General features: G+C 72.2%; 48 protein-coding genes and 1 riboswitch (2 of these 49 cut by a window edge). Of the genes, 14 read left to right on the top strand and 34 right to left on the bottom strand.

What is annotated here, in order from left to right:
• Window positions 1-724 carry the 5' portion of a LysR family transcriptional regulator gene (locus AC3ANS_RS06420; RefSeq protein WP_488295338.1) on the bottom strand. The gene continues 209 nt to the left of window position 1, outside the view, so only the first 724 of its 933 coding nucleotides appear in the window; its start codon is at window positions 722-724; its stop codon lies off the left edge, out of view.
• Window positions 725-867: 143 nt separating this feature from the next.
• On the opposite strand from AC3ANS_RS06420, the gene AC3ANS_RS06415 reads away from it, so the two are divergent.
• Window positions 868-1,311 carry an ester cyclase gene (locus AC3ANS_RS06415; RefSeq protein WP_488295337.1) on the top strand — a complete coding sequence of 148 codons (444 nt, stop codon included), beginning with the start codon at window positions 868-870 and terminating at the stop codon, window positions 1,309-1,311.
• 77 nt (window positions 1,312-1,388) lie between these two features.
• Window positions 1,389-3,053, top strand: coding sequence for an APC family permease (locus tag AC3ANS_RS06410; RefSeq protein WP_488295336.1), 1,665 nt, complete (start codon window positions 1,389-1,391; stop codon window positions 3,051-3,053).
• Between the two features lie 10 nt (window positions 3,054-3,063).
• Here AC3ANS_RS06410 and AC3ANS_RS06405 read toward each other — a convergent pair whose 3' ends face one another.
• The 4 genes from AC3ANS_RS06405 to AC3ANS_RS06390 form a co-directional block, all read right to left on the bottom strand.
• Window positions 3,064-3,528, bottom strand: a complete 465-nt coding sequence (locus tag AC3ANS_RS06405; RefSeq protein ID WP_488295335.1) for a hotdog fold thioesterase — start codon at window positions 3,526-3,528, stop codon at window positions 3,064-3,066.
• A gap of 315 nt (window positions 3,529-3,843) precedes the next feature.
• Window positions 3,844-4,503, bottom strand: a complete 660-nt coding sequence (locus tag AC3ANS_RS06400; protein ID WP_488295334.1) for a hypothetical protein — start codon at window positions 4,501-4,503, stop codon at window positions 3,844-3,846.
• Entirely contained in the window at window positions 4,500-5,045 is a 546-nt protein-coding gene (locus AC3ANS_RS06395; RefSeq protein ID WP_488295333.1) for a sigma-70 family RNA polymerase sigma factor, read from the bottom strand. The genes AC3ANS_RS06400 and AC3ANS_RS06395 overlap by 4 nt, the downstream gene beginning before the upstream one ends.
• A 484-nt stretch (window positions 5,046-5,529) precedes the next feature.
• Entirely contained in the window at window positions 5,530-6,618 is a 1,089-nt protein-coding gene (locus tag AC3ANS_RS06390; protein WP_488295332.1) for a WD40/YVTN/BNR-like repeat-containing protein, read from the bottom strand.
• Window positions 6,619-6,685: 67 nt separating this feature from the next.
• Between AC3ANS_RS06390 and AC3ANS_RS06385 the strand changes: the two genes are divergently transcribed.
• From AC3ANS_RS06385 to AC3ANS_RS06375, 3 genes are all read left to right on the top strand, one after another.
• On the top strand, window positions 6,686-7,564 hold the full coding sequence (locus tag AC3ANS_RS06385; protein ID WP_488295331.1) for an EamA family transporter: 879 nt from the start codon (window positions 6,686-6,688) through the stop codon (window positions 7,562-7,564).
• A gap of 539 nt (window positions 7,565-8,103) precedes the next feature.
• A complete protein-coding gene (locus tag AC3ANS_RS06380) occupies window positions 8,104-9,018 on the top strand; it encodes an alpha/beta fold hydrolase (RefSeq protein WP_488295330.1) in 915 nt (304 codons plus the stop codon).
• Between the two features lies 1 nt (window position 9,019).
• Window positions 9,020-10,195, top strand: coding sequence for a PQQ-dependent sugar dehydrogenase (locus AC3ANS_RS06375; RefSeq protein WP_488295329.1), 1,176 nt, complete (start codon window positions 9,020-9,022; stop codon window positions 10,193-10,195).
• On the opposite strand, the gene AC3ANS_RS06370 is transcribed toward AC3ANS_RS06375, so the two are convergent.
• The 9 genes from AC3ANS_RS06370 to AC3ANS_RS06330 form a co-directional block, all read right to left on the bottom strand.
• Window positions 10,182-10,976, bottom strand: a complete 795-nt coding sequence (locus AC3ANS_RS06370) for an ECF transporter S component (RefSeq protein WP_488295328.1) — start codon at window positions 10,974-10,976, stop codon at window positions 10,182-10,184. The genes AC3ANS_RS06375 and AC3ANS_RS06370 overlap by 14 nt on opposite strands.
• 20 nt (window positions 10,977-10,996) lie before the next feature.
• Window positions 10,997-12,589, bottom strand: coding sequence for an ABC transporter ATP-binding protein (locus tag AC3ANS_RS06365; protein WP_488295327.1), 1,593 nt, complete (start codon window positions 12,587-12,589; stop codon window positions 10,997-10,999).
• Window positions 12,586-13,698, bottom strand: a complete 1,113-nt coding sequence (locus tag AC3ANS_RS06360) for an energy-coupling factor transporter transmembrane component T (protein WP_488295326.1) — start codon at window positions 13,696-13,698, stop codon at window positions 12,586-12,588. The genes AC3ANS_RS06365 and AC3ANS_RS06360 overlap by 4 nt, the downstream gene beginning before the upstream one ends.
• On the bottom strand, window positions 13,695-14,555 hold the full coding sequence (locus AC3ANS_RS06355; RefSeq protein WP_488295325.1) for a hypothetical protein: 861 nt from the start codon (window positions 14,553-14,555) through the stop codon (window positions 13,695-13,697). The genes AC3ANS_RS06360 and AC3ANS_RS06355 overlap by 4 nt, the downstream gene beginning before the upstream one ends.
• Window position 14,556: 1 nt before the next feature.
• A complete protein-coding gene (locus tag AC3ANS_RS06350; RefSeq protein ID WP_488295324.1) occupies window positions 14,557-16,203 on the bottom strand; it encodes a prenyltransferase/squalene oxidase repeat-containing protein in 1,647 nt (548 codons plus the stop codon).
• An 804-nt stretch (window positions 16,204-17,007) separates the two neighbouring features.
• A complete protein-coding gene (gene gatB / locus AC3ANS_RS06345; RefSeq protein ID WP_488295323.1) occupies window positions 17,008-18,501 on the bottom strand; it encodes an Asp-tRNA(Asn)/Glu-tRNA(Gln) amidotransferase subunit GatB in 1,494 nt (497 codons plus the stop codon).
• Window positions 18,498-20,018: an Asp-tRNA(Asn)/Glu-tRNA(Gln) amidotransferase subunit GatA gene (gene gatA / locus AC3ANS_RS06340; protein ID WP_488295322.1), complete on the bottom strand. Its 1,521-nt coding sequence runs from the start codon at window positions 20,016-20,018 to the stop codon at window positions 18,498-18,500. Before gatA ends, gatB begins: the two co-directional genes overlap by 4 nt.
• Window positions 20,018-20,317: an Asp-tRNA(Asn)/Glu-tRNA(Gln) amidotransferase subunit GatC gene (gene gatC / locus AC3ANS_RS06335; RefSeq protein WP_488295321.1), complete on the bottom strand. Its 300-nt coding sequence runs from the start codon at window positions 20,315-20,317 to the stop codon at window positions 20,018-20,020. Before gatC ends, gatA begins: the two co-directional genes overlap by 1 nt.
• A 106-nt stretch (window positions 20,318-20,423) precedes the next feature.
• Window positions 20,424-23,204 (bottom strand): amidase family protein, encoded by a 2,781-nt coding sequence (locus tag AC3ANS_RS06330; protein ID WP_488295320.1) that lies wholly within the window; start codon window positions 23,202-23,204, stop codon window positions 20,424-20,426.
• A gap of 165 nt (window positions 23,205-23,369) precedes the next feature.
• A riboswitch (SAM riboswitch) is annotated at window positions 23,370-23,482 on the top strand.
• A gap of 39 nt (window positions 23,483-23,521) precedes the next feature.
• Here AC3ANS_RS06330 and AC3ANS_RS06325 point away from each other — a divergent pair.
• The 3 genes from AC3ANS_RS06325 to AC3ANS_RS06315 are packed head-to-tail and all read left to right on the top strand — an operon-like array spanning window position 23,522 to window position 26,547.
• The gene (locus tag AC3ANS_RS06325; RefSeq protein ID WP_488295319.1) at window positions 23,522-24,850 is read left to right on the top strand and encodes an aminotransferase class V-fold PLP-dependent enzyme; all 1,329 of its coding nucleotides are present in this window, start codon (window positions 23,522-23,524) and stop codon (window positions 24,848-24,850) included.
• Between the two features lie 60 nt (window positions 24,851-24,910).
• The gene (locus AC3ANS_RS06320; RefSeq protein ID WP_488295318.1) at window positions 24,911-25,426 is read left to right on the top strand and encodes a SigE family RNA polymerase sigma factor; all 516 of its coding nucleotides are present in this window, start codon (window positions 24,911-24,913) and stop codon (window positions 25,424-25,426) included.
• Window positions 25,423-26,547 carry a hypothetical protein gene (locus AC3ANS_RS06315; RefSeq protein ID WP_488295317.1) on the top strand — a complete coding sequence of 375 codons (1,125 nt, stop codon included), beginning with the start codon at window positions 25,423-25,425 and terminating at the stop codon, window positions 26,545-26,547. Before AC3ANS_RS06320 ends, AC3ANS_RS06315 begins: the two co-directional genes overlap by 4 nt.
• A gap of 18 nt (window positions 26,548-26,565) precedes the next feature.
• Here the strand turns inward: AC3ANS_RS06315 and AC3ANS_RS06310 are convergent, their stop codons facing one another.
• The gene (locus AC3ANS_RS06310; protein ID WP_488295316.1) at window positions 26,566-26,868 is read right to left on the bottom strand and encodes a hypothetical protein; all 303 of its coding nucleotides are present in this window, start codon (window positions 26,866-26,868) and stop codon (window positions 26,566-26,568) included.
• 219 nt (window positions 26,869-27,087) lie between these two features.
• Between AC3ANS_RS06310 and AC3ANS_RS06305 the strand changes: the two genes are divergently transcribed.
• Window positions 27,088-27,666, top strand: coding sequence for a TetR/AcrR family transcriptional regulator (locus AC3ANS_RS06305; protein WP_488295315.1), 579 nt, complete (start codon window positions 27,088-27,090; stop codon window positions 27,664-27,666).
• A gap of 27 nt (window positions 27,667-27,693) precedes the next feature.
• Window positions 27,694-28,191 (top strand): FBP domain-containing protein, encoded by a 498-nt coding sequence (locus AC3ANS_RS06300; protein ID WP_488295314.1) that lies wholly within the window; start codon window positions 27,694-27,696, stop codon window positions 28,189-28,191.
• Window positions 28,192-28,209: 18 nt separating this feature from the next.
• Here the strand turns inward: AC3ANS_RS06300 and ligA are convergent, their stop codons facing one another.
• Window positions 28,210-30,285 (bottom strand): NAD-dependent DNA ligase LigA, encoded by a 2,076-nt coding sequence (gene ligA / locus AC3ANS_RS06295; protein ID WP_488295313.1) that lies wholly within the window; start codon window positions 30,283-30,285, stop codon window positions 28,210-28,212.
• A gap of 196 nt (window positions 30,286-30,481) precedes the next feature.
• Between ligA and AC3ANS_RS06290 the strand changes: the two genes are divergently transcribed.
• Both AC3ANS_RS06290 and AC3ANS_RS06285 read left to right on the top strand, forming a co-directional pair.
• Window positions 30,482-31,132 carry a TetR/AcrR family transcriptional regulator gene (locus AC3ANS_RS06290; protein WP_488295312.1) on the top strand — a complete coding sequence of 217 codons (651 nt, stop codon included), beginning with the start codon at window positions 30,482-30,484 and terminating at the stop codon, window positions 31,130-31,132.
• Window positions 31,132-32,706, top strand: coding sequence for an MFS transporter (locus tag AC3ANS_RS06285; protein WP_488295311.1), 1,575 nt, complete (start codon window positions 31,132-31,134; stop codon window positions 32,704-32,706). The genes AC3ANS_RS06290 and AC3ANS_RS06285 overlap by 1 nt, the downstream gene beginning before the upstream one ends.
• A gap of 93 nt (window positions 32,707-32,799) precedes the next feature.
• Here the strand turns inward: AC3ANS_RS06285 and AC3ANS_RS06280 are convergent, their stop codons facing one another.
• From AC3ANS_RS06280 to AC3ANS_RS06220, 13 genes are all read right to left on the bottom strand, one after another.
• Window positions 32,800-33,336 (bottom strand): type 1 glutamine amidotransferase domain-containing protein, encoded by a 537-nt coding sequence (locus tag AC3ANS_RS06280; RefSeq protein ID WP_488295310.1) that lies wholly within the window; start codon window positions 33,334-33,336, stop codon window positions 32,800-32,802.
• Window positions 33,337-33,522: 186 nt separating this feature from the next.
• Window positions 33,523-34,509: a uroporphyrinogen decarboxylase/cobalamine-independent methonine synthase family protein gene (locus tag AC3ANS_RS06275; RefSeq protein ID WP_488295309.1), complete on the bottom strand. Its 987-nt coding sequence runs from the start codon at window positions 34,507-34,509 to the stop codon at window positions 33,523-33,525.
• Entirely contained in the window at window positions 34,506-35,600 is a 1,095-nt protein-coding gene (gene mnmA, locus AC3ANS_RS06270; protein ID WP_488295308.1) for a tRNA 2-thiouridine(34) synthase MnmA, read from the bottom strand. Before mnmA ends, AC3ANS_RS06275 begins: the two co-directional genes overlap by 4 nt.
• A gap of 7 nt (window positions 35,601-35,607) precedes the next feature.
• Entirely contained in the window at window positions 35,608-36,780 is a 1,173-nt protein-coding gene (locus AC3ANS_RS06265) for a cysteine desulfurase family protein (RefSeq protein WP_488295307.1), read from the bottom strand.
• A 117-nt stretch (window positions 36,781-36,897) separates the two neighbouring features.
• On the bottom strand, window positions 36,898-37,479 hold the full coding sequence (locus tag AC3ANS_RS06260; RefSeq protein WP_488295306.1) for a DUF6801 domain-containing protein: 582 nt from the start codon (window positions 37,477-37,479) through the stop codon (window positions 36,898-36,900).
• A gap of 110 nt (window positions 37,480-37,589) precedes the next feature.
• Complete coding sequence (locus tag AC3ANS_RS06255) at window positions 37,590-38,558, bottom strand: endonuclease/exonuclease/phosphatase family protein (protein WP_488295305.1); 969 nt, start codon at window positions 38,556-38,558, stop codon at window positions 37,590-37,592.
• A 9-nt stretch (window positions 38,559-38,567) separates the two neighbouring features.
• Entirely contained in the window at window positions 38,568-39,692 is a 1,125-nt protein-coding gene (proB, locus tag AC3ANS_RS06250; protein WP_488295304.1) for a glutamate 5-kinase, read from the bottom strand.
• A gap of 7 nt (window positions 39,693-39,699) precedes the next feature.
• On the bottom strand, window positions 39,700-41,235 hold the full coding sequence (gene obgE, locus AC3ANS_RS06245) for a GTPase ObgE (RefSeq protein ID WP_488295303.1): 1,536 nt from the start codon (window positions 41,233-41,235) through the stop codon (window positions 39,700-39,702).
• Between the two features lie 123 nt (window positions 41,236-41,358).
• On the bottom strand, window positions 41,359-41,613 hold the full coding sequence (gene rpmA / locus AC3ANS_RS06240; RefSeq protein WP_488295302.1) for a 50S ribosomal protein L27: 255 nt from the start codon (window positions 41,611-41,613) through the stop codon (window positions 41,359-41,361).
• Between the two features lie 31 nt (window positions 41,614-41,644).
• Complete coding sequence (gene rplU / locus AC3ANS_RS06235; RefSeq protein WP_488295301.1) at window positions 41,645-41,953, bottom strand: 50S ribosomal protein L21; 309 nt, start codon at window positions 41,951-41,953, stop codon at window positions 41,645-41,647.
• Window positions 41,954-42,229: 276 nt separating this feature from the next.
• Entirely contained in the window at window positions 42,230-45,376 is a 3,147-nt protein-coding gene (locus AC3ANS_RS06230) for an Rne/Rng family ribonuclease (RefSeq protein WP_488295300.1), read from the bottom strand.
• 348 nt (window positions 45,377-45,724) lie between these two features.
• Complete coding sequence (locus AC3ANS_RS06225) at window positions 45,725-46,435, bottom strand: TIGR03936 family radical SAM-associated protein (protein ID WP_488295299.1); 711 nt, start codon at window positions 46,433-46,435, stop codon at window positions 45,725-45,727.
• 9 nt (window positions 46,436-46,444) lie between these two features.
• Entirely contained in the window at window positions 46,445-47,632 is a 1,188-nt protein-coding gene (locus AC3ANS_RS06220) for a winged helix DNA-binding domain-containing protein (protein ID WP_488295298.1), read from the bottom strand.
• Window positions 47,633-47,683: 51 nt separating this feature from the next.
• On the opposite strand from AC3ANS_RS06220, the gene AC3ANS_RS06215 reads away from it, so the two are divergent.
• A complete protein-coding gene (locus tag AC3ANS_RS06215; RefSeq protein ID WP_488295297.1) occupies window positions 47,684-48,877 on the top strand; it encodes an MFS transporter in 1,194 nt (397 codons plus the stop codon).
• A gap of 328 nt (window positions 48,878-49,205) precedes the next feature.
• Here AC3ANS_RS06215 and AC3ANS_RS06210 read toward each other — a convergent pair whose 3' ends face one another.
• The 3 genes from AC3ANS_RS06210 to AC3ANS_RS06200 all read right to left on the bottom strand — a co-directional run bounded on the left by AC3ANS_RS06210 (window position 49,206) and on the right by AC3ANS_RS06200 (window position 53,177).
• A complete protein-coding gene (locus AC3ANS_RS06210; protein ID WP_488295296.1) occupies window positions 49,206-51,206 on the bottom strand; it encodes a TIGR03960 family B12-binding radical SAM protein in 2,001 nt (666 codons plus the stop codon).
• Window positions 51,207-51,285: 79 nt separating this feature from the next.
• On the bottom strand, window positions 51,286-51,465 hold the full coding sequence (locus AC3ANS_RS06205; RefSeq protein WP_488295295.1) for a hypothetical protein: 180 nt from the start codon (window positions 51,463-51,465) through the stop codon (window positions 51,286-51,288).
• A 77-nt stretch (window positions 51,466-51,542) separates the two neighbouring features.
• On the bottom strand, window positions 51,543-53,177 hold the full coding sequence (locus AC3ANS_RS06200; RefSeq protein ID WP_488295294.1) for an MDR family MFS transporter: 1,635 nt from the start codon (window positions 53,175-53,177) through the stop codon (window positions 51,543-51,545).
• A 50-nt stretch (window positions 53,178-53,227) separates the two neighbouring features.
• Here AC3ANS_RS06200 and AC3ANS_RS06195 point away from each other — a divergent pair, with 50 nt between their 5' ends.
• A complete protein-coding gene (locus tag AC3ANS_RS06195; RefSeq protein WP_488295293.1) occupies window positions 53,228-54,331 on the top strand; it encodes a calcium:cation antiporter in 1,104 nt (367 codons plus the stop codon).
• Here the strand turns inward: AC3ANS_RS06195 and rodA are convergent.
• Entirely contained in the window at window positions 54,321-55,526 is a 1,206-nt protein-coding gene (rodA, locus tag AC3ANS_RS06190; RefSeq protein ID WP_488295292.1) for a rod shape-determining protein RodA, read from the bottom strand. The genes AC3ANS_RS06195 and rodA overlap by 11 nt on opposite strands.
• On the bottom strand, window positions 55,526-57,274 hold the 3' portion of the coding sequence (gene mrdA, locus AC3ANS_RS06185) for a penicillin-binding protein 2 (protein WP_488295291.1). 372 nt of this gene lie beyond the right edge of the window; 1,749 of the gene's 2,121 nt are visible here — the last part of the coding sequence; its start codon lies off the right edge, out of view; the stop codon is at window positions 55,526-55,528. The genes rodA and mrdA overlap by 1 nt, the downstream gene beginning before the upstream one ends.

Here is a 57,274-nt window from a genome sequence, read left to right as displayed (position 1 = left end):
AGAGCCCGGCAGCGACGAGACCCAGGCGCGCCGGCCAGTCCCGCACGACGTAGGCGACGTGGGGCTTCTCCAAGAGCGGCCAGGCCTCGAACTCCGGGGTCTGCGCCGTCGACGGGCCCGCCACCCAGGCCTGGTCCGCGAGCTCGTGCGGAGCCACCCAGTCACGGTGCGCGAAGCGGTGCTCCGCGCTCACCGCCACACCGAAGCCCCGCCGCCCTCGGAGATCGTGGACCGTGAGGCCGGTGAGGTCCAGGTCGGGCAGCCCGTTGCCGGTCGCGAGGAGCGCGACCTCGATCCGTCCCCTCGTGAGCTTGCGCAGCAGCTGAGGGCTCGAACCCTCCTCGACTCGCACGCAGAGTGCGGGATGGTGTTGCTGGAGGTCCCGGATCGCGCGCGGCAGGATCGTCGCGAGCGCGGTGGGGAACGCGCCGACGACCAGCGTGCCGCTCAGCCGGTCCCGCATCCCGGCGAGCTCCTCGTCGAGGGTCCCGAGGGTGTCCACGACCACGGCCGCATGACGGACCACCACCGCACCAGCGGGAGTGAGCCGTACGCCGCGGGGCTGCCGCACGAACAGCGGCCCGCCCAGCGCGCGTTCGGTGGCCGCCACCTGCCTGGACACGGCCGACTGCGTGTAGCCCAGCCGCTCGGCGGCTGCGCTGATGGAGCCGGCCCGGGCCACCTCCAGGGCGACCCGCAACCCCGTGACCGTCACGTCCGTCATGGCTCCCAGGCTAGCCGCAGCCATTCCGATCAAGCATGGCAACATTGCCGAAGAGTCGTTTGTGCGATGGGCGGCACCCGGTGAGGGTGGTGAGGACGGCACCGATCGGTGCCCCGACTCCGTTGGAACACCAGGAGGCACCCATGCCTGAGTACACGCGCGATGAGCTCGTCGACCGTCTGGTTCGCGCAGGCGAGCTCGAGGTCGAGGGCGCCGAGCAGTCCGAGATCGACACCTACTTCGACACCGAGAACTACCGCTTCCACGGACCGGACGGGGCCGAGGCCGACTACGACGGCCTCACCGCGTACTTCCGCTCGCTGCGCGACGCGTTCGAGGACCGCAGCATCGAGCGCGGCATCGTGATCGTGGAGGGCAACCGGATCGCCTGCCAGACCTGGATCCGGGGGACGTTCGTCCGGCCGTTCACCGCCTCGCCTGCCGGCACCGTGCCGCCGAACGGCCGGCCCGTGGTCATGGACCTGCTCAACCTCTTCGAGCTCGACGACCAGGGTCGCATCGTGGAGGAGCACATCCAGACCGACAACCACAGCCTCCTGCGCCAGCTCGGCGCCGGCGCCTCCTGAGTCCCGGCGGGCGTTTAGGCGGGACCGGCGACGGGCACGAGAACGTGTTATCGGTGCCGAGAACTCGAGGAGCTCGCATGACGACCCAGGTGCAGACCACCGAAGAACCCCAGCTCAGGAGACATGTGGGGATCGTCGGTCTCCTGTTCGCCAGCGTGGGGTCGATCATCGGCTCCGGATGGCTCTTCGGTGCCCTGAACGCCTCCCAGCAGGCCGGTCCGGCGGCGGTGATCTCCTGGGCGCTGGGCGGCGTGATGATCTTGCTGATCGCCCTGGTGTACGCCGAGCTCGGCACGATGTTCCCGCTCTCGGGCGGCGTGGTGCGCTTCCCGCACCTGGCGTTCGGCTCCTTCGCCAGCTACACCGCCGGGTGGATCACCTGGGTGGCGGTGGCCACGACCGCCCCGATCGAGGTCGAGGCTGCCTTGCAGTACGCCACGAAGTACGCCCCGTTCACGCGTGCGCACACCGTGAACGGCGAGATCGTCCACACCCTGACCGTCCTCGGCTACACGTGCGCGGTCGTGCTGATGGCGGTGTTCGTCGTGGTGAACTACTACGGCATCCGCTGGTTCGCCCGCATCAACAACGTGCTCGTGGGCTGGAAGATCGCGATCATCCTGCTGGTGATCGCGGCGTTCGTGCTCACCGCGTTCCACGGCGAGAACTTCACCAGCCACGGGTTCAAGCCGGCGGGCTGGCACGGCGTGTTCACCGCGATCGCCACCTCGGGCATCGTGTTCTCCTACCTCGGTTTCCGGCAGGGCATCGAGCTGGCCGGCGAGACCGACAACCCGCGCCGCAACGTGCCGATCGCCGTGATCGGATCGGTGCTGCTGACGGGTCTGATCTACATCGCGCTGCAGGTGGCGTTCATCGGCTCGCTGTCTCCCAGCACGATCGCCGACTCGGGCAGCTGGGCGAGCCTGAGCTTCGAGAACGACTTCGGCCCGCTCGCCGCGGTCGCCTCGCTCCTGGGCTTGAGCTGGCTGGCGATCCTGCTCTACGTCGACGCGATCATCTCCCCCGGTGACACCGGCCTGATCTACACCACGGTCACCTCGCGGATCTCTTACGCGATGGCTCGCAACGGCAACGCACCCCAGGCGCTCGCGCGGACCACGAGCCGCGGCGTCCCGTTCATCTCGCTGGTCGTCACGTTCATCGTCGGCCTGATCGTGTTCCTGCCGTTCCCGAGCTGGCAGCAGCTGGTCGGGTTCATCACCTCCGCGACCGTGCTGTCGTTCGCCTCGGGCCCGTTGGTGCTCTCGGCCCTGCGCCGCCAGCTCCCCGACCACGAGCGCCCGTTCCGCCTGCCGGGTGGGCACGTGATCCCGGTGCTTGCCTTCTGGTCCTCGAACCTGATCATCTACTGGTCCGGCTGGGACATCGTGTGGAAGCTCGCGGTCGCCGTGGCGATCGGGTTCGTGCTGCTCCCGATCTACCACGTGCTCGGGCAGGACACCCCCAAGCTCGACCTCCGCGCCGGCGCCACCTGGGTGGTGCCGTGGCTCGTGGGCCTGCTCGTGATCTCGTGGCTCGGCAACTACCCCGAGCCCGCGGCCGGCAACCAGGACCTGCTGGAGTTCAGCACCGCGATCCCGGTGATCTTCGCGTTCTCCATCGCGATCTACGTGCTCGCGATGAAGTCGCCGTTGCCGACCGAGGAGATCCAGCAGCACGTCGACAACGCGATGCGTGAGTCCGAGCAGGAGGAGCAGGAGCTCGGCTCGGCGCCGTGACCCGGCCGCCTCAGCCGGTCGCCTCACCCGTCGTCGAGGTGAGCACCGCCATCGTGCAGCGCGAGATGCAGACCAGGTCTCCGGCCGCGTCGCTCAGGCGGATCTCCCAGACCTGCGTACGCCGGCCCAGGGCGACCGGTCGGCCCACGGCGGTGACCCACCCCGACGTCACGGCCCGGAGGTGGTTGGCGTTGATCTCCATGCCGACGCAGCTCGCCCGCCGGGGGTCGACGGTGAACGTCGCGGCCCAGCTGGCGACGGTCTCGGCCAGGGTCACCGAGGCTCCGCCGTGGAGCACTCCGACCGGCTGGCGCGTGCGGTCGTCGACCGGCATCCGGGCCACCAGGTGGTCGTCGCCGACCTCGACGAACTCGATGCCGAGATGCCCGATCAGGCTCTGGGCGGACAGCTCGTTCGCGAGCGTCAGCGAGGGCTCGCCCTCCCAGATGGTGGGTCGTCGCGCGGTCGTGCTCATGGTGGCTCCTCAGGTCGCTCCCGGTCGTGGAGCGTCCAGCGTCTCGAGGCAGCCCGGGCCCTGTCAGGAGGGGAACTACCCCACTCCGCAGCACGTGGCTTCGCGGAACCTCCCGGAGACGTCGTACGTCGGGCCTCGCTGCGGCGACGTCGGGGGACCCTCACCGTGGTCGCCGCGACCACGGTGCTGTGGCGATCGTGCACTTCCCTCTGGTGACCGACCGCGATCACGAGATCGTCGAGGTCGCACTCGACGCCTGTCGCCTCGCCCGCGTCCGCGGAGCCCCACACGGCACCGTTCGAGGCGTCGTTCGGCCTAGGCGGTGGCGCTCTCGATGAGTGCGTACACGGTCGTGGGATCGGGCCCGAGGACGACGATCACCTGGTCGCAGGAGGCGCAGACCACGGCGTCGACAACCCGAGAGTTCATCTCGGCCAACGGCCCGGAGGAGAGCCGCCTGAGTTGATGGCCACCGATCTCTCGCCACGGGGTCGTCACCGCGGCCCAGTCGCCGCCGAACGGCGCGTCGCCCGCGGACGAGGCGATGAGGACAGTCGTGGACGACCGCGGCGCCTTGGTGATGCAGGTGTCGTCCAACCTGCCGACCTCGACGACTGAGTCCCCATCGGTCGGCTCCCACGCGGCGCAGTCGCGGGCCTGCAACTGTGGCCAGGACGCGACTGCCTCGAGCCTCATCGGTCCCTCCGTGGTCGGTGTGCCAGATGACGACTCGGTCGGAGAGCTCGAGGACGAGCTCGACGGTCCGGCGATGGGGTCCTCGCTTGAACCACCCCTCCCTGCCATGACGCCGAGAGCGACCGCCAAGGCGACGACACCGGCACTGGCCAGGATGGGCGCAAGATGCCTGCGCCGTCGACGCTCCTGCGTGGGGATGGCGAAGCCGCGGTAGTGCGGCGCGTGCGCTGCCAGTACTTCGAGGCTGCGCGCAATCTCTCGGTCGTCATGGGTGGTCATCGTTCACCTTCCGTACTGCGATCAGGCGCAGAGTCGGCTTCCGCGGCTTCAAGAGCAACGCGAAGTCTCGGTAGAGCGCGGGACACCAGACTCCGCACGGTGGCGGGTGCACTACCGATCGCCGCGGCGATCGAGGCGTCGTCCCAGTCGCCGTAGTAGCGCAAGACAATGCAGGCACGCTCGCGGGTCCGGAGCACTGCGAACGCTCGCAGTAGGGCATCGCGATCTGCCGTGCGCGTGTCGGTCGGTCCGGTTGTCATGGGCTCACCTCGGAGAATCACCAAGGCCTTGGCACGGCGCTGAAGCCGTCGTCGCCGGTCGAGGAACTCGTTGGTCACGGCCCTTCTTGCATAGGCGACGGGATCAGCAACATGGCTGATCGAGGACGATCCGAGAAGACGCGTGAACACGGCTTGGACGACGTCCTCCGCCTCAGCACCGTTACCTGTCAACAGGTAAGCAAGCGTGAGGAGGCTCTGCCCGTGAGTGGCCGCAAGCTCAGCGACGACGCCGCCGGCAGGCTCAGAGGAAATGATGCTCACGCCTACTCAGACGCCAGAGAGCCCGGAGTTGTGGCAGACACGCGCACCAGGATTGGGAGCATCGCGCGGTCTGCCCGAGCCGGCCAAGCCACGGTCGAAGTCCTGCCGACCAGCCCGTCCATCGGCACGAGCTGCCACACGCCGGTTGGCTCGTCGCCCGTCCGGCGCCACTCGTCGCGGGGGCCTGCCGGTCTCGCGACCACGGTTGGTGTGAACGTGAAGGCCACGGAGGCGGCGGCCGCGTTGGCTTCTGGAACACCTGCGTGATGTCGATCCGCTCGGGGGTCGAGCCGGTGATCTCCATCCTGCGAAGCCTGACCGTGCGGTTGCCCCGCCGCGCGTCACGTGCACCGACTCCGGAGTCGGGACCGGTGTACGTGCGCCCGAAGGTGGGGTCTGTGTGCACCACGGTGACCAAGCGGACCACGGGTGGAAGTCGTCGATCAAGGCATGGAAGCGACCCGGTTCGTCCCTAGACCGGTCCTCAGATGGCAGCAGCGCGGACCACCATCACGTCCGGCAGGTCGGACACGATCTGCCGCCAGGTCTCGCCCTCGTCGGCGGAGGCCCAGACCGCGCCGTTGCGGGCGCCGAAGTAGAACCCGGGCCGCTCGTGGCCGTCCGCGCACATGGCGTCGCGCATCACCGCGACGTAGAAGTTGTCGGGTAGCCCCTGGCAGAGCTCCTCCCACGACTCCCCCGCGTCGCGCGAGCGCCACACCCGGGCCTTGCCGCCCGGCGGGTAGCGGCCGTCGCCGGAGCCGTTGGGGAACACGAAGACCGTGTCGGGCTCGTGGGGATGCACGACGATCGCGAACCCGAAGTCGGACGGCAGGCCGTCGGCGATGTAGGTCCAGCTGCCGCCGTGGTCGTCGGAGCGGTAGACCCCGCCGTGGTTCTGCAGGAACAGTCGCTCGGGGCGCGAGGGGTGGCGGGTGATCTTGTGGACACACTGGCCGAACTCGGGGTACTGCTGCCCCTCGGGGAGGAACTCCGCCCGGATGCCCTGGTTGCGCGGCGCCCACGACGCCCCGCCGTCGCTGGTCTGGTAGACCCCGCCCGTCGAGATCGCGACGGTCAGCGACCGCGGATCGGCCGGGTGCGGCAGCACCGTGTGGAACGCCTGGCCGCCGAAGCCGGCGCCCCACTCCTGCCGGTGCGGATGGTCCCAGAGGCCGCGCTCGAGCTCGAACGTCTCGCCGCGATCGGTCGAGCGCCAGACCGCACCCGGCTCGGTGCCGGCGTACACGACTCCGTCCTCGACGCCGGGCACCAGCTGCCAGACTCTCTCGACGGTCGCGTCCGCGTCCTCGGGGAAGCGGATCGCCCCACCCGGCGTCTCCTGCCAGGTCGTGCCGAGGTCGTCGGTACGCCGGACCTGCGGCCCGAGCCAGCTCGACGAGGCGCCGGCGAGCAGCCGCGGTGGGTCACTGCGGGTGTCGACCAGGCAGGAGTAGACCTCCTCCATGTCGCAGTGCGGACCGGTGAACTCCCAGTCCATGCGTGCCTCGTCCGAGGTGCCGAGCCACAGACCCTTGCGGGTCCCGACCATCAGCAGGGTCCGATCAGCCATGTCCACTCCGTCCGACGTGTCGAGCCCAGGGTGCACCCACCCGAGGTCTTCCTTCTAGATTGACCGGGTGACCGACCCGAACTCATCGCCCGGGCCGGTCTCGCCGATCTCCCCTGTCTGGCTCGTCGTGATCGGGATCCTCTCGGTGCAGTTCGGTGCCGGCATCGCCAAGAGCCTGTTCGACGAGGTCGCCCCGACGACGATCGTGTGGCTGCGGCTGGTCACCAGCGCGCTCGTGCTGGTGGTCGTCGCCCGGCCATCGCTGCGAGGCCGGACGCGGACCGACTGGCTCGTCGTGCTCGGGTTCGGCGTCAGCCTCGGGGTGATGAACTGGGCGATCTACCAGGCGTTCGCGCGGATCCCGCTCGGCGTCGCGGTGACGTTGGAGTTCGTGGGCCCGCTGACCCTGGCGGTGCTCGGGTCGCGGCGGGCGCGCGACCTGCTGTGGGTGCTGCTCGCCGCAGTCGGGGTCGCGCTGCTCGGCCTGCGTGACGGCGACCTCACCCTGGCCGGCGTGCTCTTCGCGCTGCTCGCCGGCGCGATGTGGGCGTCGTACATCCTGCTCAGCGCGCAGACCGGTCGCCGGTGGCCGGGCTTCGACGGGCTCGCCCTCGCCTCGGTGATCGCGACCGCGATGCTGACGCCGTTCGCGATCGGCACCGGCGGCAGCGACCTGCTCGACCCGCGGATCCTGGCCCTCGGCGCAGCCGTCGGGCTGCTCAGCTCGGTCGTGCCCTACAGCTGCGAGCTCGTCGCGCTCCGGTCGCTGCGGCCCTCGGTGTTCTCGGTGCTGATGAGCCTGGAGCCCGCCGCGGCCGCACTGGCCGGGATCGTGGTGCTCGGCGAGCTGCTCAGCGCCGAGCAGTGGGTCGCGATGGCGTGCGTGGTGGTCGCCTCCGTCGGCGCCACCCGCTCGGCCCCGACCCTCGCGCCTGCGCCCGATTGAGTCCTCCTGCCACATCCGGGGGCCGGCCCCGACCTCGCCGGGCCGGCGGTGTCCCCTCCACCTCCCGACCCCGCCGACACGTGGACCGCCCACCGCCCACCCCGGACCAGCCGGGCCGGAGTTCACGGAACCGTCACACGACGTTGACCGAAGCGAATCGACCCGTGCCTACGGTGGAACGCACACCACTCGGGAGTGCTTCATGGGGAGCCGCTATGAATGTTGTCTCGTATCGCGCCGGCCAGGCAGTCCGTCTCCTGGCCGACCCCGTGAGGCGTTGGCCGGTCGAGTCCCAGCTCCGTGCTCGACGCAACGCCATGGTCGCCTCCACCGCTCTCGCACAACGACGTGCGGAGCTCGACGAGGTCGAGGAGTTCCTGGCGGCTCGACGCCAGGCTCCGGTGCCGGAGGTCGCAGCCCAGGCTGCACACGGCTGAGCTCGCCGGGCGGTTCGGCCTCTCCCTGGCCGCCCGGTGAGCTCAGCTCCGGCGAGGTGACCCCGAAACCACACTCGGGCACCGCAAGGCAGAATCGGAGCCATGTCCGCGACCCCCGCCCGCACGGTCCCCGCGCCGACGCTCGCGTTCCACGACGTCCTCTCCGACGACGGCACCCGGCTGCGCGCCTGGACCAACGACCCCGACGGCACCCGCACCGGCCCCACGGTCGTGCTGTGCAACGGGCTCGGCACCAGCGCCTGGGCATGGCCGGCGTTCCTCGACCCCGCCTGCGAGGTCCGGGTCGTGTCCTGGAACCACCGCGGCACCGGCGGCTCCGAGCGGCCCACCGATCCCGACCACGTCGGCATCGAGGCGTTCGCCGAGGACGGGCTCTCGGTCATGGACCACTTCGGCATCGACCGGGCCGTGCTCGTCGGCTGGTCGATGGGCGTGAACACGATGTACGAGATCGCGGTGCGCCACCCCGAGCGGGTCACCGGGCTGTTCGCGGTCGCCGGCGTGCCCGGCGACACGTTCGCCACCATGCTGCGACCGCTGCGCGTGCCGGCGTTCGCCGCCAAGGCGCTGGCGATCAACATCTCCCGTGCCCTCAAGTACGGCGGGCACCTGGTCACCCCGCTCTCCACCCGGCTCCCGGTGGGACGCCGTACGGTCGACGTGGTGAGCCACAGCGGCTTCATGTTCCCCGTCGCCGACCCCGACCTCGCCCGGCGCACGATCGCGGCCTTCCTGGAGACCCCCGTGGAGTGGTACTTCCACGTGGCCCTGCACACCGCCAAGCACCCACGGGTCTCGCTGAGCCAGATCCGCGTGCCGGCGGCGTTCGTGGCGGGCACGTTCGACCTGCTCGCGGGCACCCACGCGATGGCCGCCGCGGCCGCGAAGGTCGACGGCGCCACCTACACCGAGCTGCGTGGCAGCCACTTCGTGCAGATGGAGCACCCCGACCGCGTCCACTCCCTGCTGCTGGAGTTCCTGCGTAAGGTCGGCTGACATGCGACGGACCACCGCACTGGCCGGCACCGCGGCGCTGACCGCGGCGCTGCTGACCGGGTGCGGTGGCGAGGAGTCCGACGGCTCGGGCGCCCCGGGCGACACGGTCACGGCGAGCCCGCAGCCGACCGGTTCTGACATCCCGACGACCCCACCGTCGAAGCCGACCGGCGACAACGCCCCGCCTCCCGACGACGGTCCGGCGAAGGTCGTCGGCACGATCGCGAGCGGGCTGGCCGTGCCCTGGGGCGTGGCGTTCCTGCCGAACGGCGACGCGATCGTCACCGAGCGCGACACGCGCCGGGTGCTGCTGCTCCGGGCGCCGTCGTACGACGTGCGCGAGGTCGGCCGGATCGACGCCGCGGTGTCCAACGGCGCCACCGGCGGGGAGGCCGGCCTGCTCGGGGTGGCGGTCTCACCGGACTTCACGGCCGACCGGACGCTGTTCTTCTACCTCAGCACCGCCGCGGACAACCGCATCGTCAAGGCTCGCCTCGAGGGTGGCCGGCTGGGCACCCCGACGGTGATCCTCGACGGCATCCCCGTGGGCGGCATCCACGACGGCGGACGGCTCGCGTTCGGCCCCGACGGGTACCTCTACGCCTCCACCGGCGAGACCGGGGACGGCGAGCTCGCCCAGGACAAGAGCACGCTCGCCGGCAAGATCCTGCGCATCACCACCGACGGCAAGCCGGCACCCGGCAACCCGTTCCCCAGCTCGGCGATCTGGTCGTACGGGCACCGCAACGTGCAGGGCCTGGCCTTCGACGACGACGACCGGCTGTGGGCCTCGGAGTTCGGCGACCAGACCTACGACGAGCTCAACCTGATCCGTCCGGGCGAGAACTACGGGTGGCCGATGGTCGAGGGCCGCGGCGGCCAGAAGGGCCTGGTCGACCCGCAGGTCGTGTGGGACACCGACGTCGCCTCGCCGTCGGGGCTGGCGTGGCTCGACGGCCACCTCTGGCTCGCCTCGCTGCGCGGTGAGCGGCTCTGGCGCGTCGACGTGCACGGCGACCGGGCGAGCCACCCGGTCGACTTCTTCGTCGGCAGGTACGGCCGGATGCGCACGGTCGTGGTGACCCCGCAGGGCAAGCTCTGGGTCACGACGAGCAACCGGGACGGTCGCGGCGACCCGGGCCCGGACGACGACCGGATCCTGCTCATCGACCCGTGACGGACACCGTCCCGGTGACCGTCGCGCGGCGTGCCGCCCGGCGCAGCGTGGTGAGCACCGCCGGGCCGAGGGTCACGATCGCGACGACGTTGGTGATCGCCCGGACGCTGTCCCAGCTCCCGGTCGAGGTCAGCAGCGTGTAGACGAGGAACGTGTGCAGGTTGTCCAGCACCGGCGCTCCGGGCACGTAGGACAGCGAGCCCTCATGGCCCTGCACCTGGATGCCGGTGATGAACGGCCAGCCCGAGAGGTTCATCAGCAGCCCGAACAGGTACGCCGCGACCACGCCGTACGCCGCGAGCAGCGCGATCTCCGCCCGACCGGAGACCCGGCGTGGCAGCAGTCCGGCGCCCATGCCGACCCAGGCCGCGCACATCATCTGGTACGGCAGCCACGGACCGACGCCGGCGGTCATCAGCGCGGAGGCGAACAGCGACGTGCAGCCCAGCACGAACCCGAAGCCCGCCCCGAACACCCGCCCGGCGAGGATCAGCAGGAAGAAGGTCAGCTCCACCCCGGCGGTCCCCGGTGAGATGCCGCGCAGGACGGCGTTGACGGCGCTCAGGACACCGAGGACGGCGAGGACCCGCGGGTCCAGGCCACCCTCGTTGAGCTCGGCCAGGACCACCGCGAGCACCACCGGCAGCAGCGCCACGAACAGGAACGGCGGATCGACCCGGGCACCGTCCGGCACCCGCAGCAGCAGCGGCCAGCACAGCATCATCAGGCCGGCCGCCGAGGCGACGGCCAGCACGACGCTCGAACGCAGTGAGATCCGCACTGCCGGCACCCGGGCCGGACTCACGAGGCGCTCGGCTGTTCCTCGAGCCGGCGGACCACCTCGTCGACGCTCAGCCAACCCGGACCGAGCACCTTGGTGACCTGCGGCGCGAACGACGGCGACTCGGCGACCACCCGGCGTACGGGCCCGGAGGAGACCACCTCGCCCTCGGCGAGCACGACGACGTCGTCGGCGACCTGCGCCACGAACTCCACGTCGTGGGTCGCGACCAGCACGGTCCGGCCGGCGACCGCCAACCCGCGCAGCACCCGGGCCAGCACGTGCTTGGCGGCGTAGTCGAGGCCGCGCGTGGGCTCGTCGAGCAGCAGCACCTGCGGACGCGCGGTGAGCACCAGGGCCAGCACGAGCGCGAGCCGTTGCCCCTCGGAGAGGTCACGGGGGTGCTGGTCGGCGGGGATGCCGGGCACCAGCTCCTCGAGCAGGTCGCGGCACTCCCCCGTCCCGCCGTCGGCGGAGGCGCACTCCTCGGCGACGGTCTCGAGGTAGAGCAGGTCCGCGGCGTTCTGCGGGACCAGCCCGACCATGGCGCGACGGTCGGCCGCGGACAGCGCGGCGGGGTCGACGCCGTCGACGGTGACGCGGCCGCCGGCCCGCGGTCCGCTGCCCTGCAGGGCCCAGATCAGCGAGGACTTGCCGGACCCGTTGCGCCCCATCAGCGCGGTGACCCGGCCGCCGCCGAGCGCCAGGTCGACGTCGCGCACGGCCACGGTCTCGCCGTGGACGACCGCGAGGCGGCGTACGTCGACAGCGGGCTCTGACGCCCGGTCCTCGACCGCCGGCGGGTCGCCGAGCCGCTCGATCAGCCCCCGGGCCCGGCGCCGGGCGTCGCGCACGCTCAGCGGGAGCGGGCGCCAGCCGGCGGCACGGCCGAGCTCGACGATCGGCGGCGCCACGGGCGAGGTGACCAGCAGCTCGCCCGGTTCGCCGACGTGGATGCCGCCGGCGCCGGTGAGCAGGCACATCCGGTCGGCGAACGGCACGACCCGCTCCAGGCGGTGCTCGGCGACCAGCACCGAGACCCCGAGGTCGTGCACGAGCCGGGTGAGCGTCGCGAGCACCTCCTCGGCGGCGGTCGGGTCGAGCGCGGAGGTCGGCTCGTCGAGCACCAGCAGCCGGGGATGCATGGTCAGCACCGAGCCGATCGCGACCCGCTGCTGCTGGCCGCCCGAGAGCGTGCGGAGGTCACGGTGCCGCAGGTCGGCGATGCCGAGCAGGTCGAGGGTCTCCTCCACGCGACGGCGCATGGTCTCGGGCGGCAGCCCGAGCTGCTCCATGCCGTAGGCGAGCTCCTCCTCGACCGTGTCGGTGACGAAGCCCGCGGCGGGGTTCTGTCCGACGAAGCCGATGACGTGGGCGCGCTCGCGCGGCGGGGCGTGGATGATGCTCACGCCGTCGAGCAGCACGTCACCGCTCAGGGCGCCGCCGGTGAAGCGCGGCACCAGGCCGGTGACCACGCCCAGCAGCGTCGACTTGCCGGAGCCGGTGGGACCGGAGACCAGCACCAGCTCGCCCTCGTCGATCTCCAGGTCGATGTCGGCCAGCACCGCAGGACCGTCCTCGTAGGCGAAGCGGATGCCGCGCAGCTCGATCATGCGGCCACCTCCGACACGACGCGGGCGCTCGACGCTGGTCGCGCCGGCAGCGGCGAGCACAGCGCGCCTGCCAGGGCGACGGCCGCGGCCAGCAGCGCGGTCGCGCTCACCGGCGGGACCACGTCGAGCGCGGGGTAGGCGACCGCGACCTGGTGGTGGTCGAGCCACCAGCCGGCGGCCCCGACGGCGATCCCCGAGCCCGCGACGGCCAGCTCGGGCCAGTGCCAGGTGTCGGCGCGGTAGCGGCTCCGTTCGACCCGGCGACCGGCGCTGGCCAGGCCCGCGCCGGCAGCGACCACCCCGAGGGCCAGCATCGGCAGCGCCAGATAGCGCGGCGCGGTGGTGTCGAGCACGGCGTAGACCCCGACGCAGATGCCACCGAGCCCGATGAGCATCAGCGCCCCCGTCGTACGCCGTTGGGTGCGGCTCAGGCCGGTGGCGCGACCGTAGCCGCGGGTGTCCATGCCGGCGGCCAGCGCCAGCGAGCGCTCGAGCGCGTCCTCGAGCACCGGGACCAGGAAGCGGCGCAGCCGCCCCATCCGGCTGGTCGCGCCGCCGCGCAGGCTCTGGGCGGCCCGGACCCGGCGGGCGCTGTCGGCGAACTGCGGCAGCACGCTGACCGCGACGACCAGGGCGGTGCCCACCTCGTAGAGGGCGGGTGGCACCGAGCGGAGCAGTCGCTTGGGGTTGGCCAGCGAGTTGGCCGCGCCGATGCAGATCACGATCGTCGCCAGCCGCAGGCCGTCGTACAGCGCGAAGAGCAGCGTCTGGGCGTGCACCGGCCCGAGCAAGGTGATGCCCGCAACCCAGTCGGGCAGCGGGATCTCGGGCAGGTCGAGCAGCACCGGGCCGTCGGCCCAGCCGCCGAACACGAGGCGGAACGCCACCCGGATCACCACGATCGCGACCCCGAGCCAGAGGTAGAGGCCGAACGAACGCGCCCACGGCTGGTCGGAGCGGCGCAGGGAAACCGCGGTCGCGACCACGCCGATCATCAGCAGCAGCACGAGGGGGTTGGTGGTGAACGACGCCGCCACCGCGAGCCCCACCGCCCACAGCCACCAGGCCACGGGGTGCAGGTCGCGGTGGCGACGTACGTTCGAGGTCACGGCCGGCCGGCCCTCCGGCGTCGCGCCAGCGCGGCGGCACCCGCCGCGCCGAACAGCACGACGATGGCCGCGGGCGCGACCCAGGCCGGCAGCCCGTCGTCGGCCGGGTCCGCGGCCTCGGAGGAGACCGGGGCGGCGTCGACGCTCGTCGTGTCCTCCGACGGCGTGGCGTCTGTGGCGGCCGGGCTGGGCTCGGAGGTCCGCGACGCGGACGCGTGGTGCTTCTTCCCAGGCTGGTGGGTCGGCGCCGCCGAAGGGCCGCCGGCCCCGTCCGCGCTCGCCGACGGGGAGGTGGCGGCCGGGGAGGAGCCCGTGCCCGAACCGGCGTGCGACGGGGTGTGGCTCGGCGTCCGCGTGGGTGCCGAGCTCGGCGACGGGTCCGCTGTCGGGTGCGGTGACGGGCTCATCCCCGGCGTCGATCGGGCCGAGGACCCGTTCCACGAGAACGCGACGTACCCGCCGTCGGGCACCTTCTGCGACCCCGCGCCGGAGGTGGCGTAGGTCCACGAGCCCGACTCGCCGTCGGACCAGAACAGCGCCCAGTAGGCATCGGCGGGCGGGGTGTTCACGCACGGGTCGTCGGCCGGCTTGCCGGCGACCCGGCACACGAAGCCCTGCGCCCGCTGGACGTAGGTGAGCGAGAACCCGGCGGCCGAGAACAGGCTGGCGGCCGTGTCACCGCCGCCGTCCGCGACGCACGCGCTCTGCACGCCGCCGCCCAGCTCGTGGAAGTCCACGACGACGGTGACGCCGTCCGCGGACGAGCAGCCCGCGGCGCTCGCCGGAGCCGCGGGGATGCCGGCGTACGCCGCCGCGGCCAGCGTGGCCGCGGCGGCGATCCGAGACAGGATCCGCATGTCAGCGGGTGACGGTGAAGGAGCCGGACGCCTTGCGGTTCGCGAACTCGCCGCGGACCTTGATCGTGGCCTTGCCGAGACGGCGCGGCACCTTCGTCGAGGTGACGTAGACGCCCTTGCCGTTGGCCTGACCGACAGCACCCTCACCGGAACCGCTGGTGGCCGTGGAGGGCCACCCGATCTCGATCGAGACCAGCTCACCCGGCGCGAGCCCGGTGACCTTGATGACCTGCTTGGCACCCGGGGCGACCTGCTTCTTGACCGCGAGGGTCAGCTTCTTGGCACCGAGCGCGTTGATCGTGACCGTGCCGACGGTGCCGGCGGCGTTCGCCACCCGGACGCGGCTCTTGGCCGTCGTGGTCGGGATCAGCACCGGCAGCTGGGCCTCACCGATCGCGCTCGCGTAGCGGAGCACGGACTGCTCACCGAGCATCGCGCACAGCGCCTCACCCGGCGCGGCGTCGATGACACCGACCGGCTTGAAGCCTCCGGCCTTGACGTACTCAGCCGCGAACAGCGCGTGCGGCTCCCCCGTGCCGGCCGGTGCCCACTGGAGGGCGGGCAGGGCCTGGGCGGTCGCGCGGACCCACTGGCCGGCGGCGAGCTCGTCGATCGGGCCGGCCTGGCCGTCCTTCAGCGCGGTGTCGTCGTAGGCGATCGCACCGCGGTCGGCGGTGGCGTAGTAGACGCAGTTCGCGACGTTCGTGGCCTGGTGCGCACGCAGCCACGCGGCCGCACGGGCCGCGTCCTCGGTGTCTCCTGCAAGCCCGAGGGCGTAGCCCGCGAGCCCGGTGCTGTTGGCGTTCGCGGTGTTGATCGCGGCGTCGGCGCCGAAGGAGCCGTCGGCGCGCTGGGCGCTCTTGAGCCAGTCGACGGCCTTGGCGAGGTGCGCGGCGACCGTCGGGTCGGCCGCCTGCCCCTGCAGGGCCCGCACGGCCAGCGCGGTGGCGTCCACGTCGGGCTTGCCGGCGCCGCCGTCACACGTCTGGTCGGCCGCGGACTCCTGCGCGAACGACTGGCGGAAGAACCCGGCAGTGCACTGCTGGTCGAGCAGGAAGTCGGTCACCGAGCCGGCCGCGCTGCTGCCTGCGGTGTCGAGCGCCATCGCCGCGAAGGACTGACCCAGGGTGTTGGCGTAGTCGCCGTACGCGCTGGCGTCCTTGATCCGACCGGCATTGGCGCCGGTGCTCAGCACCAGCCCGTTGAGCTGGGCGATCAGGTCGGTGCCGCCGAACGACGTGGGGTCGTCGCCCGCGATCTGGGCGAGGACGGCGGCCTTCGCGGTGGCGCCGGCGTACTTCTCTGCCCCGGTGCCGATGTAGTCACCGAGGTGGCCGGCGACACCCGTGCTGATCTGGTCGATGGTGCTGGCGTGGCCGCCGACCGCGTCGAGGGCCAGCGCGATGTCGATGCTCAGGCCGTAGTCGCTGTAGGAGACCGTGTGCCCGCTGTCGTCGTAGGCGCCGTGTGCCAGGCCGCCGCTGAGCTGGCTCTCCAGCCAGGTCGTCGCCGCGGCGGCGGGGGCCGGGTCCGCGGCGGCCCGGCCGGCCGGAGCGGCCTGGGTCGGCGCCGGGAGCGCCCCCAGGGCGGTGAGTGAGAGTGCCGGGACGGCCAGGACGGCCGCCGTACGGCGCAGGAGGTGATGCATGGTGTTCCTTCCCGCTGCGACAGCGGGAGGGCGGACGGGGGGATCCCCGGCGGGCCACCCGCTGCGTTCCTCGACAGCGTGTGATCAGGACGCGTCGCTTCGGGTGCTCCGGCTCGCCCCCGGCCCTGGCTGGTCGGGAGGCCTACGGTTGCGGGTCAGCGCCGGACTCGGACCGGCTTCCCCCGCTGCGGGCGTGGTGAATGTGTTGAGTTGTTGAGCGAGCGCAGCATATCGCTCGGCGGCTCCGCCCCGGTCGCCGGTCCCGCGGGCCGAGTCGGCGCAACTGCACGCCCCACCACGCCCGAGTCGGCGCAACCGCACGCCCCACCACGCCCGAGTCGGCGCAACTGCACGCCCCACCACGCCCGAGTCGGCGCAACCGCACGCCCCACCACGCCCGACTCGGCGCAACCGCACGCCCCACCACGCCCGACTCGGCGCAACCGCACGCCCCACCACGCCCGAGTCGGCGCAACCGCACGCCCCACCACGCCCGAGTCGGCGCAACCGCACGCCGACTCGGGCCTTCGCACCTACCGCAACCACGACGTCGGAGCATCGCCCCCAGGCAATCCCGCGGCCGGCGTGGCGACGAAGTCGACGCGGCAGACACGGCCTCGTCCCGCGTGGTGACGGTGCCGACGCGTCAGACGCGCGTGCGGACGCGCCGACTCGATCCCTCAGCGCGTGCAGATACGCCGACTCGACCCCCTCAGCGCGTGCAGACGCGCCGACTCGACCCCCTCAGCGCGTGCAGACACGCCGACTCGACCCCCTCAGCGCGTGCAGACACGCCGACTCGGCCTATGAGAGCTTCTCGAGGAGGATCTCGCGGACCCGGGCGGCGTCGGCCTGGCCGCGCATCTCCTTCATGACCGCACCGATCAGGGCGCCGGCCGCGGCGAGCTTGCCGTCGCGGATCTTGTCGGCCACGTCGGGGTTGTCCGCGATCGCCTTGTCGACCGCCGCGGAGAGGGCGCCGTCGTCGGAGACGATCCCGAGGCCCCGGGCGGCGACGATCTCGTCGGGCGTGCCCTCGCCGGCCAGCAGGCCGTCGAAGACCTGACGGGCGAGCTTGTCGTTGAGCTTGCCCTCGTCGACCAATACCTGCACGCGCGCCACGTCGGCCGGCGTCACGCCGAGCTCGCCGACCTCGACACCGGCCTCATTGGCGCGCCGAGCCATCTCGCCGAGCCACCACTTGCGGGCGGTCTGGGGTGAGGCGCCCGCGGCGATCGTCTCCTCGACGATCAGCAACGCGCCCGCACCGACGGTGTCTCGCATCTCCAGATCGGTGAAGCCCCACTCGGCCTGCAGGCGGGCCCGCTTCTGGGTGGGGTTCTCGGGCAGCGTCGCGCGCAGCTCCTCGACCCACTCCCGCGACGGGGCGACCGGCACCAGGTCGGGCTCGGGGAAGTAGCGGTAGTCCTCGGCGTCGGACTTCTCGCGGCCGCTCGTCGTGACGCCGGTGTCCTCGTGCCAGTGCCGGGTCTCCTGCAGGATCTTCTGCCCGGAGTCGAGCACAGCCGCGTGCCGCGACATCTCGTAGCGCACCGCCCGCTCGACCGAGCGCAGCGAGTTGACGTTCTTGGTCTCGGTGCGGGTGCCGAGGGTGCCCGTGCCCTTCGGTGACAGCGACAGGTTGACGTCGGCGCGGATCGAGCCCTGGTCCATGCGAGCGTCCGAGACGCCGAGCGCGACGATCAGGTCGCGCAGCTGCGCGACGTACGCCCGGGCGACCAGCGGCGCCTTCTCCCCCGCGCCCATGATCGGCTTGGTGACGATCTCGATCAGCGGGATGCCGGCGCGGTTGTAGTCGACCAGCGAGTGGTCCGCGCCGTGGATGCGACCGGTCGCGCCGCCGACGTGGAGCGACTTGCCGGTGTCCTCCTCCATGTGGGCGCGCTCGATCTCGACGCGGAACGTCTCGCCGTCAACGTCGACGTCCATGTAGCCCTCGAAGCAGATCGGCTCGTCGTACTGCGAGGTCTGGAAGTTCTTCGGCATGTCCGGGTAGAAGTAGTTCTTCCGGGCGAACCGGCACCACTCCGCGATCTCGCAGTTCAGCGCTAGGCCGATCCGGATCGCCGACTCGACCGCCTTCCCGTTGACCGCCGGCATCGCGCCGGGCAGGCCCAGGCAGGTCGGGCACACCTGGGTGTTGGGTTCGGCGCCGAACTCCGTCGGGCAGCCGCAGAACATCTTCGAGACGGTGTTGAGCTCGACGTGGACCTCCAGGCCCATCGCCGGGTCGTACGACGCGAGCACGTCGTCGTAGGCCACCAGGGTGTCGGTCATGCGGACTCTCCGTTCAGCTCGGGCGCGCGATCCAGCAGCGGGCCGCCCCACTGCGCGGCCAGTGCGGCCTCGAGGGCGGCACCGACCCGGTAGAGCCGGTCGTCGGCGAGCGCCGGGGCCAGGATCTGGAAGCCGGCCGGCAGCCCGTCCTCGTCCGCCAGGCCGCTCGGCACCGAGATGCCGGGCACGCCCGCGAGGTTGGCGGGGATCGTGGCCAGGTCGTTGAGGTACATCGAGATCGGGTCGTCGAGCTTCTCCCCCAGCTTGAACGCCGTGGTCGGAGCGGTCGGCGACACCAGCACGTCGGCCTGGGCGAACGCCGCCTCGAAGTCGCGGGCGATCAGCGTGCGCACCTTCTGGGCCTGGCCGTAGTAGGCGTCGTAGTAGCCGCTGGAGAGCGCGTAGGTGCCGAGGATGATCCGGCGCTTGACCTCGTCGCCGAAGCCGGCGTCGCGGGTCGCGCGCATCACCTCCTCGGCGCTCGCGTCGGGCTTGCCCTCGGGCCAGACCCGCAGCCCGTAGCGCATCGCGTCGAACTTCGCGAGGTTGCTGGACGCCTCGGCGGGGAGGATCAGGTAGTACGTCGCCAGCGCGTGCACGAACGTCGGGCAGGACACCTCGACGACCTCGGCGCCGGCCTTGACCAGCAGGTCCACCGACTCCTGGAACCGGGTCATCACCCCGGGCTGCCAGCCGTCGCCCGAGAGCTCGGTGATCACGCCGACGCGGACGCCGGTCAGGTCACCGGCCGCACCGCGCCGGGCGGCGTCGACCAGCGACGGGAGCGGCTGGTCGATGCTCGTGGAGTCCAGGGGGTCGTGGCCGCCGATCAGCTCGTGCAGCAGCGCGGAGTCGAGGACGGTCCGGGTGACCGGGCCGACCTGGTCGAGGGAGTTGGCCAGCGCGACGAGACCGTATCGAGAGACCCCACCGTACGTCGGCTTCACGCCGACCGTACCGGTCACGGCACCGGGCTGGCGGATCGAGCCGCCGGTGTCGGTGCCGAGCGCGAGCGGTGCCTCGAACGACGCGACCGCGGCCGCGGAGCCACCGCCGGAGCCGCCCGGGATGCGGTCGAGGTCCCACGGGTTGTGGGTCGGGCCATAGGCCGAGTGCTCGGTGGAGGAGCCCATCGCGAACTCGTCCATGTTGGTCTTGCCGAGGATCGGCAGACCGGCCGCGCGGAGCTTGCGGACCACGGTGGCGTCGTACGGCGGCACCCAGCCCTCGAGGATCTTCGAGCCGCAGGTGGTGGGCAGGCCCTCGGTGGCGAGCACGTCCTTGACCGCGATCGGCACGCCGTCGAGCGCGTGCAGCGGCGCCCCGGCAGCGCGGCGGGCGTCGGACGCGGCCGCCTGCGCGAGCGCACCATCGGCGTCCACGTGGAGGAACGCGTGCACGGCGCCGTCGACGGCGGCGATCCGGTCCAGGTGGGCCTGGGTGACCTCGACCGAGGTGGTCTCGCCGGCGGCGAGCGCGTCGGCGATCTCGGCGGCAGTACGGCGGATGATCGACATCAGGCCTCCTCGCCCAGGATCCGCGGGACCGAGAAGCGCTGCTGGTCGACGGCCGGCGCGCCCGAGAGGGCCTGCTCCGGGGTGAGGCACGGGGTGTTGACGTCCTCGCGGAACACGTTGGTCAGCGGCAGCGCGTGCGACGTGGGCGGCACGTCGTCGCCGGCGACGCCGCTGATCGAGGCGACCGACTCCAGGATCACCGTCAGCTGCGGGGCGAGGTGGTCGAGCTCGGCGTCGGACAGGTCGATCCGGGCGAGGTCCGCCAGGTGCGCGACCTCGTCGCGAGTGATCTCAGGCATGGAGTCCATCCTAGGAGAGGGCGGCCGCGGCAGAGCTTCGGGTGACCGCGCACGGGCGGCGGCCCACCCGAGGGTGAGCCGCCGCCCGCGTGCTGGTCGGTGCTCCCTAGTGGCGCGGCTCGTGCTTGATCCGCAGCATGCGGGTCACCGAGCTCGGCTCGAAGTCACCGGTCGGCACGTAGGTCACCACGACCGACCTCCTGACGACCGCGGGCCCGGACCGTGGTCGCTCGGCGACGAACGTGAGCGTCGCAGCACCGGCACGGAGCTGGGCACGGTCGACCCGGACCCCGCCGACGGTGACCGTCACCGAGCCCGTGGGGACGCCGGCGGTTGCCGAGACCAGCGCGCGGATCGTCACCGTCCGGCCGGCCCGGACGGTGCCCGGGGCGAGCGTCACCTTCGTGGTCGTGGTGGCCGGCTCCGGCGTCGGGTCCGTGGTCGGCGGATCCGTCGGGTCCGTGGTCGGCGGGTCCGTCGGGTCCGTAGTCGGCGGATCCGTCGGGTCCGTGGTCGGCGGGTCCGTCGGGTCGGGGGCGGGCGGCGCCGGCACGGTGACGCTGGCAGTCCCGGCGTTCGAGGTCGTGGCCGTCGCACCGGTGCTGTCGACAGTCGTCAGCCGGCCGACGGTCACCGTCGTCACGCCCGGGCGGAGCACCCGGAACGTGACCGTGGCCAGTCCGGTCTCCCCCTCGGCACCCGGGGAGGTGCCGAGCTTGGTGTGGGCGATCGTGAGCCGGCCAGCGTCGGCGGAGCTGTACGTCGAGCCGCTCGTGCCGGACTCGGCGGACACGAACGACAGCGCGCTCTCGTCGTAGTCCATCGAGACGTCGTAGGCGTAGAGGTCGTCCGCCGCCTGCGACACCTGCACGGTGAAGGTGTCACCTTCCTCGACCCGCGCCGCGGACGAGCTGACGGTCACGGTGCCGTCGCCGGGGGCGTCGGTGTCGGTGCCCGGCCCGGTGGCGACGTCACCCGCGGTGGCGCCGTAGAGAGCGGGCGTGGTGCGGTGCTGGGTGGCCTGCTCATAGGCGTAGGCGTAGCCCAACAGCTGCCCCTCGCTGTAGTCGCGGCCGAGGAACTCCAGGTTCATCCCGGCCCCCGGCAGCGTCTCGTTCGTCGTCGTCTGGCCCGCGGGCACCGTCACGGCCGGCATGCCCGTGTTGGGGCTCAGGCGCAGGTTGGTGCTGTAGGTCGTGTACGGCAGGGCGGTCGGATAGATCACCGCGTCGAGCCCGGCGAAGTCCATCACGCTGGTGAGGTAGACCGAGCCGTTCTCGATCTTCAGCGTGTGGGTGCCGAGCTGACCGTCGGCGCCCGCCCAGGCGTCATAGGTCGCCTGACTGACGGCGTTGCGGCTGACGTAGGCGCTGCCGTAGCCCGGCACATAACGCTTGGAGGCGATGAGGTCGTCGAGCGAGCGGATCGTCACCTCGGGGCTCAGGTGCCGGGCGATGTATGCGTTCAGATCGTGCTTGAACTCGTTGGTGCTGCCCGATCCCTCGTTCAGGATGTCGGCGACCTTGAGCCCGCTGGAGGAGTCCGCGGCCAGCGTGGCCGGATCGATCTCGTCGACGGTGGCGCCCGCGGCTCGCAGGTCGGCGACCGCGTCCAGGAAGATGCGGCGTCCGGCCACTTGCGCCGCGTTGGTCGCCGAGGCCGGCGGCACCATCGAGGTGAAGTAGGCGAAGTGCTTGCCCTGCAGCGCGTGCGGGTCGAGGTACGACGTGTAGGAGTCCGGCACGTGCGCGTCGGCCGCGGCGGTGACCGGGTCGTTGGGGTCGCTGCCGACGACCGCGTCGAGCGCGATCGCCGCATCCTCGACCGACCGGGCCAGCGGCCCGCCGGTGTCCTGGCTGAGTGCTAGCGGCACGATGCCGTCGCGGCTGGCCAGGCCGACCGTCGGCCGCACGCCGACCAGCTGGTTGTAGCTGGAGGGGTTGCGGATCGATCCGCCGGTGTCGGTCCCGAAGCCGATGGCGCCGAGGTTGGCCGAGATCGCCGCGCCCGTGCCGCCGCTGGAGCCGCCGGCGGTCTTCGAGGTGTTGTAGGGGCTGGCGACGTACTTGACGCCGTTCGTGCTCAGGGCGCTGTCGTAGGGCGACCCGGCACTGAAGGTCGAGGAGAACCCGTAGGCGAACTCGTCGAGGCTGGCCTTGCCGAGGATCACCGCTCCGTCAGCACGCAGGCCGGCGACCATGAAGGCGTCGTCGGAGGTCTGGTTGCCCTCCCAGCACGCGCACCCGGCCGTCGTCGGCAGGTCGCGGGTGTCGTAGTTGTCCTTGAGCAGGATCGGGATGCCGTCGAGCATGCTGCGTGGGCCGCCGTTCTCAGCTCGCAGCCGGTCGCTCTCGGCCGCCGCGGCCAGCGCCTGGCCGCCGGTGGCGATGATGGCGTTGAGAGGCCGGCCCGCGCCGCTGGTGTCGACCACCGTGGCGTCGTAGGCGGCGATCCGGTCCAGGTAGTCCCTCGTCAGCTCGACCGAGGTGATCACGCCGGCGTTCATGGCCTTCTGCATGTCCACGGCGCTGGCCTCGACCAGGTCGAAGTCGCCGTCGTCGTAGATGACGCGCTGGGCCAGGGCAGCCAGGTCACGCACGTCGAGCACCTGGTCGCCGTTGAGATCGGCGGCTGCGACGCTGCTCCAGCCGGCGTCGTCGGCCCCGGTCCCCAACCGGGCGCTGAGGAGGCCGAGGTCGGCCCGGGTGATCTGGTGGTCCCCGTCGAGGTCTCCCTCGCCGTAATACGGCTCCAAGAAGCTGGCCGTGGCCGCGGCGGACGAGTCCGCCGCCTGCGCCACCGGGCCCGAGCCCACGGCCAGCATCGAGAAGGCGAGGCCCGCGGCGGCGAGAGCCGCGCCGGCGCCTCTGGTGGTGTGACGATTCACGTCCGCTCCCTCTGTGCTGTTAGGTGGAGAGGCGAACCTAGGGAAGCGGTGTTGCGTCGCCATGTCGGCGAACCAGCCCCGGTAACCGGGGTGTTGCGCAGCCGTCCTCGTCCACGTCGCGCAGGTAAACAAATCGTCAGGGCTCGCCGCTGCTAGCCTGCTGCCCGTCACGAGTACTGGTGCGAAGCCCCGGCTGGCCAGTCGGCAACCCTCCTCCGCGGTGGGGTGCCCCGGGTGAGGACACGGCCGGCTGCAACCGCAGTCGGCAAGCGCGGACTCGGCAGACCCGGGTCCCTCGACCCGACGGACGTGCCGACATGCCTACCACCACCCGCACCAGCGCCGCCACGACGCACCCACTCGCCGACCTGGTCGGGGCGACCGAACAGGTCCCCCTCGTCACCGGCGGCACGGTCCGCTACGCGAACCTCGACATCGCGGCCAGCGCACCCGCCCTGCGGTCGGTCGCCGACCGGGTGGCCGAGTTCCTGCCGTACTACTCCAGCGTGCACCGCGGCGCCGGCTACGCCTCGGCGGTGAGCACGGCGGCGTACGAGACCGCGCGGCGCACGATCGGCGCCTTCGTCGGCGCCCGGAGCGAGGACGTCGTGCAGATCGTGCGGCACACCACCGACGCGCTGAACCTGCTCGCGACCGCCGTCCCCGGCGATGTCGTCCACCTCGACGTGGAGCACCACGCCAACCTGCTGCCCTGGCAGGGACTCGGCGCACGCGGTCGGGCGGTGGTGGCCCGCGACACCGTCGCCGAGACGCTCGCGGCGATCGAGGCCGAGCTCATCCGCCGGCCCGCCGCGCTGCTCGCGGTGACGGGTGCCTCGAACGTGACCGGCGAGATCCTCCCGCTCGCCGAGCTCGTCGAGACCGCTCACCGCCACGGGACCCGCATCGCGGTCGACGGCGCCCAGCTGGTCCCCCACCACCGGGTGCACCTGGAGCGGCTCGGCATCGACTACCTCGCGTTCTCGGGGCACAAGCTCTACGCGCCGTACGGCGCCGGCGTGCTCGTCGGGCGCCGCGACTGGCTCGACGCGGCGCCGCCGTACCTCGCCGGCGGCGGCGCGGTCCGTGAGGTCACGCTGGCGGGCACGTCCTGGGCCCCGGTGCCCGCGCGGCACGAGGCCGGCACCCCCAACGTCGTCGGGGCGGTCGCGCTCGCGGCCGCGTGTGAGGCGATCGCGGCGCTGCCGGACAGCGAGCTCCAGCTCCACGAGGAGGCGCTGCGCGACCGCTTGCTCGCTGGCCTCGAGTCGATCGCCGGCGTCCGGACCCTGCACCTGTGGCGCGGTGAGGTCGAGGCGATCGGCGTGGTGACGTTCACGGTCGAGGGGCACAGCGCCGAGCTGGTCGCGCAGTACCTCTCCGCCGAGCACGGCGTCGGGGTGCGCGACGGCCGCTTCTGCGCGCACCCGTTCCTCGAGCGGCTCAACGGTGGCCGGACCGCGGTGCGCGCGAGCCTCGGTCTCGCGTCCTCCGCCGACGACGTCGATCGCCTGGTGCGCGGGATCGCGGAGCTCGTCGAGCACGGCCCGTCCTGGACGTACGACGCGGACGACCGTCCCACCCCCGACCCGCGACCGCTGCCCGCCTGGGTCACCGAGACCGGCAGCGCGTCGGCCTGCTCGTAGGGTCGCCCAACCGATCACGGGGCCACCGCGTCCTACCTGTCGACCGCTCGAGGAGGATCGATGGCGAGACCGCTGACCGACGACGAGTTCACCGAGCTCGTGCACGCCACGTGGCCCGGCCTGTACCGCACGGCGTACCTGATGCTCGGGGAGCACCAGCTCGCCGAGGACCTGGTGCAGACGGCACTGGCCAAGACCTACGCCTCCTGGCGCAAGGTCAAGGACCCCGCTGCCGCACCGGCGTACGCACGGGTGGTGCTCGCGACCACCGCAGCGACGTGGTTCCGGCGCCGCGGCTGGCGCAACGAGCGACCCACCGAGGTGCTCCCCGAGCTCGGCAGCGACCCCGACCCGACCACGCGGCCGGCCGTCGTCGACGCGCTGCGCGAGCTGGCACCGCGCCAGCGCGCTGTGGTCGTGCTCCGCTACTACGACGACCTCAGCGTGCGCGAGGTCGCCCAGGCCCTCGGCATCAGCGAGGGCACCGTCAAGAGCCAGACCTCCGACGCCCTCGCCCGGCTGCGCGTGCTGCTGGGCGACACCGTCATCCCCGCCGACCTCGGGAGCACCGCATGACCGAGCGACTCAGCGCCCTCCTCCACGACGAGGCCGCCACGCTGACCATCCCCGCGCCCGACCCGGGCCAGGTCCTCACGACCGGGCGCCGGCTGAGGCGTCGCCGGCGCGCGACCACCGGTCTCGGCGCCGTCGCCACCGTGGCGGTCGTGACGGTCGTCGCCGTCGTCGGTGCGTCCTTGACCGGCGACGACCACCCGGGTTCACGGGGCGTCGAGCCGGCGGGCCCGAGCACGGGCCACGGCGCGGTCTTCACCCTCGGCACCACGGTGTACTTCGACGGCGGCACCGAGCACGTGCAGATCGACGACAAGGCGATCAAGTCGACGTACTACACCTCGGCCGGCCTGCTGGTGCGGCACGGCGACAACAACGCCAGCGACGGCGGCGGCCCCCAGCGCTTCTCGCTGGTCACCGAGGACGGCACCGTGCGGTCGGTCTCCGTGGTGACCGAGGAGGCGGTGCCGGGCGTCGACCCGACCCAGCCTTACCTCGCGTACGCCGAGGTCGTGGACGGCGAGGTCGAGGTCGTGGTCCACGACGTCTCCACCGACAAGGAGGTCGCGCGCGTCCCGGTGCCCGACGCGAAGAGCTGGGGCGGGTGGACCGCACCGCCGGTCGCGCTCAGTGGCGACATCGTGTACGTCGGCACCGACGACGTGATGCGCACGGTCGACTGGCGCACCGGCGAGGTCGGGACCACCGACACGGTCGGGCCGGGCTACCCCGACATCAAGGGCGGTCGCGCCGTCGAGCGAGTCGGCAACGACGTCCAGGTGGTCGACGCCCGGAGCGGCAAGCCGCTGCTCCGAGTCCCCGCAGGACAAGACGGTTACCTGGTCCTCTCACCCGACGGCAGTTTCGCGGCGATGGACGCTCCCACCGGCAAGACCGTCGAGGTGTACGACCTCGACGCCGGCACCCACGTCACGCTCGACGGGCAGTCCTACGACTATGGGTGGTCACCGGACGGCGACCTGTTCCGAGTCAAGGGCCACCGGGTCATCACCTGCTCGACCTCGACCGGCGCGTGCGAGACGGGTGACACGGTCATCCCCGCGGAGGGCGGGGGCGTGGCACCGGAGGACCTGCGGTACGGCAACCAGACCTTCGAGTCCTGACCCGGTCCGCGACGCCCCTCAGTGCTGGTAGGTGTGCTCGAGCAGGTGCCGCACCCGCTCGGCGTCGCGTGCGCTCGGGCACGCGACGAGCAGCCGGTCGGGGGCCTCCTCGACGGCGACGTACCCGGCAGAGCGCAGCACGCCCATCAGCACCGCCGGGTCCTGGCCGGGTGGTACGGCGAACGCCTCGGCATGCGCGTCGGGCTGGTGCAGCTCGGTCTCGGTGCGCTGCAGGTCGGTCCCCCAGCCACGCAGGAGGGCGAAGGCCACGAGGGTCACCATCACGATGCCTCCGACCACCATCAATGCGATCACGACCATGACGACCTCCCAGTGCGCGGGCCTGATGCTCCGATGACCCCAGCATCGGCCCGGTGAGACCCGCGTCACGAGAGGCGTATGTCCCGACCGCAGGGCCACAGGTCACGCGGCCACGGGGACGATCACCGTGTCGCCGTCCCACCCGCTGCCGTGACCTGGTACGACTGCTCCACCGGAGAATGCGTTTCTCCGGCCCGATCCCTGACCGGAGGAGCACGCGTGCCGCGAGCAGGCCTGACGCCCGAGCGCCTGACCGTGGCCGCGGTCGAGCTCGCGGACGAGATCGGGTTCGAGCAGGTCACCCTGTCCGCGCTCGCCCGGCGGTTCGACGTCAAGGTCGCGAGCCTCTACGCCCACATCGACGGCGCGGGCGAGCTGCGGCTGACGATCGCCGTGCGCGCCCTGGACGAGATCGCCGACCTGGCGGAGGAGGCGCTCGCCGGCCGCTCCGGCCGCGCGGCTCTCGAGGCGCTGGGCGGCGCGTACCGGACCTACGCGCGGACACATCCCGGCCGGTACGCCGCCGCCACCCACCCGCTCGCCGCCTCGCCCGAGGCGACCCGCGTCGGGCTGCGGCACGCGCGGCTGGCACTGGCGACCCTGCGCGGCTACGAGCTCCCCGAGGCGGAGCAGACGCACGCCGTCCGGCTGGTGGGGAGCACGATCCGAGGCTTCGTCGACCTGGAGGTGCGCGGCTCCTTCGCCCACCGCCAGCCGCCGCCCGACGCCTCCTGGTCGCGCATCATGGCGGCCCTGGACGCCACGCTGAGGAGCTGGACGACCGACCGATTTGCCTAAACCGTTTAGGCAAATGACTATGGTTCCATGGACATGGTCTCGGAGCGCGACATCCGCGGGTCCTTCGCCAACTGCTCGAAGGGCGAGGCGCAGCGCGCCAACCTCCCCGACCTCGGCTCGACACCGTGGCCGGACCTCGACTTCCTCGGCTGGGTGGACCCGAAGGCCCCGATGGTCGGCTACCTGGTGGTGCCGACACCGGACCACGGCCTGGTCGGCCTCCAGGTCCGCCGCAACCTCAGCGGCGCGGGATCTCGTCGAGCGCGGATGTGCTCGATCTGCTCGACCACCCACTCCGGACAGGGCGTCGCCCTGATGGTGGCGAGACGGGCCGGACGAGCAGGGCGCGAGGGCAACTCGGTCGGCCTGGACATCTGCTCCGCGCTCGACTGCTCGCTGCACGCGCGCGGCCTGATCCCGGCCCCCGCCCTCAGCGCGGCCCAGGAGACCCTGGCGCCGGAGGAGAAGGTGGCGCGCCTGAGCCGCAACCTGTTCGCGTTCGTCGACCGGGCGCTGCGGCCCTGACCGCGAGCCGGGCCCGCGTCAGAGCGCCTCGGGCCCGCCCTCGAGCAGCGTCTTGAACCCGGCCTCGTCGAGCACCGGCACGCCGAGCTGCTCGGCCTTGTCGGCCTTGGACCCGGCGTTGTCCCCCACGACGACGTAGTCGGTCTTCTTCGACACCGACCCGGCGGCCTTGCCGCCGCGGGCGAGGATCGCCTCCTTGGCCGAGTCGCGGCTGAAGTCGACCAGCGAGCCGGTGACCACGACCGTGAGCCCCTCGAGGGTGCGCGGCACCGACTCGTCGCGCTCGTCGGCCATCGTCACGCCGGCGCGCTCCCAGCTGTCGACGATCTGGACGTGCCAGGGCTCCTTGAACCACTCGATCACGGCCTCGGCGATCGTCGGCCCGACACCCTCGGCCGCCGCGAGCTCCTCCTCGGCGGCCGCCCGGATGGCGGCCATCGAGCCGAACTCCTGGGCCAGCGCCCGGGCCGCGGTGGGGCCGACGTGGCGGATGGACAGCGCGACCAGCACCCGCCACAGCGGCACCTGCTTGGCCTTCGCGAGGTTGTCGAGGAGTCGCTGCCCGTTGGCACTGAGGACCGGGGCGTCACCCTCGCCCTTCTTCGGCGCCCGCGTGAACAACGGGGCCCGCAGCAGCTGGGACGCGTCGAGGTCGAACACCTCGCCCTCGTTGTCGATCACCCCGGCGTCGAGGAGCGCCACCGCGGCCTCGTAGCCCAGGCCCTCGATGTCGAAGGCGCCGCGACCCGCCACGTGGAAGACCCGCTCGCGCACCTGCGCCGGGCAGAACTGGTGGTTGGGGCAGCGACGGTCCTTGTCGCCCTCCTTCTGCTCGACCAGCGTGGTCCCGCAGGCGGGGCACTCGGTCGGCCCCACCCAGGCCGGCAGGCCCTCGGGACGCAACGGCAGCACCGGGCCGAGGATCTCGGGGATCACGTCACCGGCCTTGCGCAGGATCACCGTGTCGCCCGGGCGCACGTCCTTGCGCTCGACCTCGTAGTAGTTGTGCAGCGTGGCGTTCTCGACGGTCGATCCCGCGACCTTGGTCGGCTCCATCACGCCGTACGGCGTCACGCGGCCGGTGCGCCCGACGTTGACCCGGATCTCGAGGAGCTTGGCGTTGACCTCCTCGGGCGGGTACTTGAACGCGATCGCCCACCGGGGCGCGCGGCTGGTCGAGCCGAGCCGCCGCTGCAGCGCGACGTCGTCGACCTTGATCACCACGCCGTCGATCTCGTAGGGAACGATCGTGTGGCGGTGCTCGCCGGCGTTGTCGATGTAGTCCTCAACGTCCGCCAGGCTCGGCACGACCCGGACCTGGTCGCTGATCGGTAGGCCCCAGGCCGCCAGCGCCTCGTAGGCGTGCGACTGGGCCTGGGGCTCGAAGCCCCGGCGCTCGCCGATGCCGTGGCAGACCATGCCGAGCGCGCGGGAGGCGGTGACCCGCGGGTCCTTCTGCCTCAGCGACCCGGCGGCGGCGTTGCGCGGGTTGGCGAACACGGGCTTGCCGGCCTCGGTCATGGACTCGTTGAGCCGCTCGAAGGCCGCGACCGGAAGGAAGACCTCACCGCGCACCTCGAGCAGCTCGGGGACCGGGAACTCCTCGGTCGCCACCAGGCGGTGCGGGATCGAGCCGATGGTCTTGACGTTGGGCGTGACGTCCTCGCCGGTCGTGCCGTCGCCGCGGGTCAGCGCTCGCACCAACCGCCCCTGCTCGTAGAGCAGGTTGATCGCCAGCCCGTCGACCTTCAGCTCGCACAGCAGCGCCGGCGCCTCGATGCCGTCGCGGCCGAGCCGGGCGTACCACGCCTCGACCTCCTCGGTGGAGAACGCGTTGTCGAGGCTCTCCATGCGCCGCAGGTGGGCGACCGGCGTGAACTCCGTCGACACCGCGCCGCCGACCTTCTGGGTCGGCGAGTCCGGGGTGCGGAGCTCGGGGAGCTCCTCCTCCAGCTCCTCCAGGCGACGCATCCGCCGGTCGAAGTCGGCGTCGTCGAGGGTGGGGCTGTCGAGCACGTAGTAGCGCCACCGCGCTTCCTCGATCTCCTCGGCCAGGAGGCGGTGCTCGTCGCGTGGGTCCGTCACGGGAGCCATTGTGCCGGTCCGGACCGACAGCCCACGGACGCCGTACCTCACGCTCCGGTCCAGACCACTTCCAGGCGGGTTCCAGGCGTGGCGGGAAGAAGTTCACGAAAAGTCGGTTGGGACGGAATGGCCGCGGTGCCTACGCTGTTCTCGATGAAACGAAACCGTTTCGTTTCATGCAGGTTAACGACAGCCGAAGGACACGATGACCCCGATCGAGCGCCCTCGCATCGAGGGCGACCGCGAGCAGGAGATCCTCGACGCCACGCTCGAGGTGCTCGCCGACGTCGGCTACGACCGGCTCACCATGGACGCCGTCGCCGCCCGGGCGAAGGCCTCCAAGGCGACGCTGTACCGGCGCTGGAACAACAAGGTGAGCCTGGTGATCGAGGCGCTGCACCACGCCAAGGGTGTCACCGAGCTCCCCGACACCGGCACCTTGCGCGGGGACCTCCAGGGCATCTTCTGCGGCATGGGCGGTCTCGTCGACCACCAGACGGTGGCGACGTTCGCCAGCGTGCTGACCGCGATCTCCCGCGACGCCGACTTCGCCGAGGCCTTCCGCCGCGAGGTGGTCGGTCCCAAGATCGCGCTCTCCCAGAAGGTCTGGGAGCGCGCCCGTGAGCGAGGCGAGATCGGCGCGAACGTCGACCTGACCCTGCTCGAACCCGCCCTGGCCGGCATCGTGCTGCACCGCGTCTTCGTCATGGGCGAGCAGCCCGACGCCGACCTGATCACGCGCGTCATCGACCAGATCATCCTGCCGGCCGCCACGTGCAGCGGACCGGCCTCCCACCAGCCCGAACCCTCCCACCTCCCGTCCCACAAGGACTCCCTCAAGGAACAGGAAGACTGATGACCGAAGTCACCAGCACCGAGAGCGCGGAGACCACCGCGCCGCCCGGCACCAACCGCCACCTGGGATGGGCGCTCGTGCTCATCTGCATTGCGCAGCTCATGGTGGTGCTCGACGGCACCATCGTGAACATCGCGCTCCCCTTCATCCGCGACGACCTGAGCATCTCCGACGCGAACCTGCGCTGGGTCGTCACCGGCTACGCGCTCGCGTTCGGCAGCCTGCTGCTCCTCGGCGGCCGCCTCGGTGACCTCTACGGCCGCCGCCGGGTCTTCATGCTCGGGCTGATCATCTTCGGCATCGCCTCGCTGCTCGGCGGCCTCGCGACCAGCGAGGGCCTGCTGCTCGCCGCCCGTGGTCTCCAGGGCCTCGGCGCCGCGCTGGCCTCCCCCGCCGCCCTGGCCCTGATCGCGACGACGTTCCCCGCCGGACCGTCTCGCAACCGGGCGTTCGCGGTGTACGCCGCGATGTCCGGCGTCGGCGCGGCCGTCGGCCTGCTGCTCGGCGGCTGGCTGACCGGCATGGACAGCTTCCTCGGCATGAGCGTCGAGGGCTGGCGCCTCACCCTGCTGATCAACACCCCGATCGGCGTCGTGACCGCGCTGCTCGCCCCGCGCTTCCTGACCGAGTCCGAGCGGCACCCCGGCGAGCTCGACCTGCCGGGCGCCGTCACCGGCACCCTGGGCCTGCTCGGCCTGGTCTACGGCATCAGCCGGGCCGGCACCGACGGCTGGGGCGACACCTTCACGATCATCAGCCTGGCGGCCGGAGTCGCCATGATCGCGCTGTTCCTGACGCTCGAGCGCCGGGTGGCGCACCCGCTGCTCCCGGTGCGGGTGTTCATGAACCGGACCCGGGCGTCGAGCTTCGTCGCGATGTTCTTCGCCCCGGCGGCGATGTTCGCGATGTTCTACTACCTCAGCCAGTACATCCAGACGGTCATGGGCTACAGCCCGATCAAGGCCGGCGTCGCGTTCCTGCCGTTCTGCTTCGCGCTCGTGGCCGCGGCCGGCCTGGTCTCCAACCTGGCCAACCGCGTCGACGCCCGCTACCTCGCCGGCACCGGCACGCTGATGGCGGCCGTGGCGTTGTTCGGGTTCTCCCGCCTGCCGAACGACACCTCGATCCCGATGCAGGACCTGCAGGGCAGCTACTGGACCGACCTGTTCCCGTTCATCGTGCTGATGGCCTTCGGCATGGGCATGGTGTTCGTCCCGCTGACCCTCACCGCGGTGCACCACCTGCGGGCCGAGGACTCCGGCATCGGCTCGGGCGTGCTGAACACCATGCAGCAGGTCGGCGGCGCCCTCGGGCTCTCGCTGCTGGGCACGATCGCGACCCAGCGCATCGACGACCTGACGGCGACGCTGAAGAGCGCGAGCGCGGCCACCCCGCCCACGCCTGAGCAGCTGACCGTCGCCGGCCACCAGATCTTCACGGCCGGCGCGAGTGACGCGTTCCTGCTCGGCACCGGCCTGATGGTCGTCGCCTCGCTCGTGGTGTGGGTGTTCCTCAACGTCAAGCACCAAGAGCTCGCCACCGACGGACCCGAAGCCCCCGTGCACGTGGGCTGAGGAGTTCACCTCTCCCAAGGAGTGGCGAGACGATGCCCACCCCCGCGTGCGGGGGTGGGCATCGTCGCGTCGTACGCCGTCCTCATGATCTGGTCAGGACAGGGCGTCCTCCAGGGCCTTGATGAACGCCGGCAGGTCGTCGGGGTTGCGGCTGGTGATGAGGTTGCCGTCGACCACGACCCCCTCGTCGGTCCAGGTGCCGCCCGCGTTGCGGACGTCGTCGGCGAGGCTCGGGTAGCTGGTCAGGCGGCGGCCGCGCGCCAGCCCGGCGGAGACGAGCAGCCAGGGGCCGTGGCAGATCACGGCCAGCGGCACCTTGAGCTCCATCGCCTGGCGCACGATGTCCTGGGCGCGGGGCTCGGTGCGGATCCGGTCGGCGTTCACGGTGCCGCCGGGCACCACGATGGCATTGACCGAGCCGGCGTCCAGGTCGTCCAGGGTGCCGTCGACCTCGACCTTCTGGGTCGGCTCGGTGTCGCCCTCGACCGCCTGGATCGGATCGGTGCCGGTCGAGTAGATCAACACCGTCGCGCCCGCGTCGCGCAGGGCGTCGCGGGGCTGGACGAGCTCGGCCTCCTCGAAGAAGTCGGTCGCGATGATGGCCACGGTCTTGCCGGTCAGGTCACTCATGACGCATTGGTACCCGCGGCCACCGACCGGGATGCACCGGCCGCCCGGTGCGCCCCTGAGTGGAAAGTGATGCCGTTTGGTCACCAACCGCAGGTGGGAGCGCTCCCGATCTGTCGTTGGGGACCAAACGGCGACCTTCTCGGCGGCTCGGCGGCCGGGTGGCCCGGGTGGCCGGGTGGCGAAGGCTCAGACGAGGTTGGCGGCCGTGGTGCGCAGCAGCACGAGCGCCCGGCGCGCCCAGGCAGGTGAGGCGCCCGCGAGTCCGCAGGACGGGGTGAGCACGAGCCGCTCCCCCACCTCGTCGGGGTCGAGACCCACCATGTCCAGCCAGCGCAGCGCCCCGTCGGTCAGCGAGGCGTCGGTCGGCGGGTCGGCCGGGTCCAGGGACGGCACCACACCGAGCGCCACCGTCTCGCCCGCTTCCAGCGCCTCGGCCAGCGCGTCGTGGTCGGCCGCGGACGCCACGGACAGGTCGACCGAGAGGCCCCGGGCTCCCGCGCCGCGCAGCAGCGGGAGCGGGGTACCGGCCGCGCAGCTGTGCACCCACGGCTCGGCCCCGGCCCCCGCGATCGCACCGAGCACCCACCCGAGCGCCTCGGACGCCTCGGGCGGGTGGATCGTGCGGTGCCGGCCGAACCCGGACGCGGTCGGGACCCTCGCAGCCAGCACGGCGGCCAGCGCCGGCTCGTCGACCTGGACGACCAGGCGGTCCACACCCGGCAGCCGGCGACGTACGTCGCGCACATGGTCCACCAGACCCTCGGCGAGCGCCTGGGCGAGCTCACGGCGGGCGCCGGCGTCGGCCAGGATCTTGTCGCCGCGCGGCCGCTCCACGGTCGCCGCGAGCGTCCACGGCCCGGCGATCTGGATCTTGAACACACCGACGCAGTCCTGGGCCCGCTCCTCGAGCGCGTCCAGGTCCTGCGCCAGCAGGCTCCGCGCGCGACGGTGGTCGACCCCGGACCCACCACCGGTCAGCCGCCAGCCCGCGGGCTGGAGGTCCGCACCGAGCTCGGCGGCGACGGCCAGCCCGCGTCCGGTCATGGTCGCCGTGGCACCCCGGCCCGGGAGCTCGGGCAGGTAGGGCAGGTCGGGCAGCTCGCCGAGCACGATGCGCAGCGACTCGGCGAAGTCCTCGCCGGGCATCGACCCGACGCCGGTGGCCATGCTCATGCGGGGAGCCTCTCGGTCGCTGCGATCGTCGCGGAGCCGACCACCCGGGTGCCGTCGTAGATCACCGCGGCCTGGCCGGGCGCGATGCCGTACGCCGAGTCGAGGAGCTCGACCTCGACCTGGTCGCCGGCCACGCTGATCACCGCCCGGTGCTCCTCGCCGTGGGCGCGCAGCTGGACGGTCCCCTCGAGGCGACCGGGAACGGTGCCGCACCAGCGCGGGCGGATGCCGCGGAGCCGGTCGACCGCGAGCCGCTCCCGCGGACCGACGGTCACGGTGCCGGCGACCGGCTCGATGTCGAGCACGAACCGCGGCTTGCCGTCGGGGGCCGGCCGGCCGAGCCGGAGCCCCTTGCGCTGGCCGATCGTGAACGCGTAGGTGCCCTCGTGCTCCCCCAGGACCTCTCCGGTCTCGTCGAGGATCGCGCCGCCGTGGTTGGGCGCGCGGTCACCGAGCTTCTCGCGCAGCCACCCGGCGTTGTCGCCATCGGCGACGAAGCAGATGTCGTGGCTGTCGGGCTTGTCCGCGACCAGCAGGCCGCGCTGGGCGGCCTCGCGGCGGACGGCGTCCTTGGTGGACCCGCCGAGGGGGAACAGCGAGTGGCGCAGCTGCTCCTGGTCGAGCACGCCGAGCACGTAGGACTGGTCCTTGCCGTGGTCGACCGCGCGGTGCATCTCCACCAGTCCGTCCGGCCCGGTGCGCAGCTGCGCGTAGTGGCCGGTCGCGACCGCGTCGAAGCCGAGCCCGAGCGCACGGTCGAGCACCGCGGCGAACTTGATCTTCTCGTTGCACCGCAGGCACGGGTTGGGCGTGCGGCCGGCGGCGTACTCGTCCATGAAGTCCTCGACGACGTCATCGTGGAAGCGCTCGCTGAGGTCCCAGACGTAGAACGGGATCCCGATCACGTCGGCGGCCCGGCGCGCGTCGTTGCTGTCCTCGATCGTGCAGCAGCCGCGGGCACCGGAGCGGTACGACGCCGGGTTGCGCGACAGCGCGAGGTGGATGCCGGTGACGTCGTGGCCGGCCTCGGCCGCGCGGGCGGCGGCCACAGCGGAGTCGACGCCGCCCGACATGGCGGCGATCACGCGCACGAGGCCCTCACCGCCGAGCAGCTCGGGCGCGCTCGACGACCGGGCCGATCGCCGCGACGACCGCGTCGACGTCGGCCTGGGTGGTCGTGTGGCCGAGCGAGAAGCGCAGCGAGTGGCGGGCGGCCTCGTCGGTGCAGCCCATGGCGAGCAGCACGTGTGAGGGCTGCGGCACGCCGGCGGAGCACGCCGACCCGGTGGAGCACTCGATGCCGCGGGCGTCGAGGAGCATCAGCAGGGAGTCGCCCTCGCACCCGGGGAAGCCGAGGTGGGCGTTGCCGGGCAGGCGCAGGAGTGGGTCGCCGTGCAGGTGGGCGTCGGGGACGACCTCGATGACCCGGCGGACCAGGTCGTCGCGCAGGGACGCGAGGCGGGTGGCCTGCTCGGCCTGCTGCTTGACGGCCAGCTCCACGGCCGCGGCGAACCCGGCGATCGCCGGGGTGTCGAGCGTGCCGCTGCGGATGTCACGCTCCTGGCCGCCGCCGTGCACCAGCGGCCGTACCGAGACCTCGCGGCGGACCGCGAGCGCGCCCACGCCGTACGGCCCTCCGAGCTTGTGCCCGGTGAGCGTGAGCGCATCGACGCCCGAGGCGGCGAAGTCCACCGGCACGTGCCCGACCGCCTGCACCGCGTCCGTGTGCACCGGGATGCCGTGCTCGGCGGCCAAGGCCACGACCTCGTCGACCGGCTGCACCGTGCCGACCTCGTTGTTGGCCCACATCACCGAGATCAGCGCGACCGATGCGGGGTCTCGCGCCACGGACGCACGCAGCGCGTCCAGGTCGAGGCGGGCCCGCTCGTCGACCGGCAGCAGCTCGACCTCGGCGCCCTCGGACTCGCCGAGCCAGTGCACGGCGTCGAGCACCGCGTGGTGCTCGACGGCGGTGGTGAGCACGCGGGTCCGGCCCGGGTCCTCTGCCCGCCGCGACCAGAACACGCCCTTGACCGCGAGGTTGTCGGCCTCGGTGCCACCTGAGGTGAACACGACCTCGCCGGGGCGGCAGTCCAGCGCCTGCGCGATGGTCTCCCGCGACTCCTCCACGATCCGGCGAGCGTGCCGGCCCGAGGCGTGGAGCGAGCTCGGGTTGCCGACCTCGAGCAGGTGGGCGGTCATCGCCTCGACCGCCGCGGGGACCATCGGGGTGGTCGCAGCGTGGTCGAGGTAGACGGTCGGGCTGGTCATCGCACCGCCCAGCGTACGGCCCCCGAAATGGCCACGGTGCGACGACCAGCCCGCCCTGCCCGGCCGACGGCCGAGCAGGGCGGGTGCTGGGCGACTACCCGGGGACTCCCCCGACGGCTACTTGGTGACCTTCAGCGTGCCGAGCTTGGTCGGCGCACCGTCGGCCACCGCGCACGGGAACGGCGAGCTCGGGACCGGCTGGCCGTCCTGGTTTGCGGCGTTGAACGTGAACGACGCGGGGATCTTCACGACGTACTTGCCGGGCTTGGTGATCTTGAAGCCCTTCGCGGTGCCGGTGGCCTGCAGCGTCATCGCGCCACTGTCGGGCACGTCGGTCTGCGGGATCTTGACGTTCGCCAGAGGCACCGCCTTGCTCCCCACGCTGTAGGTGATGTCGCTGGCGGAGCCGGACAGGGCGGTGATGCCGAGGACGTCGCGCATCGGGGTCACCAGGGACTCCGGGACCACGACGGTCATCTTCACCGGGCGGCTGGCGACCGGCCTGTTGCGCTTGACCTTCGTGGGCAGGTCGATCTTGATCGTCACGGCCATGGTCTGGTCGCCGAGGGCGGTGCCGCAGGTGTAGCTGCTCTTCAGCGAGACCGGTGCGGCCTGCGCGGCGGGTGCGACGGCGACGGCGGTGCCGGCGGCGAGGGCCGAGGTGGCGACGAGCGCACCGAGACGGGTGAACAGGGTCATGTGGTTCTCCTCCCGAGAGCCGCGCCCCTCCCGGGCGCGGACGTCTTGCGGACGATAACGGTCCGGCAAACCCGGGTGCAACCCCCAGTTGCAACGTCGTTTGCGCAAGATCACTTGCGGGCGACCTCGGCGACGACCGCCCGGTGGTCGCTCCCGGGCAGGTCGACCGTGCGCACCGACACCACCGCGAGCCGTGGCCCGACGAGCACGTGGTCGATCGCCACGAGCGGAGGCAGCGGGGCCAGCAACCGCCACCGGCCGCTGGAGGGCCAGGTGGGCCGCCAACCGACGTCCGCGAGCTCGGCCGCGTCGCGCAGTCCCGCAGCAGCGAGCGCCCGCAGCGGCGCGTGGTCCACGGTCGCGTTCAGGTCGCCGACCACGAGGTCGGGGTGCCGGTCGCGGACGACGGCGAGCAGCGCGGCATGGTCGGAGCGCCACAGGTCCGGCTCGGTCGGCGCCTGGGGATGGGCCGCCACCACCAGCAGGTCCCCCCACGACGCCACCCAGCCGTCGAGCCAGGTGTCGGTGCGCTCAGCAGTGCCGAGCGCCGAGCGGGCGAACACCATCGTCCCGCGGCCACCGCTGCCGGGGTTGCCGGCGCGGTACGGCAGCAGCTCGCGCAAGCCGGCCCGGTCCATGTCGGCGAGGCCAGCCGCGGTGATCTCCTCGACCACCAGGAGGTCCACCCGTTCCTGGCTGACGACTCGCACCAGCTCGACCGGGTCGCCGTCGTCCTGGGCGATGTTGGCGGTCATCACGGTGAGCGTCTCGGCGCCCGCGGCCGGTGGCGGGTTGGCACCGGTCACCATCGGGGCGAACCACCAGCAGTGCGCGGCCAGGCCGAGCACGGCCAGCACCGCCACCCCGGCCGCCGGCGAGCGCCATCGCCGCGCCACCGCCGACCGCACCAGGGCGAGCAGCAGCGCCACGGCGTACAGCACGATGCCGAACGGCGTGAACGCCTCCACCTGGATCCAGAAGCCCGGTGACGGCTCGACGAGCCGGGCGGCCGTGAGCAGCAGCGCCGGAACCAGGAGCACCGCGAGCGCGAGCCAGAAGAGGACCGCCCGCACCCGCACGCGGTGAAACTACCGGGGCGGCACCAGCACCAGGTCGTCGCGGTGCACGACCTCGCGCTCGTAGCCGGCCCCGAGCTCGCGCTTGAGCTCGTGGGTGGAGCGCCCGAGGAGGTGCGGGATCTCCTCGGCGTCGAAGTTGACCAGGCCGCGAGCGACGGGCACGCCGTCGGGGCCGGTGAGGTCGACCGGGTCGCCGGCCACGAAGGTGCCGGTGACACCGGTGATGCCGGCGGCGAGCAGCGAGGCCCGGCGCTCGACCACGGCCCGCACCGCGCCGGGGTCGAGGACGATCGTGCCCTTCGGCTCGGTCGCGTGCGCCAGCCACAGCAGGCGGGTCGGGCGTCGTCGTCCGGTCGCGTGGAACAGCGTGCCCACCGCGTCGCCCGCGAGCGCCTCGGCGGCACGCGCGGCGGAGGTGAGCACCACCGGGATGCCTGCTCCGGTGGCGATCCGGGCGGCGTCGAGCTTGGTCTGCATCCCGCCGGTGCCCAGGCCCGCGGCGCCGGCCTTGCCGACGCGTACGTCGGCGAGGTCGTCGACCGAGACCACGTCCGGCAACAGCGTGCTGCCAGGAGCGGCCGGGTCGGCGTCGTACAGGCCGTCGACGTCGGAGAGCAGCACGAGCAGGTCGGCGTGGACCAGGTGCGCGACGAGGGCGGCGAGCCGATCGTTGTCGCCGAAGCGGATCTCGCTGGTCGCGACCGTGTCGTTCTCGTTGACGATCGGCAGCACGCCCATCTCGAGCAGCTTCGCGAACGTCTGGAAGGCGTTGCGGTAGTGCGAGCGCCGCGTCACGTCGTCGACGGTGAGCAGCACCTGTCCGGCGATCACGTCGTGCTGGGCGAGCTCCTCGGTGTAGCGGTGCACGAGGAGGCCCTGCCCCACCGAGGCCGCCGCCTGCTGGGCGGGCAGCGACCGGGGCCGCCGGCGCAGCCCGAGGGGCGCCAACCCGGCCGCGATCGCGCCGGAGGACACCAGCACGACCTCGGCTCCGCGGGCCCGGATCTTCACCAGCACGTCGACGAGCTCACGCACGCGCACCGGGTCGATGCCGCCCGCGGCCGTGGTGAGGGAGGAGGACCCGACCTTGACGACGATCCGCTTCGCCTCGGTCACCTCGCGACGCGCGCTCATACGGTGCTCACGTGGTGGGGGCGTCCTCGGCCCAGTCGGGGTCGTCCTTGCCGCCGATCTCGTAGGACTGCGAGCCGTACGTCTCTGGCTTGTCGAGGCGCCGGGCCACGTCGGCCCGGGTCTCGCCCTCGCCGCGCTCGGGCATCAGCTCATCGATCGCACGCCGGCGACGGGCGGCCGGCCGCGACTCCTCGAAGCGCTGGTCCTCGCCGCGGCGGCTGAGAATCTCGGCGGCCGAGTCGATGCCGGGCTTGAAGTCGAACACGACCGCATTGTCGGGGTCACCGATGAGCACTGCGTCGCCCTCCTCGGCGCCGAGCTGGACCAGCCGCTTCTCGACACCGAGCCGGTTGAGCCGGTCGGCGAGGTAGCCGACGGCCTCGTCGTTGCTGAAGTCGGTCTGCCGCACCCAGCGCTCGGGCCGGTCGCCCCGCACCGTCCACCCGTCGGGCGTCGAGGTCACGGTGAACGAGTCGCTGCCGTCCGCCGACGGCGGTCGCAGCACGATCCGGGTCGCCTCGAGCACGGGCTTCGCGTCGCGGGCGGCCTGGACCACGGCCGCCATCGCGAAGGTGAGCTCGCGCAGCCCCTCGCCCGAGGCCGCGGAGACCGGGAAGACCTGGAGGCCGCGCTCGCGCAGCTCGTCGACCACGAAACCCGCGATGTCGCGACCGTCGGGGACGTCGACCTTGTTCAGCGCCACCAGACGCGGCCGGTCCTCGAGCCCGCCGTACCGGGAGAGCTCGTTCTCGATCACGTCGAGGTCGTCGACCGGGTTGCGGCCCGGCTCGATGCTCGCGGTGTCGACGACATGCACGATCGCGGCGCAGCGCTCGATGTGGCGCAGGAAGTCGTGGCCCAGGCCGCGGCCCTCGCTGGCGCCCTCGATGAGGCCGGGCACGTCGGCGACCGTGAACGTCGTGTCGCCGGTGGTGACCACCCCGAGGTTGGGGACCAGGGTGGTGAACGGGTAGTCGGCGATCTTGGGCCGCGCGCGCGACATCGCGGCGATCAGGCTGGACTTGCCGGCACTCGGGAAGCCGACCAGGCCGATGTCGGCGACGACCTTGAGCTCGAGGACGATCTCGAGCTCCTCGCCGGGCTCGCCCAGGAGCGCGAATCCGGGCGCCTTGCGCTTGGCCGAGGCCAGCGCCGCGTTGCCGAGCCCGCCGCGGCCACCCTGGGCGACGACCAGCTCGGTGCCGGGCCCCACCAGGTCCGCCAGGACATTGCCGTGGCGGTCGGTGACCACCGTGCCGTCCGGGACCGGCAGCACCAGGTCGGAGCCGTGGGCGCCGTTGCGGTGCGCGCCCGCGCCGTGCCCGCCGCTCTCGGCACGCCGCTTGGGGCTGTGGTGGTAGTCGAGCAGCGTGGTGACGTCGGTGTCGACGCGCAGGATCACCGAGCCGCCGGGACCGCCGTTGCCGCCGTCGGGGCCGCCGAGCGGCTTGAACTTCTCGCGGTGCACCGAGGCCACGCCGTGCCCGCCGCGCCCGGCGCTGACGTGCAGCGTCACGCGATCGACGAAGGTCGGGACTGCCATGGTGCTTCCTTTGTTCAGCTGATGGAGCTCGAGGGTGCGATCCGAGCAGGGGGCTCGAAACCAGCAAGGGCGCCCCGAGACCGGGACGCCCTTGAGGTGAAGCGGGTGGGTGCGAGCGTCAGGTCACTCGCCCGGGACGATGTTGACGACCCGGCGGCCACGCCGGGTGCCGAACTGCACGGCACCGGCGATCAGCGCGAACAGCGTGTCGTCGCCACCGCGACCCACGCCGGCGCCCGGGTGGAAGTGGGTGCCACGCTGGCGCACGATGATCTCGCCGGCGTTGACGACCTGGCCGCCGTACCGCTTGACGCCGAGGCGCTGGGAGTTGGAGTCGCGGCCGTTCTTGGTGGACGCCGCGCCCTTCTTGTGTGCCATTTCGTGTCCTTCTCGGGTGCTCGAGCGGTGCTCAGAGGGAGATGTCGGTGACCTTGACCTGGGTGTACTTCTGGCGGTGACCCTGGCGCTTCTTGTAGCCGGTCTTGTTCTTGTACTTCTGGATGATGATCTTGGGGCCCTTGGTCGCGCCGAGCACCTCGACCGTCACCGACGCCTTGTCGAGCGCCTTCGCGTCGGAGGTGACGGACTCACCGTCGACGACGAGGACCGCCGGGAGCTTGACGGAGTCACCGACCGCCGTGGCGACCTTGTCGATCTCGATGACGTCGCCCACGGCAACCTTCTGCTGCTTGGCGCCTGCGCGCACGATCGCGTACACCGCGGTCTCCTTCGTCGTGTCTGTTGCGTTACGTCGGGGCCTGGGGCGCACACACTCGGGCGCCGCACAGAGAAAGGCACGCCTGGACGCACCGAGGATCAATACTACGGACCGGGCACCTGAACGGCAAAACGGAGGTGCCACCCGCTCGCTGCCCGACGACGCCGGCTCGGGGCCCGCGTCGTCGCTCGGACGGTCGCCGACGCCCCGCCGGTGTCGCCCTCGTTGGGTGACCTCGGCGGGTGACCGCGGCGGGTGACCGCGGCTCGCACCGGATCAGCGCTTGCGCGAGCCCTTCTTCTTCACCGGGACATGCTCGATCGCCTCGCCGACGGAGCCCTCGCCGGGCTCCGTCTCGGCAGTCCCGGGTTCGACGGTGCCCGTGGTCGGGGGCACGCCCACGCTGCCGATGGCGCCCGGAGGCGCCGTCTCGGCGACCGGGGGGCCGGCCGGGCGGCTGGCGGCACGCCGGCGGGTCCGAGTGACGACCTTGGGCGGCTCGGGCGCCGTCTCGGGAACGGACACAGCCTCGGGAGCCGGCTCGGCCACCGGCTCGGCGACTGGCTCGGGGGCCTGCGTCTCGACCGGCGCCGCGGCGACCGGGGTCGGCGTGCCGGCCGGGCGGCTCGCGCTACGCCGGCGGGTCCGGGTGACCACCTGCGGTGCTGCCGGCTCGGCAACGCTCACCTGTCCGGCGGGCGCGGTGGACTCCGCGGGCACGGTGGCATCGGTGGCCGGGCGCTCAGGCGTCTTCTCCGCGACCGGCGGGGTCTGCCCGGTCTCGGAGGCCTGCCCGGTCTCGGTGGTCGTCTCGGGCTCGGCCGGGTGATCGGTCTCCTCGGCGCTCTCGGGACGCGCCATGGCCGCGATGTCCTTCGGCGTGGGCGGCTTCTGCGGGGTGGTGGCCGGGGTGTCCTGGTCGGAACCGCGTCCGCGTCCCCCGCGACTGCGACGGCCTCCGCCTCCGCTGCCGGCGCCGCCACCGCTGCCACCACCACCGCGTCGCGACTCGTCGTCGCCTCGCTTGGCCTCGACAGGTGCGTCGTGGACGACCACCCCGCGGCCCTGGCAGTGCTCACAGTTCTCGCTGAAGGCCTCCAGGAGGCCGGTGCCGATCCGCTTGCGGGTCATCTGCACCAGGCCGAGCGAGGTGACCTCGGCGACCTGGTGGCGCGTGCGGTCACGGCCCAGGCACTCGACGAGGCGGCGCAGCACCAGGTCGCGGTTGGACTCCAGGACCATGTCGATGAAGTCGACGACGATGATGCCGCCGATGTCGCGCAGCCGGAGCTGGCGGACGATCTCCTCGGCGGCCTCGAGGTTGTTCTTGGTGACGGTCTCCTCGAGGTTGCCGCCCGAGCCGGTGAACTTGCCGGTGTTGACGTCGACCACCGTCATCGCCTCGGTGCGGTCGATGATCAGCGAACCGCCCGAGGGCAGCCAGACCTTGCGGTCCAGGCCCTTGGAGATCTGCTCGTCGATGCGGTACTCCGCGAACACGTCGGCCTTGCCGCCGGCGCCGTCGGCGCCGGGGTCGTAGCGCTCGAGGCGCTTCTCCAGGTCGGGGGCGACGTGCTGGACGTAGCTCTGCACGGTGTCCCAGGCGTCGTCGCCCTGGATGACGAGCTTGGCGAAGTCCTCGGTGAACAGGTCGCGGACGACCTTCAGGGTCAGGTCGGGCTCGCCGTAGAGCAGCTGGGGTGCGCTCCCCTTGGCCTTGCTCTCGATGTCCTCCCAGCGGGCCTTGAGCCGCTCGACGTCGCGGGTCAGCTCGTCCTCGCTGGCACCCTCGGCCGCCGTCCGGACGATCACGCCGGCGGAGTCCGGGACGATCTCCTTGAGCAGGGTCTTGAGGCGGTTGCGCTCGGTGTCGGGCAGCTTGCGGGAGATCCCGCTCGTGGTGCCGTCTGGGACGTAGACGAGGAACCGGCCGGCGAGGCTGACCTGGCTGGTGAGGCGGGCGCCCTTGTGGCCGATGGGGTCCTTGGTGACCTGCACGAGCACCGACTGGCCCGAGCTCAGCACGGACTCGATCTTGCGGGGCTGCCCGTCCTTGTGCCCGAGCGCCGACCAGTTGACCTCGCCGGCGTACAGGACCGCGTTGCGGCCCTTGCCGATGTCGATGAACGCCGCCTCCATGGAGGGCAGGACGTTCTGCACGCGACCGAGGTAGACGTTGCCGATCAGCGAGGTCTGCGACTCGCGGGCCACGTAGTGCTCGACGAGCACCCGGTCCTCGAGCACACCGATCTGGATCAGGTCCTCGCGCTGGCGGATCACCATGACCCGGTCGACCGACTCGCGGCGGGCCAGGAACTCCGCCTCGCTGACGATGGGGGCCCGCCGACGGCCGGCCTCGCGCCCCTCGCGGCGGCGCTGCTTCTTGGCCTCGAGCCGGGTGGAGCCGGACACCGCGGTGATCTCGTCCTCAGCGGAGCGGCGGCTGCGGACCCGGGTGACCGTGCCCTCGGCCTCATCGCCGGAGGCTCCGCCGTCCTCGCCCGTGCGCCGGCGGCGGCGCCGGCGGCGCGAGCTGCCCTCACCACCCTGGTCGCCTGCAGCGTCACCAGCGGCATCACCGGCAGCGTCACCGGCGGCATCGTCGGCGCCCGCCGCGGCCGCCCCGGTGTCGTCGCGATCGCCCTGCTCGCCGGCATCGGAAGCGTCGCCCTGGCCGGACTCGCCGTCCCCGGGCTTGCGGCGACGACGTCCGCCACGGCGGCGACGACGACGAGCGGTGCCGTCACCACCGTCGCTGTCGGACTCGTCGGCCGACCCGCTGGCGGTGTCGTCGCCGCTCGCCAGGTCCTCGTCCGGCAGTGCCTCGTCGACCTCGACCGGGGTCTCGACGAGTGCGTCCGCGTCCTCGCCCGCGCCGTCGGCCCGTGCCGCGCTCTTCTTCGCGGCGGCCTTCTTGGTCGTGGTCTTCTTGGCGGCAGTCTTCTTCGCGGCCGCCTTCTTCGCGGGCCGGCTCGGCTCGGGTGCCTGGAAGAGCACGGCCGGGGCGGCCGGGGCACCGGCGCCCTCGGTGAGCGGGTCACCGTGCGGTGCGGTGGCCGACTCCTCGACCGGTGCGATCACTGCCTCAGCCGCGGCCTTCTTGGCCGGGGCCTTCTTGGCGGCCTTCTTCGCGGGCGCCTTCTTGGCGGTGCTCTTGCGCGCGGCGGCCTTCTTGGCCGGCGCCGCCTCCGCCTCAGGGCCCGCCCCGGGACCCGCCTCGGCGGGCGCGTCGACGGGGAGCGCGAGGTCGCCCGGCTCACCCGACGTGTCGGGAGCGGCGGCCTTCTTCGCGGTCTTCTTCGCCGCGGTCTTGCGAGTCGCGGTCTTCTTGGCGGCAGCCTTCTTCGCAGGCCTGCCGGCGGGCGCCTCGCCCGCCTCGGGCGTGGTGGTTGCTTCCGCTCCGGGCTGGAGGTCGTCGGGCATCGTGTGCTCCTAGGCCCGCGCGCTGGGCGCTCGGGCGAGTCTGACGTCTCCCGCCCGGGTGTTCAGGGCCGGCGACGCAAAGCCTGTCGTGTGGCGGCGACACCCTCCGCGGTGCGTCACCGGCGTACGTCGTCTCGCCTGCCGCGGTCGCATGGCCTGTGTCCTGAGGAGCTCGCGGTGGGTCGCTGTCACCGACCTACCGGGCCGCGTCGCGGTCTGGTGAGACGAACGTCCAACCAGCGTGCCGACCCTGGATGAGCCGGCGAGAACGTCGTCGAATCGTTCCGGACAGGGTGTCCGGGCCGATCACCGCGAGTATCGCACACGTCGGGGCGAGGATCGCCAACGTCAGGAGTGCAGCGGGTCGCCGATCTCGCCGGTGGCGGGGTCGAGTGGGCCCTGGGCTAGTCGGGTGAGGAGCGGTGCGCCGCTCGGCTGCAGCCCTCCAGCGGAGGCGAGGCCGGCCAGCACGTCGTCGGGGCGCACCGACGGAACGCCGTGGCGCAGCACCAGATCGAGCCGGGTGCCACCCTCCCGTGACTGGGCGGCCAGCGCGACGACCGCGGCCCGGCAGTCGAACTCGCGCAGACCCTTCTTGGTCATCCGCTGCACCGGCACGGCCTCGGCGGACAGGAACGCCTCGACCGCCGGTCCGGCCTCCTCCGGGGCCACGTCGAGGTCGAGCAGCCAGTGGCTGGCCTCCAGCAGGTCGGCGAGCGACCCTCCGGGTGCCTCGACGACCTCCACGACGTCCAGCCCGTCGGGCAACGACTCCTCCAGCGCCTGGCGCACCACCTCGGGGTCCAGGACCTCGGCCAGGCCGATCTCGAGGTACTCGGCCTCGCTGGCAGACCCGGTCGGCGCAGCGCCGGCGTACGAGATCCGCGGGTGCGGGTTGAAGCCCGAGGAGTAGGCCATCGGCACCCGCGCCCGGAAGATCGCCCGCTCGAAGGCGCGGCTGAAGTCGCGGTGGCTGGTGAAGCGGAGCCGGCCGCGCTTGGCGTAGCGGATCCGCAGTCGCTGGACGGGTGGGGCTTGCTGCTCGGGCTGGGCGCGCACCGGGCCAGGCTACGGCGCGAGCGCGGCCTTCATCGCCATCGAGGGGTAGACCGTGCTGACTCGGTGACCGTCCAGCCAGGTCGTGAGGCGGGCCGCCTCGGCCTCGAGCGCGGTCCGCCCGTCGGCGCCCACGTCCTCGAGCAGGTTGAGCACGACCGCGCCCTCGGGGTCCTGCACCCAGCAACCCACGATCCGGCCGTCCCACCACGCGGTCGTGCCCGCGTTGCCGTTGGTGTCGAACAGCATCGGGGCGTGCGGGCCGAGGTAGAACCCGCGCTCCTTCCACCCCATCACCGTGGGGTCGAGGACGGGTAGCAACGCCGCCCACGGCTCGATGGTCGGCTCGGGCTGCTCGAGGATCGGGTCGCCGGGCAGGACCCAGCCGGTCGCGCCCGCGGCGAGCTCGACCTGGCACGCCTCCAGGTCGGTGAGCGCCGCCCGCACGGCGGTCTTGGTGGACCCGAGCCACCAGACGAGGTCGGCCTCGGTGCCGGGCCCGAAGGTGGTGAGCCAGCAACGGACCAGCTCGGCGTAGCCTTCTCGCTCCTTCGCGGCCTCGGGGACCTCACCGAGCCAGGTCGCCATCGACGCCCACCGGGGCCGCGACGTGCGCCAGTGACCGTCGTTGCGCCCCCGCACGATGCATCCCTCCACCCCCAGCTGGGTGAGCACGCGAGGCGCGACGGAGACGTTGGCGGCGTACTTGCCCTTGCCGATGTCGAGGCGGCCCGCGAGCTCGGGCACCTGCTCCCGGAGCTCCTGCGCCGAGAGCTCGGCTCCGCCGGCGAGGTGGGTCAGGACGGCCGCCCGGGCGGCTTCGAGCCAGGCGGCGCCGTCGGGGGCGACGCCGGACTGCTCCACGACCTTCGCCACCTGGCCCTCGAGCGTGGCGGCGACCCTGGCGGAGGCGCTCCCCCACGCGGCCGGCAACAGGTCGCGCGGGAACACGAACAGCGTGCGCCGCATCGCGAGCTGCTTGACCAGCGAGCGGTCCGCGTACAGCGCCCGGTCGACGTCGTCGATGTCCAGACCGTCGACGCGGGCCCACAGGGAGAGGTAGACGGTCGGCGCCTCGGTGGCGTGCAGCACGGTCATCGCCCGAGTGGCTGTCACCGGATCGGTCGCCCGGTGCCCGGGCGCCAGGGCGTGCCGCCGTCCCAGCCGGGCCCGGCGCTCCACGTCGCTCACGACTCGCATGGCCGACATCCTGCCTGCCGGCGCCGACACCGGGATGGGAGGATGGGGCGAGTGAGCACTTCGGCCCGGCGTACGTCGGCACTCGTCCTCGTCGGGCTGGTCCTGCTGTCCTTCAACCTGCGCCCGACCGCCGTGAGCGTCGGCCCGGTGCTGGCCGAGGTGCGCGACTCGTTCTCGATGTCGGGCCCGGCGGCCGGCCTGCTCACGTCGCTGCCGGTGATCGCGTTCGCTGTGTTCGGGGCGCTCGCCCCGGCCGCGGCCCGGGCGGTGGGGGTCCACCGGGTGACGCTGGTCGCGATCCTCGCCTCGATCGCCGGCCTGGCCGGGCGCGCCGTCACGCACAGCGAGACGGTGTTCCTGCTGCTGTCCCTGGTCGCGCTGGGCGGGATGGCGATGGCGAACGTGCTGCTCCCCTCGCTGGTCAAGCTCCACTTCCCCGACCACATCGGCCGGGTCACCGCCATCTACACGACCGCGCTGTCGATCGGGCTGACCGCGGCGCTGGTGCTCACCGTGCCGATCTCTCACACGTTCGGCGGGTGGCGCGCCGGCCTCGGCGCCTGGGCGGCGCTGGCCGTGCTCGCCGCCGTGCCGTGGGTCTCGCTCATCGCCCACGACCGGCACCTCGAGCGCACCCGGCGCACGATCACCTTCGGTGCGGTCGCCCGGACGCCGCTGGGCATGGCGATGGCGCTGTTCTTCGGGCTCCAGTCGCTGCAGGCGTACGTGATCTTCGGCTGGTTCGCGCAGCTGTGGCGCGACAGCGGCTACTCCGCGGGCATCGCCGGCCTGCTCGCCGGAGTCGTGGCGGGCACGAGCATCCCGCTCTCGCTCTGGTTGCCCAACGTGCTGGCTCGCAGCACCGACCCGCGCCGGGTCCTGTTCGCCGTGATCGCGGCCTACCCCGTGGGGTACGTCGGCCTGATGCTCGCGCCGCACTCGCTCGCCCCGCTCTGGGCGGTGCTCGTCGGCATCGGCACCGTGACCTTCCCGCTGATCTTGACCCTCATCGGGCTGCGAGCGCACAGCGCCGAGGGCACCGCCGCGCTCTCGGCCTTCACCCAGTCGGTCGGCTACCTCGTGGCGGCGATCGGCCCGTTCCTGATCGGGGTCGTCCACGACGCCACCGACGGCTGGAACCTGCCGTTGGCGATCCTGCTGGTGCTCACGCTGCCGCTCTTCGCCCTCGCGGCGTACGTCGGCAAGGTCCGCTACGTCGAGGACCAGCTCCACTCCCCACGTTGAGTCGGGGGTTCAGACCTTCGAGTCGGGGGTTCAGACCGTCGCGGGACGTGCGGCAGGCACGACGTACGGAGCTCCGGCTCTCGTGCGACTCGTGTAGGTGTCCACCGCGGTCGGCGGCCTCCCGGTGCTGGATTGTCCGTCGAGGTCTGGTCGCAGGACGTCATACGAATGGTGGGTCCTGCTGCTCTGGGTCCTGCTGCTCAGAACGTATGACGTCTCGGGGGCCCCGAGAGGACACCGACCCACCCACACCTCCAGCAAGAGAGCCGAAGACCCGAATGAACCGTCACAACTGGCGACTGGAGTCAGAAGTCCCGAATCGACGCTCTCAGACCACTGACAGCGGGAGCAGCTGCTGGCCGGTGGGGCCGATCTGGATCTCGGTGCCCATCTCAGGACACACGCCGCAGTCGTAGCACGGGGTCCAGCGGCAGTCCTCGACCTCGACGTCGGAGCCGTCAGCGGCCGCGAGCGCGTCCTCCCAGTCGGCCCACAACCAGTCCTTGTCGAGCCCGGAGTCGAGGTGGTCCCACGGGAGGACCTCGTCGTACTCCCGCTCGCGGGTGGTGTACCAGTCCAGGTCGACGCCGGTGCCCGCAAGCGCGGCCTCCGCCGAGGACACCCAGCGCTCGTAGGAGAAGTGCTCGCTCCAGCCGTCGAAGCGGCCGCCGTCGCGCCACACCTGCTCGATGACCGCACCGACGCGACGGTCGCCGCGTGAGAGGAGTCCCTCGATCGTGCCGGGCTTGCCGTCGTGGTAGCGGAAGCCGATCGCGCGGCCGAAGCGCTTGTCCTCGCGGACGACGTCGCGCAGCTTCTTGAGCCGCTCGTCGGTGGTCTCGTGGTCGAGCTGCCCGGCCCACTGGAACGGCGTGTGCGCCTTGGGCACGAACCCGCCGATCGAGACCGTGCACCGGATGTCGTTGCGTCCGGAGACCTCGCGGCCCTTGGCGATGACCTTCTTCGCCAGGTCGGCGATCGCAAGGACGTCCTCGTCGGTCTCGGTCGGAAGTCCGCACATGAAGTAGAGCTTCACCTGCCGCCAGCCGTGGGAGTACGCCGCCGCGACCGTGCGGATCAGGTCCTCCTCGGTGACCATCTTGTTGATGACCCGGCGCATCCGCTCCGACCCGCCCTCGGGGGCGAACGTCAGCCCCGAGCGCCGGCCGTTGCGGGAGAACTCGTTGGCCAGCGTGATGTTGAACGCGTCGACCCGGGTCGACGGCAGCGACAGCGACACGTTGGTGCCCTCGTAACGGTCGCCCAGGCCCTTGGCCACCTCGCCGATCTCCGTGTGGTCAGCGCTGCTGAGCGAGAGCAGCCCGACCTCCTCGAAGCCGGACTTGCGGATGCCGTTCTCGACCATGTCGCCGATGGTCTGGATCGAGCGCTCCCGCACCGGACGGGTGATCATGCCGGCCTGGCAGAAGCGGCAGCCACGGGTGCAGCCCCGGAAGATCTCCACCGAGAACCGCTCGTGGACGGTCTCGGCCAGCGGGACCAGCGGCTTGGCCGGGTAGGGCCAGGCGTCGAGGTCCATCAGCGTGTGCTTGCGGATCCGGAAGGGGATGCCGGGCCGGTTGGGAACGACCGCCTCGATGGTGCCGTCCTCGGCGTACACGACGTCGTAGAACCGCGGCACGTAGACGCCACCGCTGACCGCGAGGCGGCGCAGCACCTCGTCGCGGCCGCCGGGGCATCCCTCGGCCTTCCACTCACGGACGACCTCGGAGATCGCGAGCACGACCTCCTCGCCATCGCCGAGCACCGCGGCGTCGATGAAGTCGGCGATCGGCTCGGGGTTGAACGCGGCATGGCCGCCGGCGAGCACGATCGGGTCGTCGTCGCCGCGGTCGGCCGCGTGCAGGGGGATGCCGGCGAGGTCGACGGCGTTGAGCATGTTGGTGTAGCCGAGCTCGGTGGAGAAGCTGAGCCCGAACAGGTCGAAGGCGCGCACCGGTCGGTGGGCGTCCACCGTGAACTGCGGGATCGGGCCGTGGGCGTCACCCTCGCGCATGACGCGCTCCATGTCCGGCCAGACGGCGTAGGTGCGCTCGGCGACGATCCAGTCACGCTCGTTGAGCACCTCGTAGAGGATCTGGACACCCTGGTTGGGCAGGCCGACCTCGTAGGCGTCGGGGTACACCAGCGCCCACCGGACGGTCTGACCCTCCGGCGTCGCGGCCCCGCAGTCCCAGTCCTTGACGGTTGAGTTGAGCTCGCCGCCGACGTACTGGATCGGCTTGGACACCGACGGGAGACGGGGCTCGAGCCGGGGGAAGACCGACGGTGGCCCGACCGGTGGGGGGACGTTCGCGGACGCGGACATCTGGACTACCTCGCAGGACGGCGTGACGACGGGTGGGCGAAGGATCCAGCGTACGTCGGGCAGACCGGACGCGGCGAACTCACTCAGTGTCGGGTGCGAGCGCCTCGAGCTCGGCGAGCGCCGCCCGCGCGACGGGCAGCTCGGCCTGCGCGAGCTCGATCAGGTCCTCGAGGCCGCGCACCCCGTAGCGGTTGGCCACGCTCTGGACGGCGTCGGCGATCTCCGGCTCGACGTCCCGCTCGATGTCCTGGTCGCTCATGCCGTCAATCCAAGCACGCCCCGTCATCAGAGTCCGTCCTCAGGGCCCCTCCTCAGGGCCCGTCGTCAGGGCCCTCCTCAGGGCCCGGCATCGACCTCGGCGCGGGCCGCGGCGCTCGCCGAGGTGGCGCGCAGCTCGACCGGGGGCAGCAGCAGCAGGATCAGGAAGGCGACCAGGCCCACCCCGGCGGCGAGCAGGAACACCAGGTCCATCGAGTCCGCGAAGCCCACTTTGAACGGGTGCGCGATCACGGGATCCATCCGCTCGATCACCGAGGAGTCGTCCTGCACCTGGGCGACCAGCTCCGGCGTCGGGCCGTGTCCCGCCGCGACGGCCTGTTGCCAGGCGGCGGTCTGACTGTCGTGGGCGATGGCGTCGGCGATGTTGCCGCCGACGCTGCTGAACAGCACGGAGAGGAAGATCGCGACGCCGAGGGTGCCGCCGATCTGGCGGAAGAACGTCGCCGAGCTGGTCGCGACGCCGATCTCGGACGGCGGCACGGCGCTCTGCACGATCAGCAGCAGCGGCTGCATGCAGTTGCCGAGCCCCAGGCCGAGGACGAACATCGACAGGCTGATCCACACCAGCGGGGTGTCCGCCCCGGCGAGCGAGAGCAGCCCGAGCCCGACCACGATCACGGCGGAGCCGATGATCGGGAACAGCCGCACGTGACCGGTGCGGGCGATCACCAGACCGGAGCCGATCGAGGCGGACATCATCCCGACCACCATCGGCAGCATCAGCAGGCCGGACTCCGTCGGGCTCGCCCCGTGGGCGATCTGCATGTAGAGCGGCAGCAGCATGATGCCGCCGAACATCGCCATGCCGACGATCACGCTCGCGGAGATCGTGACCGCGGCCGCGCGGATGCGGAAGATCCGCAGCGGGATCAGCGCCGCGTCCCCCATCGCGCGCTCGGCCAGGTAGAACGCGACGAGACCGACCGCACCGATGGCGTACGCCGTCAGTGACCGCGGCGAACCCCATCCCCAGTCGCGGCCCTGCTCGGCGACGGCCAGCAGCGGCACCAGGCCGACGCAGAGCGCCAGTGCGCCCCACCAGTCGATGCGCACCTGCCGACGCACGTGGTGGACGTGCAACGTGGCCGACACCACGAACAGCGCCGCGATCCCGATCGGCACGTTGACGAGGAACACCCAGCGCCACCCGTCGATCGAGAGGATCGTGGAGCGGCCGGCGAAGAACCCGCCGATCAGCGGACCGAGCACGCTCGAGGTGCCGAACATCGCCATGAAGTAGCCGGTGTAGCGAGCTCGCTCGCGCGGGGACACGATGTCGCCGATGATCGCCAGCACCAGCGTGAACAGTCCGCCGGCGCCCAGACCCTGGAACGCCCGGAACGCCGCCAGCTGGACCATCGAGTTCGCGAACGAGCAGAGCGCCGACCCCAGCACGAACACGGTGATCGCGAACATGAAGAGCTTCTTGCGTCCGTAGAGGTCGCCGAGCTTCCCGTAGATCGGCGTCGTGATCGTCCCGGTGATCAGGTACGCCGTGGTCACCCACGCCTGCACGGACAGGCCGTTGAGATCGTCGGCGATCGTGCGGATCGACGTGCTGACGATCGTCTGGTCCAGGGCGCCCAGGAACATGCCGAGCATCAGGCCCGACAGGATCGTCAGCACCTGGCGGTGGGTGTACTCCCCCGTGTGAGCGGCCGTGTCGGGGGCGGTGGCGTCGTTGGTTGTCATCGGCAACGATCTTAGCGGGCGCCTGCCCACGCGTCCGTAGGGTTTCGGACATGAGCACGACGACCCGCCGCCGCTACGAGTGGACGACCTTCGCGCCGGTCCTGGGCGCCGTCGTCCTCGTGGTCTCCTGGGGCCGGCACCCCGGCCCGGTGGCGGCCGTCGCCATCGCGGTGTTCCTCATCGCCACCGTGCTCGCGGCCGTCCACCACGCCGAGGTCGTGGCGCACCGGGTCGGCGAGCCGTTCGGGTCACTGCTGCTCGCGGTGGCCGTGACGGTCATCGAGGTGGCGCTCATCGTCACCTTGATGATCACCGGCAGCGGGGACACGTCCGCGCTCGCCCGCGACACGGTGTTCGCCGCGGTGATGATCACGCTCAACGGCATCGCCGGCCTGGCGCTGCTGGTCGGGGCGGTCAAGCACCACCTCGCGGTGTTCAACCCCGAGGGCGCGGGCTCCCTGCTGACCACCGTCGTCGCACTGGCGGCCCTCACGCTGGTGCTGCCGCGGTTCACCACCAGCACGCCGGGACCGGAGTTCTCCGCCGCCCAGCTCGCGTTCGCGGCGGTGGCCTCGCTCGCGCTGTACGCCGTGTTCGTCTTCACCCAGACCGTGAAGCACCGCGACTTCTTCCTGCCGGTCGAGACCGGGCCGGGCCCCCGCGACGAGGACGCCGACGGCCACGCCGACCCGCCGAGCGACAGGGCGGCGCTGAAGAGTCTCGTCCTGCTCGGCGTCTCGCTGATCGGCGTGGTGGGGCTGGCGAAGGTCGAGTCCTACCCGATCGAGGACGCCGTCGACGCCGTCGGGTTCCCGCACTCCTTCGTGGGCGTGGTGATCGCCCTGTTGGTGCTGCTGCCGGAGTCGATCGCGGCCGTGCGGTCCGCGGCCCGCGACGACGTGCAGATCAGCCTCAACCTCGCGTACGGCTCGGCGATGGCCAGCATCGGCCTCACGATCCCGGCGATCGCGGTCGCCTCGATCTGGCTCGACGGGCCGCTCGTGCTCGGCCTGGAGCCCATGCAGATCGTGCTGCTGCTGGTCTCGGTGATCGTGTCGGTGCTGACCGTGGTGCCCGGCCGCGCCAAGTCGCTCCAGGGCTGCGTGCACCTGGTGCTGCTGGCGGCGTTCGTGTTCTTGTCGGTCAACCCCTGACGCTGAGCGCCGGCCGGGGGGCGCGCTCGGGCATCGTGTAGCGCGACGGGACCGTCGCGGTCGAGCGCAGGTGGATGTTCTGCAGCAGCCCGATCGCGAGCATCCCCGCGAACATCGAGCTGCCGCCGTACGACACGAACGGAAGAGGTACGCCGGTGACGGGCATGATGCCCAGGCACATCCCGATGTTCTGGAACGCCTGGAAGCCGAACCAGCAGGCGATGCCCGCCGCCGCGAGCCGCCCGAACAGGTCGTCGGTGCGCGCCGAGATCCGCAGCGCGCGCCAGATCACCACGGCCAGCAGCGCGATCAGCACGCCGGCGCCGACCAGGCCGAGCTCCTCCCCCGCCACCGTGAACACGAAGTCGGTGTGCTGCTCGGGGACGAACCCCGCGCGGGTCTGGGACCCGTGGAACAGACCCTGCCCGAACAGGCCACCGTTGCCGATGGCGATCCGGGCCTGCTCGACGTTGTAGCCGGCGCCGCGCGGGTCGAGGTCGGGGTTGGTGAACGCCAGGAACCGGTCGACCTGGTACTGCTTGAGCAGGCCCGCCGCCACCGCCGCGGCGGCCGCGGTCACCCCGCCCGCCGCGAGCAGCGCGAGCCAGCGGCGCGGCGCGCCGGAGATCGCGAGCACACCGAACACCGTCGCGGACAGCACGAGCATCGTGCCGAGGTCGGGCTGCAGCATGATGAGCGCTGCGGGGAGGCCGGCGATCACGAGCATCCCGGTGACGTCGGCGTGGGCGCCGCCCGGCCGGCCGCGGCGTACGTCGGCGCGCTCGGCCACCCACAACGCCATGCCGATCACGACCGCGAGCTTGGCGAACTCCGACGGCTGGATGGACATCCCCCCGAGCTCGAGCCAGGACCGCGACCCGTTGATCGTGGAGCCCATCGTCAGCACCAGGGCCAGCCCCACGAGCGAGGCGACGTAGACGAGCGGCGCGATGATCCGCACCCACCGGTGGTCGGTGGCGAGCACGACGACCATCAGCACCACGCCGATGAGCACGTTCACGACCTGCTTCTTCAGGTACGCCGTGGGGTCTCCGCCGGTGAGGTCTTCGCGGTGGGTGGTCGCCGACCACACCAGCAGGCTGCCGAGCGTGACGAGGCCGAGCACCGCGAGCATCAGGACCCAGTCCAGGCGCGGCGTCCGCAGCACGGGCCGCGGCGTACGGGTGGCAACCACTAGTGCTCCTCGTGCTCGCGCGAGGGCGGCAGGATCGAGCCGTCGCGCATGAAGGTGGGCAGTGCGTGGGGCGGCGTGGTGCCGGGGATCGCGGCCTTCGACGGGTCGACGTTCATGCCGTCGATGCCGTAGAGCGCCTCCCAGATCTTGCGGACCGCCGGGCCCGAGGTGCCCGAGCCGGTGCCGGCCTGGCTGACCATCATCACCACGACGTAGTTCTCGTCGTACGACGCGACCCAGGACGTCGACTGCTTGCCGTAGACCTCCGCGGAGCCGGTCTTGCCGCGGATGTGCACCTTGTCGAGCGGGAACCCGCCGAACTTCCAGGCGAGCGTGCCGACCTTGGGGGTGCCCTGGAGCGCCTGGTCGACGTACCGGATGCTCTCCGGCGTCGCGTCCACCTTGCCCTCCGCGACGGGCTTGAACCGCTTGACCACGGTGCCGTCGGGGCTGACGATCGCCTTCGCGACCCGCGGGGCGTAGAGCGTGCCACCGTTGGAGAGCGCGGCGTAGGCGCGGGCGAGCTGGAGCGGGGTGACCATCGTGTCGCCCTGCCCGATCGAGAAGTTCACCGCGTCGCCGGCCCGGTAGTAGCTGCCTTCGAGGCAGAACTCGTGGGCGAAGAGCCGCAGGAAGTCGCTCGTGGCGGTGCCGTCGCGGTCCATCTTGCAGTAGTAGCCCTTCATCGCCTTCCAGTAGGAGAGCTTCCAGTGGCGGTCCGCGATCCGGCCGCTGGCCTCACCGGGCAGGTCGATGCCGGTCTCGCTGCCGAACCCGAAGTTCTTGGCCTCCTGGACCAGCGGGTCCTTCGCGTCGACGTTCGTGGGGTCCGACCCGTACTGCTGCCAGAAGTGCAGGCCGACACGGTAGAAGAACGTGTCGCACGAGAGCTGGAGCGCCTGGTCGAAGCCGATCATCCCGTAGGAGGAGGACTCGTAGTTCTTGAACCACCGGTTGCCGACCTGGAGCCCCGAGGAGCAGTCCAGGCGGGTGTCCGGGGAGAACCCGTTGTTGAGGGCGCCGACGGTCATGATCGGCTTCCACGTCGAGCCGGGCGCGAACTGGCCCTGCGTCGCGCGGCCGAGCAGCGGGTCGCCGGCGGCCTTGGAGTAGAGGCGGGCCAGCTGCTTCTTCGTGATGCCGCCGACCCACACGCCCGGGTCGTACGTCGGCTGGCTGGCCATCGCGACGATCCGGCCGGTGCCGGCCTCCATCACCACGACCGCACCGGAGTCGGCGCGGTAGTTGCGGTGGGTGACCTTGTCGTAGGTCTGGCGGGCGGTGCGGATCGTGTCGGCGAGCTGCTTCTCCACGACGCCCTGCACCTTGGCGTCGATCGAGGTGACCAGCGTGTCGCCGGGCTGGCCGGCCACCTCGCTGTCGTCGCCGAGCACCCGGCCCATCGAGTCGACGGCGACCCGCTTGTAGCCGGGCATGCCGCGCAGCCAGCGGTCGTACTCCTTCTCGACCCCGGCCCGGCCGACCGACGACGCGCCGTTGACGGACCGGTCGTCGTGCCGCTGAGCCTGGTCGAGCTCGTCCTCGGTGATCGGGCTGAGGTAGCCGAGCACGTGCGCGAGGTTCACGCCGTACGGCTGGGGGTAGGCGCGCACGCTCTGCTGCTCGGCCAGCACCCCGGGGTAGTCCTCGGGCTGCTCGAGGATGCGCAGCGCCACGGCCTGCTTGACGTCGGTGGCCACCGGCACCGGCTGGTACGGCGAGCCGTTCCAGCACGTGCCGGGCACGCT

The organism is Nocardia sp. 149-1B, assembly GCF_057747975.1.
This window is presented reverse-complemented; position numbering and strand designations above follow the sequence as displayed.

Coding starts and splice junctions, on each gene's coding strand:
- AC3ANS_RS06220 (WP_488295298.1), bottom strand. CDS start 47,632: ATGCGAGTCGTGAGCGACGTGGAGCGCCGGGCCCGGCTGGGACGGCGG.
- AC3ANS_RS06200 (WP_488295294.1), bottom strand. CDS start 53,177: ATGACAACCAACGACGCCACCGCCCCCGACACGGCCGCTCACACGGGG.
- AC3ANS_RS06205 (WP_488295295.1), bottom strand. CDS start 51,465: ATGAGCGACCAGGACATCGAGCGGGACGTCGAGCCGGAGATCGCCGAC.
- AC3ANS_RS06410 (WP_488295336.1), top strand. CDS start 1,389: ATGACGACCCAGGTGCAGACCACCGAAGAACCCCAGCTCAGGAGACAT.
- AC3ANS_RS06300 (WP_488295314.1), top strand. CDS start 27,694: ATGGACATGGTCTCGGAGCGCGACATCCGCGGGTCCTTCGCCAACTGC.
- AC3ANS_RS06405 (WP_488295335.1), bottom strand. CDS start 3,528: ATGAGCACGACCGCGCGACGACCCACCATCTGGGAGGGCGAGCCCTCG.
- AC3ANS_RS06210 (WP_488295296.1), bottom strand. CDS start 51,206: ATGTCCGCGTCCGCGAACGTCCCCCCACCGGTCGGGCCACCGTCGGTC.
- AC3ANS_RS06355 (WP_488295325.1), bottom strand. CDS start 14,555: ATGCGGATCCTGTCTCGGATCGCCGCCGCGGCCACGCTGGCCGCGGCG.
- AC3ANS_RS06380 (WP_488295330.1), top strand. CDS start 8,104: ATGTCCGCGACCCCCGCCCGCACGGTCCCCGCGCCGACGCTCGCGTTC.
- obgE (WP_488295303.1), bottom strand. CDS start 41,235: ATGGCAGTCCCGACCTTCGTCGATCGCGTGACGCTGCACGTCAGCGCC.
- ligA (WP_488295313.1), bottom strand. CDS start 30,285: ATGGCTCCCGTGACGGACCCACGCGACGAGCACCGCCTCCTGGCCGAG.
- AC3ANS_RS06365 (WP_488295327.1), bottom strand. CDS start 12,589: ATGATCGAGCTGCGCGGCATCCGCTTCGCCTACGAGGACGGTCCTGCG.
- AC3ANS_RS06315 (WP_488295317.1), top strand. CDS start 25,423: ATGACCGAGCGACTCAGCGCCCTCCTCCACGACGAGGCCGCCACGCTG.
- AC3ANS_RS06230 (WP_488295300.1), bottom strand. CDS start 45,376: ATGCCCGACGACCTCCAGCCCGGAGCGGAAGCAACCACCACGCCCGAG.
- AC3ANS_RS06260 (WP_488295306.1), bottom strand. CDS start 37,479: ATGACCCTGTTCACCCGTCTCGGTGCGCTCGTCGCCACCTCGGCCCTC.
- AC3ANS_RS06265 (WP_488295307.1), bottom strand. CDS start 36,780: ATGACCAGCCCGACCGTCTACCTCGACCACGCTGCGACCACCCCGATG.
- AC3ANS_RS06195 (WP_488295293.1), top strand. CDS start 53,228: ATGAGCACGACGACCCGCCGCCGCTACGAGTGGACGACCTTCGCGCCG.
- proB (WP_488295304.1), bottom strand. CDS start 39,692: ATGAGCGCGCGTCGCGAGGTGACCGAGGCGAAGCGGATCGTCGTCAAG.
- AC3ANS_RS06280 (WP_488295310.1), bottom strand. CDS start 33,336: ATGAGTGACCTGACCGGCAAGACCGTGGCCATCATCGCGACCGACTTC.
- AC3ANS_RS06400 (WP_488295334.1), bottom strand. CDS start 4,503: ATGACCACCCATGACGACCGAGAGATTGCGCGCAGCCTCGAAGTACTG.
- AC3ANS_RS06375 (WP_488295329.1), top strand. CDS start 9,020: ATGCGACGGACCACCGCACTGGCCGGCACCGCGGCGCTGACCGCGGCG.
- gatC (WP_488295321.1), bottom strand. CDS start 20,317: ATGCCTGAGATCACTCGCGACGAGGTCGCGCACCTGGCGGACCTCGCC.
- gatB (WP_488295323.1), bottom strand. CDS start 18,501: ATGACCGACACCCTGGTGGCCTACGACGACGTGCTCGCGTCGTACGAC.
- AC3ANS_RS06275 (WP_488295309.1), bottom strand. CDS start 34,509: ATGAGCATGGCCACCGGCGTCGGGTCGATGCCCGGCGAGGACTTCGCC.
- AC3ANS_RS06285 (WP_488295311.1), top strand. CDS start 31,132: ATGACCGAAGTCACCAGCACCGAGAGCGCGGAGACCACCGCGCCGCCC.
- AC3ANS_RS06310 (WP_488295316.1), bottom strand. CDS start 26,868: ATGGTCGTGATCGCATTGATGGTGGTCGGAGGCATCGTGATGGTGACC.
- AC3ANS_RS06350 (WP_488295324.1), bottom strand. CDS start 16,203: ATGCATCACCTCCTGCGCCGTACGGCGGCCGTCCTGGCCGTCCCGGCA.
- AC3ANS_RS06290 (WP_488295312.1), top strand. CDS start 30,482: ATGACCCCGATCGAGCGCCCTCGCATCGAGGGCGACCGCGAGCAGGAG.
- AC3ANS_RS06415 (WP_488295337.1), top strand. CDS start 868: ATGCCTGAGTACACGCGCGATGAGCTCGTCGACCGTCTGGTTCGCGCA.
- AC3ANS_RS06320 (WP_488295318.1), top strand. CDS start 24,911: ATGGCGAGACCGCTGACCGACGACGAGTTCACCGAGCTCGTGCACGCC.
- gatA (WP_488295322.1), bottom strand. CDS start 20,018: ATGTCGATCATCCGCCGTACTGCCGCCGAGATCGCCGACGCGCTCGCC.
- AC3ANS_RS06390 (WP_488295332.1), bottom strand. CDS start 6,618: ATGGCTGATCGGACCCTGCTGATGGTCGGGACCCGCAAGGGTCTGTGG.
- AC3ANS_RS06325 (WP_488295319.1), top strand. CDS start 23,522: ATGCCTACCACCACCCGCACCAGCGCCGCCACGACGCACCCACTCGCC.
- rpmA (WP_488295302.1), bottom strand. CDS start 41,613: ATGGCACACAAGAAGGGCGCGGCGTCCACCAAGAACGGCCGCGACTCC.